General features: G+C 43.4%; 71 protein-coding genes, 1 rRNA gene, 2 pseudogenes and 1 other annotated feature. Of the genes and pseudogenes, 3 read left to right on the forward strand and 71 right to left on the reverse strand.

The genetic code is table 11. The annotated features are described in order from the left end of the window. The 3 genes from G519_RS0121325 to G519_RS0121335 form a co-directional block, all read right to left on the reverse strand. Positions 1-231: ribosomal RNA gene (locus tag G519_RS0121325) — 16S ribosomal RNA — on the reverse strand; the annotation flags it as partial. 309 nt (positions 232-540) lie between these two features. Further along, positions 541-771, reverse strand: coding sequence for a regulator of G-protein signaling domain-containing protein (locus tag G519_RS0121330; RefSeq protein WP_029196431.1), 231 nt, complete (start codon positions 769-771; stop codon positions 541-543). A gap of 151 nt (positions 772-922) precedes the next feature. Further along, a complete protein-coding gene (locus G519_RS0121335; RefSeq protein ID WP_029196432.1) occupies positions 923-1534 on the reverse strand; it encodes a stage II sporulation protein M in 612 nt (203 codons plus the stop codon). 113 nt (positions 1535-1647) lie between these two features. On the opposite strand from G519_RS0121335, the gene pdaB reads away from it, so the two are divergent. Further along, positions 1648-2430 (forward strand): polysaccharide deacetylase family sporulation protein PdaB, encoded by a 783-nt coding sequence (gene pdaB / locus G519_RS0121340; protein WP_029196433.1) that lies wholly within the window; start codon positions 1648-1650, stop codon positions 2428-2430. 36 nt (positions 2431-2466) lie between these two features. On the opposite strand, the gene G519_RS0121345 is transcribed toward pdaB, so the two are convergent. Then, positions 2467-3063 carry a KinB-signaling pathway activation protein gene (locus tag G519_RS0121345; RefSeq protein WP_029196434.1) on the reverse strand — a complete coding sequence of 199 codons (597 nt, stop codon included), beginning with the start codon at positions 3061-3063 and terminating at the stop codon, positions 2467-2469. Between the two features lie 138 nt (positions 3064-3201). On the opposite strand from G519_RS0121345, the gene gerD reads away from it, so the two are divergent. Beyond that, positions 3202-4014 carry a spore germination lipoprotein GerD gene (gene gerD, locus G519_RS43945; RefSeq protein WP_051253567.1) on the forward strand — a complete coding sequence of 271 codons (813 nt, stop codon included), beginning with the start codon at positions 3202-3204 and terminating at the stop codon, positions 4012-4014. Positions 4015-4062: 48 nt separating this feature from the next. Here the strand turns inward: gerD and G519_RS0121355 are convergent, their stop codons facing one another. From G519_RS0121355 to G519_RS0121660, 63 genes and pseudogenes are all read right to left on the reverse strand, one after another. After that, positions 4063-5151 (reverse strand): Mrp/NBP35 family ATP-binding protein, encoded by a 1089-nt coding sequence (locus tag G519_RS0121355; protein WP_029196435.1) that lies wholly within the window; start codon positions 5149-5151, stop codon positions 4063-4065. Positions 5152-5211: 60 nt separating this feature from the next. Further along, positions 5212-5967, reverse strand: coding sequence for an N-acetylmuramoyl-L-alanine amidase CwlD (gene cwlD / locus G519_RS0121360; protein ID WP_029196436.1), 756 nt, complete (start codon positions 5965-5967; stop codon positions 5212-5214). A gap of 72 nt (positions 5968-6039) precedes the next feature. Beyond that, positions 6040-7212 carry a sulfate adenylyltransferase gene (gene sat, locus G519_RS0121365; protein WP_029196437.1) on the reverse strand — a complete coding sequence of 391 codons (1173 nt, stop codon included), beginning with the start codon at positions 7210-7212 and terminating at the stop codon, positions 6040-6042. A 27-nt stretch (positions 7213-7239) separates the two neighbouring features. Then, entirely contained in the window at positions 7240-7932 is a 693-nt protein-coding gene (locus G519_RS0121370) for a phosphoadenylyl-sulfate reductase (RefSeq protein WP_029196438.1), read from the reverse strand. Between the two features lie 265 nt (positions 7933-8197). After that, positions 8198-8590: a 30S ribosomal protein S9 gene (gene rpsI / locus G519_RS0121375; protein ID WP_029196439.1), complete on the reverse strand. Its 393-nt coding sequence runs from the start codon at positions 8588-8590 to the stop codon at positions 8198-8200. A gap of 18 nt (positions 8591-8608) precedes the next feature. Continuing rightward, entirely contained in the window at positions 8609-9046 is a 438-nt protein-coding gene (gene rplM / locus G519_RS0121380; RefSeq protein ID WP_029196440.1) for a 50S ribosomal protein L13, read from the reverse strand. A 171-nt stretch (positions 9047-9217) separates the two neighbouring features. After that, positions 9218-9979: a tRNA pseudouridine(38-40) synthase TruA gene (gene truA / locus G519_RS0121385; RefSeq protein WP_029196441.1), complete on the reverse strand. Its 762-nt coding sequence runs from the start codon at positions 9977-9979 to the stop codon at positions 9218-9220. A gap of 139 nt (positions 9980-10118) precedes the next feature. Then, complete coding sequence (gene rplQ, locus G519_RS0121390) at positions 10119-10484, reverse strand: 50S ribosomal protein L17 (RefSeq protein ID WP_029196442.1); 366 nt, start codon at positions 10482-10484, stop codon at positions 10119-10121. Between the two features lie 24 nt (positions 10485-10508). Next, complete coding sequence (locus G519_RS0121395) at positions 10509-11453, reverse strand: DNA-directed RNA polymerase subunit alpha (RefSeq protein ID WP_029196443.1); 945 nt, start codon at positions 11451-11453, stop codon at positions 10509-10511. Positions 11454-11579: 126 nt separating this feature from the next. Next, complete coding sequence (gene rpsK / locus G519_RS0121400; RefSeq protein ID WP_028557470.1) at positions 11580-11975, reverse strand: 30S ribosomal protein S11; 396 nt, start codon at positions 11973-11975, stop codon at positions 11580-11582. Positions 11976-11993: 18 nt separating this feature from the next. Continuing rightward, positions 11994-12362, reverse strand: a complete 369-nt coding sequence (gene rpsM, locus G519_RS0121405) for a 30S ribosomal protein S13 (protein WP_028557471.1) — start codon at positions 12360-12362, stop codon at positions 11994-11996. A gap of 19 nt (positions 12363-12381) precedes the next feature. Beyond that, positions 12382-12495 carry a 50S ribosomal protein L36 gene (gene rpmJ, locus G519_RS0121410; protein ID WP_029196444.1) on the reverse strand — a complete coding sequence of 38 codons (114 nt, stop codon included), beginning with the start codon at positions 12493-12495 and terminating at the stop codon, positions 12382-12384. 107 nt (positions 12496-12602) lie between these two features. Next, on the reverse strand, positions 12603-12821 hold the full coding sequence (gene infA, locus G519_RS0121415; RefSeq protein ID WP_009676800.1) for a translation initiation factor IF-1: 219 nt from the start codon (positions 12819-12821) through the stop codon (positions 12603-12605). A 2-nt stretch (positions 12822-12823) separates the two neighbouring features. Continuing rightward, on the reverse strand, positions 12824-13129 hold the full coding sequence (locus G519_RS0121420; protein ID WP_029196445.1) for a KOW domain-containing RNA-binding protein: 306 nt from the start codon (positions 13127-13129) through the stop codon (positions 12824-12826). Between the two features lie 10 nt (positions 13130-13139). Continuing rightward, positions 13140-13892: a type I methionyl aminopeptidase gene (gene map / locus G519_RS0121425; RefSeq protein ID WP_029196446.1), complete on the reverse strand. Its 753-nt coding sequence runs from the start codon at positions 13890-13892 to the stop codon at positions 13140-13142. Then, on the reverse strand, positions 13892-14542 hold the full coding sequence (locus G519_RS0121430; protein ID WP_029196447.1) for an adenylate kinase: 651 nt from the start codon (positions 14540-14542) through the stop codon (positions 13892-13894). The genes map and G519_RS0121430 overlap by 1 nt, the downstream gene beginning before the upstream one ends. Positions 14543-14627: 85 nt before the next feature. Beyond that, a complete protein-coding gene (gene secY, locus G519_RS0121435; protein ID WP_029196448.1) occupies positions 14628-15932 on the reverse strand; it encodes a preprotein translocase subunit SecY in 1305 nt (434 codons plus the stop codon). After that, positions 15932-16372, reverse strand: coding sequence for a 50S ribosomal protein L15 (gene rplO, locus G519_RS0121440; protein WP_029196449.1), 441 nt, complete (start codon positions 16370-16372; stop codon positions 15932-15934). Before rplO ends, secY begins: the two co-directional genes overlap by 1 nt. 36 nt (positions 16373-16408) lie before the next feature. Beyond that, positions 16409-16597: a 50S ribosomal protein L30 gene (gene rpmD, locus G519_RS0121445; protein ID WP_029196450.1), complete on the reverse strand. Its 189-nt coding sequence runs from the start codon at positions 16595-16597 to the stop codon at positions 16409-16411. An 11-nt stretch (positions 16598-16608) separates the two neighbouring features. Further along, on the reverse strand, positions 16609-17106 hold the full coding sequence (rpsE, locus tag G519_RS0121450; protein WP_029196451.1) for a 30S ribosomal protein S5: 498 nt from the start codon (positions 17104-17106) through the stop codon (positions 16609-16611). A 28-nt stretch (positions 17107-17134) separates the two neighbouring features. Beyond that, positions 17135-17503, reverse strand: coding sequence for a 50S ribosomal protein L18 (gene rplR / locus G519_RS0121455; RefSeq protein ID WP_029196452.1), 369 nt, complete (start codon positions 17501-17503; stop codon positions 17135-17137). Positions 17504-17604: 101 nt separating this feature from the next. Beyond that, entirely contained in the window at positions 17605-18147 is a 543-nt protein-coding gene (gene rplF / locus G519_RS0121460; RefSeq protein WP_029196453.1) for a 50S ribosomal protein L6, read from the reverse strand. Between the two features lie 29 nt (positions 18148-18176). Next, on the reverse strand, positions 18177-18575 hold the full coding sequence (rpsH, locus tag G519_RS0121465) for a 30S ribosomal protein S8 (RefSeq protein WP_029196454.1): 399 nt from the start codon (positions 18573-18575) through the stop codon (positions 18177-18179). Between the two features lie 33 nt (positions 18576-18608). Then, complete coding sequence (locus G519_RS0121470) at positions 18609-18794, reverse strand: type Z 30S ribosomal protein S14 (protein WP_029196455.1); 186 nt, start codon at positions 18792-18794, stop codon at positions 18609-18611. A gap of 36 nt (positions 18795-18830) precedes the next feature. Beyond that, positions 18831-19373: a 50S ribosomal protein L5 gene (rplE, locus tag G519_RS0121475; RefSeq protein ID WP_029196456.1), complete on the reverse strand. Its 543-nt coding sequence runs from the start codon at positions 19371-19373 to the stop codon at positions 18831-18833. 33 nt (positions 19374-19406) lie between these two features. Further along, positions 19407-19760, reverse strand: a complete 354-nt coding sequence (gene rplX, locus G519_RS0121480) for a 50S ribosomal protein L24 (RefSeq protein ID WP_079418006.1) — start codon at positions 19758-19760, stop codon at positions 19407-19409. A gap of 55 nt (positions 19761-19815) precedes the next feature. Next, positions 19816-20184 carry a 50S ribosomal protein L14 gene (rplN, locus tag G519_RS0121485; protein WP_028557485.1) on the reverse strand — a complete coding sequence of 123 codons (369 nt, stop codon included), beginning with the start codon at positions 20182-20184 and terminating at the stop codon, positions 19816-19818. Positions 20185-20219: 35 nt separating this feature from the next. Then, on the reverse strand, positions 20220-20483 hold the full coding sequence (gene rpsQ, locus G519_RS0121490; protein ID WP_029196458.1) for a 30S ribosomal protein S17: 264 nt from the start codon (positions 20481-20483) through the stop codon (positions 20220-20222). 27 nt (positions 20484-20510) lie between these two features. Then, on the reverse strand, positions 20511-20708 hold the full coding sequence (gene rpmC, locus G519_RS0121495) for a 50S ribosomal protein L29 (RefSeq protein ID WP_028557487.1): 198 nt from the start codon (positions 20706-20708) through the stop codon (positions 20511-20513). Next, positions 20698-21132 (reverse strand): 50S ribosomal protein L16, encoded by a 435-nt coding sequence (rplP, locus tag G519_RS0121500; protein WP_029196459.1) that lies wholly within the window; start codon positions 21130-21132, stop codon positions 20698-20700. Before rplP ends, rpmC begins: the two co-directional genes overlap by 11 nt. 3 nt (positions 21133-21135) lie before the next feature. Beyond that, positions 21136-21798 carry a 30S ribosomal protein S3 gene (gene rpsC / locus G519_RS0121505; RefSeq protein ID WP_029196460.1) on the reverse strand — a complete coding sequence of 221 codons (663 nt, stop codon included), beginning with the start codon at positions 21796-21798 and terminating at the stop codon, positions 21136-21138. Between the two features lie 13 nt (positions 21799-21811). Beyond that, positions 21812-22144: a 50S ribosomal protein L22 gene (gene rplV / locus G519_RS0121510; RefSeq protein WP_028557490.1), complete on the reverse strand. Its 333-nt coding sequence runs from the start codon at positions 22142-22144 to the stop codon at positions 21812-21814. Between the two features lie 30 nt (positions 22145-22174). Next, on the reverse strand, positions 22175-22453 hold the full coding sequence (gene rpsS / locus G519_RS0121515; RefSeq protein WP_029196461.1) for a 30S ribosomal protein S19: 279 nt from the start codon (positions 22451-22453) through the stop codon (positions 22175-22177). A gap of 84 nt (positions 22454-22537) precedes the next feature. Further along, positions 22538-23368: a 50S ribosomal protein L2 gene (gene rplB / locus G519_RS0121520; RefSeq protein ID WP_028557492.1), complete on the reverse strand. Its 831-nt coding sequence runs from the start codon at positions 23366-23368 to the stop codon at positions 22538-22540. Positions 23369-23398: 30 nt separating this feature from the next. Further along, a complete protein-coding gene (rplW, locus tag G519_RS0121525; RefSeq protein ID WP_028557493.1) occupies positions 23399-23689 on the reverse strand; it encodes a 50S ribosomal protein L23 in 291 nt (96 codons plus the stop codon). Beyond that, positions 23686-24312: a 50S ribosomal protein L4 gene (gene rplD, locus G519_RS0121530; RefSeq protein WP_029196462.1), complete on the reverse strand. Its 627-nt coding sequence runs from the start codon at positions 24310-24312 to the stop codon at positions 23686-23688. The genes rplW and rplD overlap by 4 nt, the downstream gene beginning before the upstream one ends. A 16-nt stretch (positions 24313-24328) precedes the next feature. Then, positions 24329-24952, reverse strand: a complete 624-nt coding sequence (gene rplC, locus G519_RS0121535) for a 50S ribosomal protein L3 (protein ID WP_029196463.1) — start codon at positions 24950-24952, stop codon at positions 24329-24331. Between the two features lie 45 nt (positions 24953-24997). After that, positions 24998-25306, reverse strand: a complete 309-nt coding sequence (gene rpsJ, locus G519_RS0121540) for a 30S ribosomal protein S10 (protein WP_028557496.1) — start codon at positions 25304-25306, stop codon at positions 24998-25000. 239 nt (positions 25307-25545) lie between these two features. Further along, a complete protein-coding gene (gene tuf / locus G519_RS0121545) occupies positions 25546-26736 on the reverse strand; it encodes an elongation factor Tu (RefSeq protein ID WP_028557497.1) in 1191 nt (396 codons plus the stop codon). A gap of 39 nt (positions 26737-26775) precedes the next feature. After that, positions 26776-28851 carry an elongation factor G gene (gene fusA / locus G519_RS0121550; protein ID WP_029196464.1) on the reverse strand — a complete coding sequence of 692 codons (2076 nt, stop codon included), beginning with the start codon at positions 28849-28851 and terminating at the stop codon, positions 26776-26778. 38 nt (positions 28852-28889) lie between these two features. Beyond that, a complete protein-coding gene (rpsG, locus tag G519_RS0121555; protein ID WP_028557499.1) occupies positions 28890-29360 on the reverse strand; it encodes a 30S ribosomal protein S7 in 471 nt (156 codons plus the stop codon). Positions 29361-29404: 44 nt separating this feature from the next. Next, positions 29405-29824 (reverse strand): 30S ribosomal protein S12, encoded by a 420-nt coding sequence (gene rpsL, locus G519_RS0121560; protein WP_028557500.1) that lies wholly within the window; start codon positions 29822-29824, stop codon positions 29405-29407. A 163-nt stretch (positions 29825-29987) separates the two neighbouring features. Beyond that, positions 29988-30239 (reverse strand): ribosomal L7Ae/L30e/S12e/Gadd45 family protein, encoded by a 252-nt coding sequence (locus G519_RS0121565; protein ID WP_029196465.1) that lies wholly within the window; start codon positions 30237-30239, stop codon positions 29988-29990. A 190-nt stretch (positions 30240-30429) separates the two neighbouring features. Next, complete coding sequence (gene rpoC / locus G519_RS0121570; RefSeq protein WP_029196466.1) at positions 30430-34050, reverse strand: DNA-directed RNA polymerase subunit beta'; 3621 nt, start codon at positions 34048-34050, stop codon at positions 30430-30432. Positions 34051-34119: 69 nt separating this feature from the next. Continuing rightward, complete coding sequence (rpoB, locus tag G519_RS0121575; RefSeq protein WP_029196467.1) at positions 34120-37659, reverse strand: DNA-directed RNA polymerase subunit beta; 3540 nt, start codon at positions 37657-37659, stop codon at positions 34120-34122. 382 nt (positions 37660-38041) lie between these two features. Next, a complete protein-coding gene (locus G519_RS0121580) occupies positions 38042-38638 on the reverse strand; it encodes a class I SAM-dependent methyltransferase (RefSeq protein ID WP_029196468.1) in 597 nt (198 codons plus the stop codon). A gap of 145 nt (positions 38639-38783) precedes the next feature. Next, positions 38784-39149 carry a 50S ribosomal protein L7/L12 gene (gene rplL / locus G519_RS0121585; RefSeq protein ID WP_029196469.1) on the reverse strand — a complete coding sequence of 122 codons (366 nt, stop codon included), beginning with the start codon at positions 39147-39149 and terminating at the stop codon, positions 38784-38786. A 54-nt stretch (positions 39150-39203) separates the two neighbouring features. After that, the gene (rplJ, locus tag G519_RS0121590) at positions 39204-39713 is read right to left on the reverse strand and encodes a 50S ribosomal protein L10 (protein WP_029196470.1); all 510 of its coding nucleotides are present in this window, start codon (positions 39711-39713) and stop codon (positions 39204-39206) included. A 66-nt stretch (positions 39714-39779) separates the two neighbouring features. Then, positions 39780-39934: a sequence feature (ribosomal protein L10 leader region), on the reverse strand. Positions 39935-39988: 54 nt separating this feature from the next. Beyond that, positions 39989-40681, reverse strand: a complete 693-nt coding sequence (gene rplA / locus G519_RS0121595) for a 50S ribosomal protein L1 (RefSeq protein ID WP_029196471.1) — start codon at positions 40679-40681, stop codon at positions 39989-39991. 118 nt (positions 40682-40799) lie between these two features. Further along, complete coding sequence (gene rplK / locus G519_RS0121600; protein WP_029196472.1) at positions 40800-41225, reverse strand: 50S ribosomal protein L11; 426 nt, start codon at positions 41223-41225, stop codon at positions 40800-40802. Positions 41226-41327: 102 nt separating this feature from the next. Further along, a complete protein-coding gene (gene nusG / locus G519_RS0121605; protein ID WP_029196473.1) occupies positions 41328-41861 on the reverse strand; it encodes a transcription termination/antitermination protein NusG in 534 nt (177 codons plus the stop codon). A gap of 24 nt (positions 41862-41885) precedes the next feature. Then, positions 41886-42098 (reverse strand): preprotein translocase subunit SecE, encoded by a 213-nt coding sequence (gene secE, locus G519_RS0121610; RefSeq protein WP_029196474.1) that lies wholly within the window; start codon positions 42096-42098, stop codon positions 41886-41888. A gap of 19 nt (positions 42099-42117) precedes the next feature. Further along, positions 42118-42267 carry a 50S ribosomal protein L33 gene (rpmG, locus tag G519_RS49120; protein WP_079418041.1) on the reverse strand — a complete coding sequence of 50 codons (150 nt, stop codon included), beginning with the start codon at positions 42265-42267 and terminating at the stop codon, positions 42118-42120. Positions 42268-42491: 224 nt separating this feature from the next. Beyond that, positions 42492-43136, reverse strand: coding sequence for an RNA polymerase sporulation sigma factor SigH (gene sigH, locus G519_RS0121615; RefSeq protein WP_028557511.1), 645 nt, complete (start codon positions 43134-43136; stop codon positions 42492-42494). A gap of 119 nt (positions 43137-43255) precedes the next feature. Next, a complete protein-coding gene (locus tag G519_RS0121620; RefSeq protein ID WP_029196475.1) occupies positions 43256-43768 on the reverse strand; it encodes an NYN domain-containing protein in 513 nt (170 codons plus the stop codon). 5 nt (positions 43769-43773) lie between these two features. Further along, positions 43774-44514: a 23S rRNA (guanosine(2251)-2'-O)-methyltransferase RlmB gene (rlmB, locus tag G519_RS0121625; RefSeq protein ID WP_029196476.1), complete on the reverse strand. Its 741-nt coding sequence runs from the start codon at positions 44512-44514 to the stop codon at positions 43774-43776. 53 nt (positions 44515-44567) lie between these two features. Then, positions 44568-44999 (reverse strand): Mini-ribonuclease 3, encoded by a 432-nt coding sequence (locus G519_RS0121630; protein WP_029196477.1) that lies wholly within the window; start codon positions 44997-44999, stop codon positions 44568-44570. Then, positions 44996-46396 carry a cysteine--tRNA ligase gene (gene cysS / locus G519_RS0121635; protein ID WP_029196478.1) on the reverse strand — a complete coding sequence of 467 codons (1401 nt, stop codon included), beginning with the start codon at positions 46394-46396 and terminating at the stop codon, positions 44996-44998. The genes G519_RS0121630 and cysS overlap by 4 nt, the downstream gene beginning before the upstream one ends. Then, a pseudogene (gene cysE, locus G519_RS0121640) lies at positions 46377-47066 on the reverse strand (serine O-acetyltransferase); the annotation flags it as partial. The pseudogene cysE and the gene cysS, both read right to left, overlap by 20 nt. A gap of 327 nt (positions 47067-47393) precedes the next feature. Continuing rightward, entirely contained in the window at positions 47394-48848 is a 1455-nt protein-coding gene (gene gltX, locus G519_RS0121645) for a glutamate--tRNA ligase (protein ID WP_029196480.1), read from the reverse strand. Positions 48849-48878: 30 nt separating this feature from the next. Next, positions 48879-49364, reverse strand: a complete 486-nt coding sequence (gene ispF, locus G519_RS0121650) for a 2-C-methyl-D-erythritol 2,4-cyclodiphosphate synthase (RefSeq protein WP_029196481.1) — start codon at positions 49362-49364, stop codon at positions 48879-48881. Next, entirely contained in the window at positions 49361-50065 is a 705-nt protein-coding gene (gene ispD / locus G519_RS0121655) for a 2-C-methyl-D-erythritol 4-phosphate cytidylyltransferase (protein WP_029196482.1), read from the reverse strand. The genes ispF and ispD overlap by 4 nt, the downstream gene beginning before the upstream one ends. Positions 50066-50172: 107 nt before the next feature. Next, complete coding sequence (locus G519_RS0121660; RefSeq protein ID WP_029196483.1) at positions 50173-51240, reverse strand: PIN/TRAM domain-containing protein; 1068 nt, start codon at positions 51238-51240, stop codon at positions 50173-50175. 155 nt (positions 51241-51395) lie between these two features. Here G519_RS0121660 and G519_RS0121665 point away from each other — a divergent pair, with 155 nt between their 5' ends. Next, a complete protein-coding gene (locus G519_RS0121665) occupies positions 51396-51791 on the forward strand; it encodes a hypothetical protein (RefSeq protein ID WP_029196484.1) in 396 nt (131 codons plus the stop codon). 75 nt (positions 51792-51866) lie between these two features. On the opposite strand, the gene pssA is transcribed toward G519_RS0121665, so the two are convergent. The 4 genes and pseudogenes from pssA to radA all read right to left on the reverse strand — a co-directional run bounded on the left by pssA (position 51867) and on the right by radA (position 55903). Further along, positions 51867-52616 (reverse strand): CDP-diacylglycerol--serine O-phosphatidyltransferase, encoded by a 750-nt coding sequence (gene pssA, locus G519_RS0121670; RefSeq protein ID WP_029196485.1) that lies wholly within the window; start codon positions 52614-52616, stop codon positions 51867-51869. 120 nt (positions 52617-52736) lie between these two features. Next, the gene (disA, locus tag G519_RS0121675; protein WP_029196486.1) at positions 52737-53816 is read right to left on the reverse strand and encodes a DNA integrity scanning diadenylate cyclase DisA; all 1080 of its coding nucleotides are present in this window, start codon (positions 53814-53816) and stop codon (positions 52737-52739) included. A 40-nt stretch (positions 53817-53856) separates the two neighbouring features. After that, a pseudogene (locus G519_RS0121680) lies at positions 53857-54096 on the reverse strand (S16 family serine protease); the annotation flags it as partial. 376 nt (positions 54097-54472) lie between these two features. Then, complete coding sequence (gene radA, locus G519_RS0121685; protein ID WP_029196488.1) at positions 54473-55903, reverse strand: DNA repair protein RadA; 1431 nt, start codon at positions 55901-55903, stop codon at positions 54473-54475. Positions 55904-56131: the final 228 nt, after the last annotated feature.

Below are 56131 nucleotides of genomic sequence, written 5' to 3' on the forward strand. Positions count from 1 at the left end.
CCATCTATAAGCCACAGATTGCTCCGTGTTTCATAATTCTCTCATGCGAGAAAACCAGTTATCCGGTCTTAGCTATCGTTTCCGATAGTTATCCCGATCTTATAGGCAGGTTACCTACGTGTTACTCACCCGTCCGCCGCTAGCTTACCCCGAAGGGTAAACCCGCTCGACTTGCATGTATTAGGCACGCCGCCAGCGTTCGTCCTGAGCCAGGATCAAACTCTCCATAATAGTAAAACTATTTGAAAGCTTAATTGCTCATTTGCGTTGCTAGCGAGATTTTGCAATCTCTTTTGAACGATTTCTCGTTCGTGCTTACTCACTCGTTGTTCAGTTTTCAAAGATCAATATTCTCTCTTATTTCTTCGCCATCCGTTTAGCGGCGACTTTTTTAATATACCACATCGACCTAGATGATTGCAAGTATTTTTTTGAAGAATTAGTAAAACCTCATCTTCACAATCAACTTGTTATTCTTCTTTTCGAAGGGGCGAGTTATAAAATACCATAGGATGAGAGGGTAAGTCAAGCACTTACCCTCTATTTTTTTTGCGCTTGATAGTTACGGTTTCTTGCATACTTTGATATTTCCTTTGGCGTCGCTATGCGAGCATACATCCGGAAGATCACTTTATATCTGGATTCTATGGCCCCTTTAATCTCTTGATCAATTCTTTTGTCATTGAGATCGAACAACATTTCATCTAATTCTTTACGAAGTACATAATCCAACTCTCTGCATTCCCGATCATTGAACAAGAATCCGAGCATACATCCATCCAAACCCCTCTCGACTGTAGAGATTTATGGCACTTACAGTTTGATTCAAAGAAGAGCCGACCTTTATGCGATCCGCTCTCCTTACCGTTTTACTGTTATGCTCAGATTTTGCCATTTTTATGACAAAACTTTTGAAAATATTTTACAGATGCACCAACCAGTATGTAAGTGTACTTTCAATAATTGCAGCAAAGAGCAGCAGTATTACGATAGATACGATTAATGGCTTTGTTAGATGGAGTGTTTTAATAAGCTCCGCACGAGCTGTTTTATATTTATCAGGTACAAAAATCTGTGCTCCTGACTTCCAAACTAACATACCTAATTTAAGTCCATATGCACAGGCAATTAAAATGACCGGAATCTCTATGATACCATGCGGAAGAATTCCCCTCAGAACAATGGACAGTGTGCTTTCATGCGTTTGTAAGGACAGTACATATCCGAGTATCATCCCATTAGCAATCAACATAAAAAGTGGCAGAACGCCAAGTAATAGGCCAAGAAAGATAATGACCACAGACTTAATGGCATTATTTAGAAAGATGAAAATAAAAAACCATAGTTGGGGATTTTCCTTATTACTTAGGGATTGACTTAATGATTTAAGCCCTTGCATCTGACCTTCTAAAAAGTGTGAAAATTGCGCTGAATTCACCCAACCTAGATAAAGACTAAACCCAAAAACTAAAACGACAACGATGAAGTAATGTTTCATTTCTTTAAAATGTTGGAACAATGGTCGAAATCTCATTTTGGTTCCCTCCAATTTCGGAAGCATAAGTACTGTGTACGAGCATACATTATTTACAAAAGAGTATACAAGCCTTGCCCGTATGTAAGGCTTAGAGGAGGTACAAGCTATTCATGAACTACTTTTTCGTTGTAAATGCTCGTAAGTTTAAACAATATGTATTTATCGCGCTTGCCATTGTGTTCGCTGCTGCTATTGTTTATTCGGAACAAAGCAATGTTTCCGTATTTTCCACTGCAGAGCCCTCCGCTATCTATAGCGTGCAGACCGAAAGAAAAGTCATTGCCCTGACCTTTGATATTTCATGGGGCGAGAAGCGTGCAGAACCTATTTTGAATATTCTCAAGGAAAAAGGTGTGAAGAATGCAACCTTCTTCCTATCCTCTCCGTGGAGCAAAAGCCACCCAGAGATTGTGGAACATATCAAAAAGGATGGTTTCGAAATTGGAAGCCATGGCAACAAACACGATAATTATAGTACGCTAAGTGATGAAGAAATACGCAAACAAATTACTACAGCCCATGGCATTTTAACGGAATTGATCGGAAAAGAACCGAACCTAATCCGCCTTCCTAACGGTGACTTTGACAAACGAGTGCTTCGAATTGCAGATGATTTGGGATATTCGGTTATCCAATGGGACACTGACTCTCAAGACTGGTTAAACAAAGGTGTTGATACCATCATTAACCGTGTAGTAACCAAAGCGCATCCAGGCGATATTGTGTTACTGCATGCCAGCGATTCGTCTCAACAAACACACGAGGCCTTACCAGTTATCATTGAGCAGTTAAGAGCTAAAGGATACGAATTCGTTACGGTTAGTGAGCTAATCAAACAAACCCAGGTGGAGACCAAACCAGTTGAAGACCAAGCAATGAAACATATTAATTAATGAGCTGATCTCAGATTCAAAAAAGAGCTAATTATATTAGCTCTTTTTGTTATCCAATATTTTATGTAGAATCAAAATTTGCCATGCATTACAAACAAGTAACGGAGCCAACATAAAAAGACTTGAAGCTGCGTTATCTAGCTTTAATGCAGGTACGGCTTCAAGAACCGAAACAGCGCACATAAAGAACAGCGTTGGGATAAAAGCATTCCTATTCGTCATCTTTACCTTCCAATAAGCAACTGCTATGGAAATTACCAATATGATTACTGGCAAAACGGTGTAACTCAAAACGGATCCTGTACCCTCAAAATTAGTCATTCTCAAATAAACGAGGTCAAACAAGACAACAATGACGACAGCCAATTGCAGAAGATCCCATACCGTCTTGGATCGGATGATACCCGCAGCAATAAACCTGACTATCAGATAGGCAAAAAAGCCCATTTGGCTCAGAACGCTTATTGTCGCACCACCAAGCAGCATATTTAAAACGTTAAATCCTACTGCCGAGAGCCCCATAACTGAAAATTCTTTGTCGGAATATTGTAAGATGAGTCCAATCCCTATAGATACAATCATTCCTAATAACAGTGTTGTCCAAAATAAGTGAAACCACTTCCGCAGCGTCAAGATCAATTACCTCCATACTTCAACTCTAATTGTTAATTGTACCAACGTTTACGATAAAAAGCCAATGAATAACCCTTATAATCTATCCCGAACCACACATACTAACAACTATTAAGCTAGGGAAGGGAGCATGCTTTTATGTCCATAACAAATCTGAGAAAGCTGCAAGTCCTACCACTCATTTCTATCGCTTTACTTCTCGCTTCGTGTGGATCAGATAGTTCATCAAAAGGTCAAGGTCAATCTCAAGCTAACACGTATAAAGAACAAAAGACCATGATTCTTGATATCTTGAAGTCAGAGGATGGGAAGAAAGCAATCAGTGCAGCAAACCGCAGTATAATGAATGGTGATGTAGGAGCCACCGGTGTAGCTGGACAATCTCAAATCAAACTTTTGTCTGCAAATGAATCTTTGCAGCTGCAGATGGCAGTTAAGGATGTACTCACAGCAAAAGAGAATAACGCGTTCCTCACGGATATGATGAAAGACCCTAAATTTGCCGGTGATTTTGCTAAGTCAATCCACACAGAGACCAAACAGATGTTCAAAGAGCTTTTAAAAGACCCGCAATATCAAAAATCACTCATTGATGTTATGAAAAACCCTGATTATGAAAAGATGATGCTGGATGTCATGAAAACTGCCGCATACCGCCAGCAAATGATGACAGTCATGGAAGAATCGATCCAGAGTCCTTTGTTCCGCTCACATCTTGTTGACCTTCTAAAGGCAGCTATAGCACAACAAAGTAAACCCGATCAAATGCCTACAGCTAAAAGTGCTCAACAAAAGGGCGGAGATAGCGGTGGTAAATCAGATAGCAGTGGAGATAGCGGCGGAGACAGCAGTGGAGGAGACAAAAAGAAAGATCAGAAAAGTGATTCGGGAGACTCCCAAAAGCAAGACAGCGGAAAGAAAAAGGATGACTTCAGCTCTTCAGATTCTTAAATATGAAATTAAAAGGGCACACGGATTTCTCCGTATGCCCTTTTATATCTATTGCTCTAATTTAGTAATGATGCTCGCAGCCATGTCCAAATAGATTTGTCCAGCTTTAGAGTCTGACTTGTAAACAGATGGTGAATAATCGATTTCCGAGACGTGATTGTCAGGTGCTCCAAGCGGAATCTGCGCTAATAATTCACTATGCAAATCGTCCGCAAGTCTAGCACCGCCGCCCTTACCGAATACGTAATCTATGCTGCCATCTTTACATTCATAATAGGACATGTTCTCGACAATACCTAGAATTTCATGGTTAGTTTGAATGGCCATCGCACCTGCTCTAGCAGCTACAAAAGCCGCTGTGGCATGTGGTGTTGTCACAATCACTTCTTTACTTTGCGGGATGAGCTGATGTACATCTAGCGCTACATCTCCCGTTCCCGGAGGAAGATCCAGAAGGATGTATTCAACATCTCCCCAATTAACTTCATTGAAGAAATTGCGAAGCATTTTCCCCAGCATAGGACCACGCCAAACGACAGGCGCGTTATCTTGAACAAAGAAGCCCATAGAGATTACTTTTACACCAAATTTCTCAACTGGCATAATGACATTATCGACAAGCTTCGGCTGTTCTTCTATGCCCATCATATCGGGGATACTGAAACCATATATATCAGCATCGATGATTCCTACTTTTTTCCCTTGGCGGGCTAAGGCAACGGCTAAGTTAACAGTCACAGTTGATTTACCCACACCACCCTTGCCACTTGCAACAGCTATAAATTCAACTGTAGAGGCTTCTCCCAAAATAGGTTGTTCGATTGGCGGTTGAATAGGTTGAGTTTTCTTCTCTGCAGCCGGTTGAACCGCATCTTTAATTTGATTACGCTCATAATCAGTCATGAGTCTGAAGCGAATATGTACTTGCGCTATACCCAATTTTTCTAAAGTTTGCTGAATATAAACCTTTGCTTTCTCTTTGAACGCCTCATCCTCGGTCGTGACAATTAAGCTTAAAGATACGTTATTATCTTTAAACATGACATCTCTAACTAAATTAAGTTCCACAACGCTTTTATTGTAATGAGGTTCCACAAGAGGTTGTAACGCTTCTAATAGTTGTTCTTTATTTATCATAGCCACACCATACCTTTATTCGGACATTGTAATTGTGGCTTTAATTATAACACATTTTGATTAAGAACCCACTTTTTCCCCCGCATAAAATCTTAAGATCCCTTGATAGACAGATGCTGCCACCATCTTCTGATATTTCTCATTTGCAAGAAGTCTTGCTTCTTCTGGATTTGATAGGAAACCCACTTCTACAAGTGCGCTCGGAATTTTCAACGTTTTCAATAAGTAAACAGTCTTGTCCGCCTGTTTGGCAACACGATCCGTATTCTCTAAGTTCTTCTTTAACTCCGATTGAATGAGTGCAGCTAAATTAGGGTTATTCGGATTATTCGGATAATAGAACGTTTGTGCGCCTCTCCATTTCTGAGAAGGTATGCTGTTTAAATGCACACTAAGAAACATATCCGCATTATTCTCATTGATGAGATCGGCTCGGTTGTGGAGATCTTGCGTCTTTCTTTTACTATATCCCTTCGTGCCGGATTCAGCCAAGTCGGTATCCGTTTCCCTTGTCATAATGACTATCGCACCCGCCTGCTGCAAATAATCGCGAATATGAAGTGTGATCGCTAAATTGATATCTTTCTCAACAACTCCTTCCTTACTGGCTGCTCCACCATCAGGTCCACCATGACCAGCATCCAGAGCAATTGTTTTACCTGACAAAGGTAAAGTCCAATCCGACCAAGTACTCGTTGCCGGCAGCTCATAGGCATAGATGAAAACGACAAGTCCAACCAGCAAGGTCGAGAGAACAAGCTTAAGACTACTGTTAAAAGTTAGCCAAACGACCAGCCTCTTCTTCCTTTTGCGCATAAAAAAATCCACCTCTGTTCCCCATAGACTCTGTATCATCTATATGGGACAGGGTGGACAAATATACCTTACTTAAACTTGATATTCAGGGTCTCTTAGACCTTCAATAAGAACCTGTGCAACTTCAGGACGAGTAAACTCAGGAGGCGGGCATTGACCGTCTCTAAGCAATCCACGAACCTTCGTGCCAGACAGATGCATATGGTGGGACTTATCATGAGGACAAGTTTTACTAGATGCCATATTGCCACATTTGGTACAAAAGAAACTGTGTTCAAAGAACAATGGAGTAATCCCGATTTCTTCTGCTGTAAAATTACTGAAAATCTCTTGTGCTTCATATGTGCCGTAATAATCGCCAACACCCGCGTGGTCGCGTCCTACGATGAAATGCGTACAACCATAGTTTCTACGCACAATAGCGTGCAAAATCGCCTCACGAGGACCTGCATAACGCATAGCAGCCGGATATACACCTAAGAAAGTCCGATCCTTCGGATAGTAGTTCTCGAGCAGTACCAAGTAACTTTTCATACGTACATCTGCAGATATATCATCGGATTTCGTCTCACCAACAAGCGGATTAAGGAAAAGGGCATCCACGATTTCCATGGCCGACTTTTGAATGTATTCATGAGCTCGGTGGACTGGGTTACGCGTTTGAAAACCAACAACAGTTTTCCACCCATTTTCCGCAAAAATGCGGCGTGTTTCGGACGGGTCGAAGTAAAACTCTTCAAATTTCTTAGGTTTTGGTCGGTTAAGCAGTTGGATAGGGCCTCCGATATTCGTAGAAGAACGCGAGAAGAGTTTATCTGCGCCTGGGTGAGCCATGTCATCCGTTTTGAAGACTTTAACTGCTTCATTCGTTTGATCAACTTTGTAGATACTTGTGGTGTCTAAAATAGCATAAACAATGTTATCCTCATCGCCAACAAGCGCTACTTGCTCTCCGATCGTGATGGTAGCTGCAAAATCAGGAGCAATGGACAGCGTAATTGGAATGCTCCATACTGTTCCATGCGTCAGACGCATAGTTTCAACTACAGAGTTGTAGTTTTCCTCATCCATAAAACCGGTAAGCGGTGAGAAAGCTCCTACTGCAATAAGATCCAGATCAGAAATCGTCCAAGAATTTACCCGGATTTGTTTCAAAGACGCCGCGCGTTTGAGCAGCTCTTCTCTTTGTTCTGCGGGAACCAATCGATTGATTAATTCGCCGCCATGCGGTTTGATCGTAGGCATCTACTAGCACCTCCATCATTTCGCTTCTTATTTATGAAGTCCGCATTCCGTTTTCTCGATGTTTGCCCAACGACCAGCACGCGGATCTTCACCTTCTGCCACTTGGCGTGTGCAGTGTGTGCAGCCTATACTTGGGTAATTGCGGTCATGCAGCGGGTTGTAAATGACATCGTTCTCGCGAATGTAATTCCATACATCTTCGGAAGTCCAACTTGCAAGTGGATTAAACTTAATAAGACCGAATTTCACATCGTATTCCACTTTTTTCGCATTTGCACGAGTAGGCGCTTGGTCGCGGCGAATTCCTGTGATCCATGCGTCATAGTTTTTAAGAACGTCCGTTAGTGGATCCACTTTACGAATGTTGCAGCATTGGTTTGCATCGCTTTTCCATAGCTCATCGCCATATTTCTCAGCCTGCTCATCAAGCGTAAGCTTTGGCAATACCTGTACGAATTTAGTGCCATAATGCTGTTCTAGGCGATCTCTCGTTTCATAAGTTTCTGGGAAATGCACATTTGTATCCAAGTAAAAAATATCTACATTTGGACTAATCTTTTGGAGCATGTCAACGAGCACAACATCCTCAGCACCGAAACTGCACGCCAGCGTCAAGCTAGCATATGTTTCAACCGCTAATTTCAAAACTGCTTGCGCTGATTGATTTTCAAATTCTTCAGCAGCTTTCGTAACAAACGCTTCTTTTTCAAAAAGATTCATAATATTACCTCCGCTTATTTAATTCCGAGTGATATCGTATGATTTATAAGTCAATTATAACTGAGATCTTTCTTCTGTCAATGGCTTTTTATCATTTTGGTATTAACTTCGCTGATTTTCTAACTATTCTTTACAAAATCGCTTTCCCGCACGTCGAAACGAGAATACTTTTCAACAAAACAAGTAAAACCATGTAATGATTAAAGAAAAAAACCTTTCCAGTGAATACTGAAAAGGTTTTTCTGAGCGCCATAGGCGCAAGATCTTAACGTTTGGAGAATTGAGGTGCGCGACGAGCGGCTTTCAATCCATATTTTTTACGCTCTTTCATACGGGAATCACGTGTTAAGAATCCTGCTTTTTTCAAGGATCCACGGTATTCCGGATCAGCTTTCAACAATGCACGGGAAATCCCGTGACGAATTGCTCCAGCTTGTCCGCTGATTCCACCACCATTTGCAAGAACTAGAACATCGTATTTACCGACAGTCTCAGTTAATGTCAATGGTTGTTTAACGATCAGTTTCAACGTTTCTAGACCGAAATACTCATCTAGATCACGTTTATTGATAATGATGCGTCCTTCACCCGGTACTAAGCGCACGCGCGCTACCGAGTGTTTACGACGACCCGTTCCATAATATTGAACTTGTGCCACGAAACGTTCCTCCTTATATTAACCGCGAAGATTCCAGACTTCTGGTAGTTGTGCTTGGTGCGGGTGCTCTGCTCCACCGTAGACTTTAAGCTTAGTTTTCAAGCTGTCGCCAAGACGGTTCTTAGGAAGCATACCGTGTACGGCAAACTCGATCATGCGATCAGGTTTGCTGTTCAGCAAATCCTGAGCAGAAGTCACTTTTAAACCACCTTGGTATAAAGAGTGACGGTAGTACATTTTGTTTTGCATTTTCTTACCTGTTAGCTTAATTTGGGAAGCATTGATAACAACAACGAAATCGCCAGTATCTACGTGTGGAGTGAACTCCGGTTTGTGCTTACCGCGGATAATGCTAGCAACTTCACTTGCAAGACGGCCAAGTGTTTGGCCTGCAGCGTCAACAATGTACCATTTACGCTCAACTTCATTTGGCTTAGCCATATATGTGGTGCGCATGCTTAATCCTCCTAGAAATATATCTCAATACATAATTATTATTGTTATTTACATAAATGATGGATGGTTGACGGCCATTTGTGATCAGGGGCTGTGGGGTAGCCGATCACGAAACGCCAAGTTATATTTTACACGAAACATCCGTAAGAAGCAAGTAGTGTTTTAGGCTATTTAATAGTCGACTCTCCATAACGTTAAACCCATAGCTTCGGCCGTAGGACCCGCCTGAGATCGGTCTCTAGCTTCGAGAATCCGCTGCATATCACTGCTAGGTCTCTTACCTTCTCCAATCTGAATCAGCGTTCCTGCGATGATCCTAACCATGTTATAAAGGAAACCATTACCCGTTACGATTAAACGGACCCGGGCGATGTTCCCCGTCGTAGATAACTCGTCAGCTTCCGTCTCCAGACGAACCTCATAGAGGGTTCTCACCTTTACTTCCTTATCTGTTCTCACCGTACAAAACGAAGTAAAATCATGCTCACCTAGCAAGCAAGGGAGCGCCTCTCTCATGGCTTCCACATTCAAATGCGTAGGATGATGGTATTCATAGTTGCGGTGAAAGACATCAGGGAAGCGCGCCGAGCGAATTGAAAAGCAATATGTTTTGCGTTTCGCGGCTTTGCGAGAATGAAAGGAAGGAAGGACTTCTTCCGCGGTATGTGCGACGATATCTCTGGGGAGTCTAGCATTGAGAGCTAAACACCAACGTTCCACTGGTATCTTAGAATTCGTACTGAAATTAATAACTTGGGCTTTCGCGTGTACACCGGCATCTGTACGCCCGGATGAGATGACTTTCACCCTCTCACCAGTCAACATGAAAACAGCCTGCTCTAAACGGTATTGAATCGTATCTGCTTTAGGCTGAATCTGAAAACCTGAATAAGCCGTTCCATCGTAACTTATAGTAAAACGTAGATTTCTCAAGGCTTGATCCTCCATGAGTCATCCTTCCTATCTTAAGTGATTAGCCTTAGCTAAATTCACTTCTAGAGAGCGTGCTAAGACTGCAAAAAAAGGGCTTCACCAGAATCTAACGATTCCGTCCACCCTTTCCCATCCGTCTTTATGCGCGATCTACTAGCTCTAGGTAAACCATTGGTGCTGCGTCACCGCGGCGTGGTCCCAGTTTAAGGATACGTGTGTATCCACCTGGACGCTCGGAGTAACGAGTAGCCAAATCGGAGAACAGTTTTTGAATCGCATCTTGATTCTCGTCTGCAGCTTCTCTACGAACAAAAGCAGCAACCTGACGGCGTGCATGAAGATCTCCGCGCTTCGCAAGAGTGATTAACTTCTCAGCGATGGAACGAATTTCTTTTGCTTTTGCTTCTGTAGTTTGGATGCGTTCATGTATGAACAGATCTGTAACCAGATCACGGAATAATGCTTTACGATTACTGGAATCGCGGTTCAACTTTCTGTAGTTCATTGAATTAACCTCCTTCTGACAAGATTATTCCTCAGTACGTAGTCCCAAACCCAGCTCTTCGAGCTTCTCTTGAACTTCTTCAAGTGATTTGCGGCCTAAGTTCCGAACTTTCATCATGTCTTCTTCTGTTTTGGTAATCAGCTCTTGTACGGTGTTAATCCCTGCACGCTTGAGACAGTTGTAAGAACGAACAGATAGATCAAGTTCCTCGATAGTCATCTCTAGAACTTTCTCTTTCTTATCTTCTTCCTTCTCTACCATAATCTCAGCATCTTTCGCTTCATCCGTCAAACCGACGAACAAGTTCAGATGTTCAGTTAAGATTTTGGCACCCAAGCTCACTGCTTCTTCTGGTCGAATACTTCCATCAGTCCACACTTCGAGGGTCAACTTATCATAGTTAGTCACTTGGCCGACGCGAGTATTCTCAATAGAATAGTTTACTCGGGTAATAGGCGTGTAGATCGAATCAATTGGAATCACACCAATTGGTTGTTCTTCATGCTTATTTTTGTCCGATTGGACGTAACCGCGTCCTCTGCCCGCATGAATCCTCATGTGAAGACGTGCGTCGGGAGACAAGGTTGCAATATGCAAATCCGGGTTAAGAATCTCCACATCGCTATCACCACGGATATCAGCCGCGGTAATATTACCTTCTCCTTCTGCATCAATTTCAAGCACTTTCTCCTCATCGGAGTGAATTTTCAACGATAAGCCTTTCAAGTTGAGGATAATTTCCGTTACATCCTCAAGCACGCCAGGAATCGTTGAAAACTCATGCAAAACGCCATCGATTTGGACAGAGGTTACTGCTGCCCCCGGTAAAGAGGACAGTAAGATACGACGTAGTGAGTTACCTAAGGTTGTACCATAGCCACGCTCCAACGGCTCGATGATAAATCTACCATAAGCGCCATCTTCACTTAATGCTACGGTTTCTATTTTTGGCTTTTCGATTTCGATCATGAAATGTACCCTCCATTCAATACGTCGTTTCCCTCTGGATACTTCGCCTGAAAATTTCATAGTATTCCTATCCTTCAAACCATTATTCACGATTTTGGAATAATTATACTACAAAGTGATCCTGAATTATACGCGACGACGTTTTGGAGGACGGCAGCCATTATGAGGAACCGGAGTCACGTCTTTAATCAGGTTTACTTCAAGACCAGCTGCTTGCAAAGAACGAATTGCTGCTTCGCGGCCAGCTCCTGGACCTTTAACCATTACTTCAACAGTTTTCAAGCCGTGCTCCATAGCTGCTTTAGCTGCTTTTTCAGCTGCCATTTGCGCCGCGAAAGGAGTACTTTTACGGGAACCTTTGAATCCAAGGTTTCCTGAACTTGCCCAAGAAATTGCGTTACCATGCGGATCCGTGATCGTTACGATCGTGTTGTTAAATGTTGAACGGATGTGTGCTACACCGCTCTCAATATTTTTCCGGTCACGACGTTTCGTACGGACGACTTTTTTAGGTTTTGCCATTAGCTCTAACCCCCTTTATTATTTCTTCTTATTAGCTACTGTACGACGAGGACCTTTACGTGTACGAGCATTAGTTTTAGTACGTTGTCCACGAACAGGAAGACCACGGCGGTGACGAAGACCACGGTAGGATCCGATTTCGATTAGACGTTTGATGTTTAGGGAAATTTCGCGGCGAAGGTCGCCTTCTACTTTAAGGGTTTTGTCAATTACATCACGGATCTTGCTCACTTCATCTTCAGTCAAGTCACGAACGCGAGTACTAGCGTCGATACCTGTGGAAGCAATGATTTTCTGAGCAGTTGTAGTGCCGATACCGAAAATGTAAGTCAACGCGATTACAACTCGTTTGTCACGAGGTAAGTCAACTCCAGCTAAACGTGCCATCTACAGATTGCACCTCCTTTTAACCTTGTTTTTGTTTGTGCTTAGGATTTTCACAAATAACCATGATATTACCTTTACGGCGAATAACTTTGCATTTTTCGCAAATCGGTTTTACTGACGGTCTAACTTTCATTTTTAAGCCCTCCTTATCATCGTAAGCAACCATGTTGCGTTTTCGGTTAGAAAACTTGCTTCGTAAGCATACGCCTTGAGAGAGTAACTTACATGTAAGCCGAACATTTATTTAAAACGGTAGGTTATACGGCCTCTCGTTAAATCATAAGGCGATAATTCTACGGTAACCTTATCTCCAGGCAAAATGCGGATAAAGTGCATTCTGATTTTACCGGATACATGGGCTAGGATTTTATGACCATTTTCCAATTCAACCTTAAACATTGCATTCGGAAGAGGTTCAATCACTGTACCTTCTACTTCAATTACATCTTCTTTGGCCACAGTCATTCTCCTTTCTCTTGTGCTTCATCTTGCATAAGTTCAACGAATTTGGCAATTGCGAAGCGCAACTTTCCATTAGTAACACGACCTGTTTCCCTAATGCTTGACTCCACTTCACTGCTAATCGTTTCTTGTAACTGAAGATGATTCAGGTTCTTCTTCTTCGGCTGATCGAATTTGCGATGATCACCGTCGGCAAGCCAGACAAAGCGATGATCGACAATTCCAATCACGACCGCATATTCTCCGGGATCTCGACCGCGAAGCACCTTTACGATTTGACCCACCTTCGGAATCTTGCTATCCATTCATCATCACCTACGATCTAGGCAAAGTTAATATTTCATAACCGGCTGCCGTAATTGCAATCGTATGTTCAAAATGAGCACATAGGGTCCGATCCGCAGTGACTACGGTCCAATCGTCTTCGAGTGTTTGGACAAATCTTTCGCCAACGACCACCATCGGTTCAATGGCTAGGACCATGCCTGGTTTGAGACGAGGACCTTTGTCAGGTACACCATAATTCGGAATTTGTGGCTCTTCGTGAAGATCCGTTCCGATACCGTGACCGACATACTCTATAACCACGGAGAAGCCTGCGTCTTCAATACAAGTTTGGATTGCATGCGACAACGTGTAGAGTCTAGCATCTGGTTTAGCTTCTGCTATGCCTCGATAAAGTGATTGTTCTGTTACAGCTAACAAACGTCTAGCTGTTTCAGAAATTTCACCGACAGGATACGTCCAAGCAGAATCTCCATGATAACCTTTATACTGAGCACCAATATCTATACTGATAATATCGCCCTCAGCCAGCTTTCTAGGACCAGGAATACCATGAACTAATTCTTCGTTGACTGAAGCACAAATGCTTCCAGGAAAACCGTTGTAGCCTTTAAAAGATGGAATCGCTCCCTGACTGCGAATGAATTCCTCTGCGATCTGATCAAGTTCTTTCGTTGTAATGTTCGGACGAATCGCCCTTGCCAATAAGCGGTGCGTTTCGGCTACGATACGACCAGCTTCTCGCATTAGGTCTAGTTCAACCTCGGACTTACAAATGATCATTACGCTAGACCTCGTAGCAGTGAGCTAATTTGTTCGGTTACCGCATGAATGTCTTGTTCCCCGTTAACCTCACGCAATAATTCCCTCTTTTGGTAGTAATCCAGCAGCGGAGCCGTTTTATTGATGTATTCATCCAAACGAGTTCCGACTTTCTCTTCCGTATCATCAGATCGTTGGTACAACTCACCCGAACATTTATCGCATACGCCTTCTTGCTTTGGTGGGTTGAAGATTACATGATACGTAGAACCACAGGATTTACAAATTCTTCGACCAGTTAGTCTTGCAAGCAAGAAACTGCGATCAACGGAAAGATTGATAACAACCTCAATCTTCTTACCTAATGAATCTACGATTTCAGATAACGCATCTGCTTGTGCAACTGTTCTAGGGAACCCGTCAAGCAAAAATCCTTTATCGCAATCCGGTTGGGCAAGACGCTCTCTCACAATACCGTTCGTTATTTCATCTGGAACCAGTAGTCCCTTATCCACATAACCTTTGGCTTCAACACCAAGTGGTGTACCTTGACTCATCGCCAAGCGAAAAGCATCTCCAGTTGAGATATGAGGAATTTGAAATTCGTTAACGATTTTTTCAGCTTGCGTGCCTTTGCCTGCACCAGGAGGCCCCATAAAAATTACGTTCACACTTAAAACCTCCCATCGCACTCGGCATTACGAACAGCACAATAGGTGCCGATGTCGCAGATATTGCCCCATCAGAACCTATTAGCTATTTATTGATAAATCCTTTGTAATGACGCTTAATCAATTGGCTCTCGATTTGTTTCATCGTCTCAAGACCAACGCCTACTACGATAAGTAAAGATGTACCACCAATCCGAACCGAACTAGGCAAACCGGCAAGTCCTCCAAAAAGCATTGGAAGAATTGAGATCGCTGAGAGAAACAAAGCTCCAGAAAGAGTAATTCTAGTCATTACGCGAGTCAGATAAGTCGATGTTGTCTTACCGGGTCTAATACCTGGTATGTAGCCACCATTTTTCTTCATCTGATCAGCCATTTGAACTGGATTAATTTGTACGAAGGTATAAAAGTATGTGAATCCAATAATCAGCAGTACATAAAGTACAATCGCTAATGGAGCAGTTTGGTTAATACTTAAATTGTTAATTATCCATTCTGCAACAACATTACCTCTCCAGTAACTAGCAATGGTAGGAGGGAACATCAATAACGATAGTGCAAAGATTACAGGGATTACACCAGCCGCATTCACTTTAAGAGGAATGTGAGTGGTTTGACCACCATACATTTTACGACCAACTACCCGTTTCGCATATTGTACAGGTATCTTACGGACACCTTGCTGCACGAATATGACCCCGGCAATAATCAGTATAACAACCAAAGCAATAATGATCAGTTTCACGATATTCAGGAACAAAGCTCCTTCGGTCGCAAAAAGTGATTTGTAAATTTGCTGTATGCTTGTAGGAATCGCCGCGACGATACCTGCAAAGATGATAATGGAAATACCGTTTCCAATCCCATATTCCGTGATTTGCTCACCGAGCCACATCAAGAAAGCTGTTCCAGCTGTCAATACGAGAGCGATTAGAGCAAAGGTTGCAACACCTGGATCAATCACAAGACCGCTATACAAACGGTTAAACCCTATTGAAAGTCCAAAGGCTTGAATCACACCTAGAATAATCGTACCGTAACGAGTAACTTGTGTCATTTTCTTTCTTCCAACATCACCTTCTTTTGCCCATTGCGCAAAGCGTGGAATAACATCCATGGACAAAAGCTGAACTATGATAGAAGCCGTGATGTAAGGCGTAATTCCCATCGCGAAGAGGGAGAATTGGAAGAGCGCACCACCTGAAAACGTGTTAAGCAAACCAAAGACATCACTCTGATTCGCTTGGTCTTGAAGTTTCAGGACAGCCGTATTTATGTTAGGCACTGGAATAAAGGCACCTAAGCGGTAGACGATTAGCAAGATGAGCGTAAATAAAATTCTTCTGCGTAAATCTTCTACTTTGAAGATGTTGGCTATGGTATTAAACATTAAATCACCTCGGTTTGACCGCCGGCAGCTTGGATTTTCTCAATTGCTGATTGAGAGAACTTATTCGCTTTAACGGTTAATTTTACTGTGATTTCACCGTTTCCTAAAATCTTGATACCATCTTTAGGAGCTTTAACAATACCAGTCTCCATTAATACTTGTGGAGTAACTTCGGTACCAGCTGCGAAATTGTTCAAATCTTCAAGGTTTACGATTGCGTATTCCGTACGGAAACGATTCGTGAAACCACGCTTAGGTAAACGACGGTATAACGGGTTTTGTCCACCCTCGAATCCAGGACGAACGCCTCCACCGGAACGTGCGTTTTGACCTTTATGTCCGCGAGTTGATGTTTTACCCATGCCGCTACTTGTACCACGGCCAACACGTTTACGAGTGTGACGAGAACCAGTAGCAGAACTTAGCTCATGTAACTTCATCGTTGCACACCTCCTCTAGATCTTAATATCTTGCTACTATGCTTCGATTTCTTTAACTTCTACCAAATGGCTCACTTGATTAACCATGCCTCTGATCGCAGCATTATCTTGGTGAAGAACTGTTTGGTGCATCTTGCGAAGACCAAGTGTTTTCACTGTAACGCGTTGTGTTTCAGGGCGGCCAATCAGGCTGCGTTTTAGGGTAATTTGTAATTGTTTCGCCATGTTTACCCCTCCTAACCTAATAGCTCTTGAACTGTTTTACCGCGAAGCTTTGCAACTTCTTCCGCTTTTTTCAAGCGGCTTAAGCCTTCAAGCGTTGCGTTAACCATGTTCATGGAGTTCGATGAACCAAGGGATTTTGTCAAGATATCGCCGATACCAGCAAGTTCAAGAACTGCACGAACTGGTCCGCCTGCGATAACTCCTGTACCTTGGGAAGCTGGTTTTAGCAGAACGCGTCCTGCACCAAACTTACCTGTTACAAGGTGAGGAATCGAAGTGCCTACGATAGGAACATGAATCAAGTTCTTTTTCGCATCTTCAATACCTTTGCGGATTGCATCAGGAACTTCGGAAGCTTTACCGATTCCTGCGCCAACCCAGCCATTGCCATCGCCAACGACAACAAGTGCGCTGAAGCTGAAACGACGTCCGCCTTTTACTACTTTAGCTACGCGATTAATATTAACAACTTTTTCTGTTAGCTCTAAAGTATTAGGATCTACACGCAAGTCTTTTACCTCCTTATATATGTTTTTCCTAGAATTCAAGTCCAGCTTCACGAGCTGCGTCAGCTAATGCTTGAACACGTCCATGATAAAGGTATCCACCGCGGTCAAAAACCACTTTGTCTAAACCTTTTTCTTTCGCGCGTTGAGCGATTAATGCGCCAACTTTACGAGCAGCTTCAACGTTACCGCCATTACCAATTTCACTTTTCAGTTCTTTATCTTGAGTCGATGCAGCAACGATTGTAACACCCGTTGTATCATCGATAAGTTGAGCATACATGTGCTTGGAAGAGCGGAATATGTTCAAGCGCGGACGAACAGTAGTACCTTCGATTTTCTTACGAACACGAAGATGTCTTTTCAAACGAGCTTTATTTTTATCGCTTTTAGTAATCATCTATACTTACACTCCTTTCATCATCTTATGATGCGAGGCTTATGCTTACGTAGCAAGTTTTCACAAGAAAACTCTTAGCTATTACCCGCGATCTAACGATCTTATTTCTTCTTACCAGCTTTACCTTCTTTACGAAGAATGCGTTCGCCTTCATACTTGATACCTTTACCTTTATACGGCTCTGGTTCACGTACGGAACGAACTTTAGCTGCCATAGCGCCTACTAATTCTTTATCAATACCTTTAACGATGATCTTCGTGTTCGTAGGAACATCGAACTCAATTCCGTTTTCAGGATTGATTTCAACTGGATGGGAGTACCCAACGTTGAGAACCAATTTGTCGCCGCTCTTGTTAGCACGGTAACCAACGCCAACTAGATCCAAAGATTTCGTGAAACCTTCCGTTACGCCACTTACCATGTTGGCAACAACACTACGTGTTGTACCATGCAGGGAACGGTGGAGCTTGTTATCGGAAGGACGCTCAACGGAAATCTCGTTTTCTAGAACATTTACTTTCATATCTTTATGAAGTTCACGGGACAAAGAACCTTTAGGGCCTTTAACCGTGATTTGAGTATTGTCTAGTGTTACATTTACACCACTTGGAATGGTGATTGGCTTACGACCAATACGAGACATGTTTGCACCTCCATTCAATTACAATTGTATTACCAAACGTAGCAGATAACCTCTCCGCCAGCTTTGGATTGACGAGCATCTTTATCCGTCATAACTCCTTTAGATGTGGAGATGATGGCAATCCCTAATCCGCCCAATACACGAGGGATTTCTTGTGATTTTGTATAAACGCGTAGACCTGGTTTGCTAATTCTTTTCAAACCGGAGATAACACGTTCATTGTTTGAACCGTATTTCAGGAACAAACGGATGATACCTTGTTTGCTATCTTCAACGTACTCAGCGTCACGGATAAATCCTTCTTTTTTAAGGATTTCAGCGATTTCCCTCTTCACTTTTGATGCAGGAATTTCAACTGTTTCATGACGTACGATATTCGCATTACGAATGCGAGTTAGCATATCTGCAATTGGATCTGACATGACCATTTTGTGTAAACCTCCTTCCCGAAAATAGGGTGATTACCAGCTTGCTTTTTTAACGCCAGGAATCTGACCTTTGTGTGCTAATTCGCGGAAACAAATCCGACAAATTTTGAACTTGCGAAGCACTGAATGCGGACGTCCGCAGCGCTCACAACGTGTGTATGCTTGCACTTTAAACTTCGGGGTACGTTGCTGTTTGACTTTCATCGAAGTTTTTGCCACTTAATATAACACCTCCTGATAGGTACGACTGGTAACCTATTTAACGAAAGGCGCTCCGAGTTGTGTTAAAAGCTCGCGAGCTTCCTCGTCGGACTTAGCCGTTGTAACGATAACAATATCCATACCACGAACTTTATCAACTTTATCATACTCAATCTCTGGGAAAATGAGTTGTTCTTTCAGACCAAGTGTGTAGTTTCCACGGCCGTCAAAAGCCTTGTTGGAAATACCACGGAAGTCACGTACACGTGGAAGTGATACGTTGAAAAGTTTATCCAAGAAATGATACATGCGTTCGCCGCGAAGAGTTACTTTCACGCCGATTGGCATATTTTCACGAAGTTTGAAACCCGCGATCGCTTTTTTGGATTTTGTTACAACTGGTTTTTGACCAGCAATTTTTTGAAGATCTTCTACAGCAGTGTCAAGTACTTTGGAGTTCGATACAGCCTCACCAACACCCATGTTGATAACGATTTTCTCGATTTTAGGAACTTGCATGACTGTTGTGTAGTTAAACTTCTGAATTAACGCTGGAGTAATTTCGTTCAAGTAACGATCTTTCATTCTTACTGCCATGACTCATTTGCCTCCTTTCCATGCTTGTTTGTATTAGTCGATAACTTCGCCGGATTTTTTCGCGATACGAACTTTCGTTCCGTTATCCAATACTTTGTATCCTACGCGAGTAGGTTTGCCGCTCTTAGGATCAATTAGCATCACGTTAGAAACGTGGATTGCAGCTTCTTGATTCAAGATACCGCCTTGTGGATTTTGTTGAGATGGTTTCGCATGTTTCTTAACCATGTTTACACCTTCTACAAGCACACGGTTTTGACGAGGATAAGCAGCGATAACGCGACCCTTCTTACCTTTGTCTTTACCAGTGATTACAAAAACCGTATCGTCTTTTTTCACGTGCAGTTTATTGTTATGAGATTCTAATCTCTTTTTTAATCTTGGCATTAGCTTCTACACCTCCTGAGGTTTCCCGTTAGGAAAACAAACATCGTAACTGTTCTTAGATAACTTCTGGAGCCAAGGATACGATCTTCATGAAGTCTCTGTCACGAAGTTCGCGTGCAACTGGTCCAAAGATACGTGTACCACGTGGACTTTTATCTTCTTTCACGATAACAGCCGCATTCTCATCAAATGAGATATATGATCCGTCTTTACGGCGAGCACCGCTCTTCGTACGAACGATAACTGCTTTAACAACGTCACCTTTTTTGACAACGCCACCTGGTGTTGCTTCTTTTACTGAACAGACGATCAAATCACCAATGTGACCAACGCGACGACCAGTACCACCCAAAACGCGGATACACATTAATTGTTTCGCACCTGAGTTGTCAGCGACAGCCAAACGAGTAAATGGTTGAATCATCGTATTCCCTCCTTTCGGGGTTCATGTCTCGATTATTAGATAACAACGCCAACTTCAGTAATTTCAACCAGTCTCCAGCTTTTATCTTTGGATAACGGTCTAGTTTCACTGATTTTCACAGTGTCACCGATTTTAGCTTGGTTGTTTTCGTCATGCGCTTTGAACTTTTTCGTATATTTGATTCTCTTGTGATAGAGATCATGTTTTTTGTAAGTTTCGACAGCAACAACAATGGTTTTATCCATTTTATCGCTGACAACTTTACCGATCAGTACCTTACGATCGTTACGTTCAGCCATCTAAGGAACCCTCCCTTCTAGATTTGGTTACCCAATCCCCAATTCTCTTTCACGCAAAATAGTCTTGGCACGAGCGATCTCTTTACGCAAATCACGAATTTGAGTCGGGTTGTCCAATTGACCAGTAGCTAGTTGAAAACGGAGGTTAAAGAGTTCTTCTTTAAAACCATTAACTTTTTGCTCAATTTCAGCAGTGGTTAAGTTCCGGAATTCACTACCCTTCATTTGCTTCACCGCCTACTTCTTCTCTTTTCACGAATTTCGTTTTGATTGGAAGCTTGTGAGCAGCAAGACGCATCGCTTCACGAGCGACCTCTTCACTTACACCAGCAAGTTCAAACAAAATTTTACCCGGTTTTACTACCGCTACCCATTTCTCAACGTTACCTTTACCACTACCCATACGGACTTCAAGCGGTTTTTGTGTAACTGGTTTAGCTGGGAAGATTTTAATCCAAACTTTACCGCCACGTTTGATGTAACGTGTCATGGCAATACGTGCTGCTTCGATTTGACGGTTGGATACCCAAGCCGGTTCTACCGCTTGCAGACCATATTCGCCAAAAGCTACTTCCGTTCCGCCTTTAGCGCGACCTTTCATGTTACCGCGGTGTTCTTTACGGTGTTTTACACGTTTAGGTACTAACATGATTTAAATTCCTCCTTCCGGCTGAGCCTTTTTCTTAGCTGGCGGAAGCACTTCTCCACGATAAATCCATACTTTTACACCGATACGTCCATAAGTAGTGGCTGCTTCTGCAGTACCATAGTCGATATCCGCACGAAGCGTATGAAGTGGAACTGTTCCTTCGCTATATCCTTCCGTACGAGCAATCTCAGCACCGCCAAGACGTCCGCTAGTTGCTACTTTAATACCTTTAGCGCCGGATCTCATAGTTCTTTGCATAGCTTGTTTCATAGCACGACGGAATGAAACACGACGTTCCAATTGAAGTGCGATAGCTTCAGCTACGAGAATTGCATCAAGATCTGGGCTTTTGATTTCAGAAATGTTGATGTGAACTTTTTTATTGGACATACCAGCGATGTAGTTGCGAATAACTTCAACTTCAGCTCCGCCTTTACCAATAACCATTCCTGGTTTAGCAGTATGAATCGTAACGTTCACACGGTTAGCCGCGCGCTCGATATCGATATGGGAAACTGCTGAGTCTTTAAGTTTATTTTTTAAGTATTCGCGGATTTTGACGTCTTCAAGCAACAGAGTTCCGAAATCTTTCTCTGCGAACCATTTGGACTCCCAATCACGAATAATACCAATTCTAAAGCCTACCGGGTTTACTTTCTGACCCACACGTTATCCCTCCTTATTTTTCAGATACCACGATTGTGATGTGGCTGGTACGTTTTTTGATCGCGCTAGCGCGGCCCATTGCACGTTGTTGGAACCTTTTCATTGTAGGTCCTTGGTTAACAAACGTCTCAGATACCACTAATTTATTAGGATCTAATGAATAGTTATGCTCTGCATTGGCAATTGCGGAATTCAATAGTTTCTCCAGGATTGGAGAAGCTGCTTTAGGTGTGTGACGCAGAATCGCAATCGCTTCGCCTACCGCTTTTCCCCGAATCAAGTCAACAACTAGCTTTGCTTTACGAGGAGCAATCCGAGCGTGGTTCAATATTGCTTTAGCTTGCATGGTAGTACCTCCTCTCGGTTAAAAATGAAATTAACGTTTTCCGGTTTTCTTGTCGTCATCATGACCTTTGTAAGTACGAGTTGGTGCAAATTCACCAAGCTTGTGTCCAACCATATCTTCGGTTACATACACAGGCACGTGTTTTCTTCCATCATATACTCCGAAAGTGTGACCAACGAATTGCGGGTAAATCGTAGAACGACGGGACCACGTTTTGATAACCAGTTTTTTGCTGGAAGTGTTCAAGTCTTCTACTTTTTTCAGTAAGTATCCATCAATAAATGGACCCTTCTTTAAGCTGCGACCCATGGGTGTTCCTCCCTTCCTTGAACCTCAAGAGAATTCATATATCCGTGATAAATTGAAACATTTATTCGATTCACTTTATCGTGATTACTTCGTACGGCGACGTACAATGTATTTATCGGATGCTTTGCCTTTTTTACGAGTTTTGAAACCAAGCGTCGGTTTACCCCATGGTGACATAGGTGATTTACGTCCGATTGGTGCGCGTCCTTCACCACCACCGTGTGGGTGATCATTCGGGTTCATAACAACCCCACGAACTTGTGGACGATTGCCTTTCCAACGATTACGTCCTGCTTTACCGATTTTCACTAGCTCGTGATCTTCGTTACCAACAGAGCCGATTGTTGCGCGGCAAACTTTAAGTACTTTACGAACTTCACCAGATGAAAGGCGAATGGTTACGTAAGTTTCTTCTTTACCAAGAAGTTGAGCTTCCGTACCGGCAGCGCGCACTAATTGTGCACCTTTACCAGGCTTCAACTCGATGTTGTGGATAACTGTACCAACTGGAATGTTTTCCAATGGAAGAGCGTTACCTACTTTGATATCTGCTTGTGGTCCAGAAACGATACGATCGTCCACTTTAAGACCTTTAGGAGCGATGATGTATTTTTTCTCGCCATCTGCATAATGAATCAATGCGATGTTTGCGGAACGGTTAGGATCGTACTCAACTGTAGCAACGCGTCCTGGTATTCCATCTTTAGTACGTTTAAAATCGATGATACGGTATTTACGTTTGTGTCCACCACCATGGTGACGAACCGTAATTTTACCTTGGTTGTTACGACCAGCATGCTTGAACAAAGGAGCAAGCAATGATTTCTCCGGTGTTGATGTTGTGATTTCTTCAAAAGTAGAAACCGACATCGCACGTCGAGCTGGTGAGGTTGGTTTATATTTTTTAATTGGCACTCTGATTTCCTCCTTACTTCAAGAAATGGGTTATACCGATTCAAAGAATTCCAATTCTTTGCTTTCTGCGCTTAGGGACACGATAGCTTTCTTCCAAATGGAAGTGTAACCAGAGTGTTTGCCATAACGTTTAGGCTTAGCTGGCATTCTCAATGTGTTTACATTTGTAACTTTTACTTTGAAAATAGCTTCAATAGCTTGTTTAATTTCTGTTTTGTTAGCGCGAAGATCCACTTCAAAAACATACTTTTTGTTAGCCATTAGGTCGCTTGTACGCTCAGTGATGATCGGGCGCTTGATAATGTCGCGTGGATTTTTCATTGTGCAAGCACCTCCTCAACTTTCTGTACAGCTTCTTGTGTAATGATCAATTTGTCATACAACATGACATCAAGAACATTAACTCCATCAGCAGCAACAAATTTCACACCTGGAATATTACGAGCAGATAAAGCAACATTGGAGTCGTTAGCAACGCCTACAACTAATACTTTACGGTCTACTTTCAGGTTGTTCAAAATAGCTACGAAGTCTTTCGTTTTTGGAGCGTTCAATTGAAGCTGATCCAATACGATCAAGTTGTTATCGATAAGTTTCGAGGACAAAGCGGATTTGATCGCTAAGCGACGAACTTTTCTAGGTAATTTGAAACCATAGCTGCGAGGTGTCGGTCCGAATACGGTACCGCCGCCTTTCCACTGTGGAGCACGAATACTACCTTGACGCGCACGACCTGTACCTTTTTGTTTCCAAGGTTTACGACCACCGCCGCGAACTTCCGAACGACCTTTTGTTTTGTGTGTCCCTTGACGCACAGCTGCTTGTTGCAAAAGAACAGCTTCGTGAATCGCGTGAACGTGAGGCTCAATTCCGAAAACAACGTCAGACAGTTCAACTTCTCCTACCTGAGCACCTGTTACATTATATAAAGCTACTTTTGGCATCTGTCTTCCTCCTTTCTTACTTTTTCACAGCAGACTTCACGCTAACGTAGCTGTTTTTAGGGCCCGGAATGGAACCTTTAACTAGCAATACATTACGTTCAGCATCTACTTTAATGATTTGCAGGTTTTGCAAAGTTACTGTTTCGTTACCCATGTGCCCTGGCAATTTCTTACCTTTAGGAACGCGGTTTGCTTGAATGGAACCCATGGAACCCGGTCCGCGGTGATAACGTGATCCGTGAGCCATCGGGCCTGTGGATTGGTTATGTCTTTTGATGTTACCTTGGAAACCTTTACCTTTGGAAGTACCCGTTACATCAACGAATTCGCCCTCTGTAAACAGATCTGCTTTCAGTTCTTGACCAACTTCATAGTCACCCAACTGAATGCCACGAATTTCTTTAACGTAGCGCTTAGGCGTTGCCCCTGCTTTTTTCGCATGGCCAAGCTCTGGTTTAATGATTCTGCTAGCTTTCACATCATCAAAACCGATTTGGATTGACTCATATCCGTCGTTATCCACATCTTTCTTTTGCAGTACCACACATGGTCCCGCTTGAATGACAGTTACCGGAACTACATTACCCTCCGGAGTAAACAACTGTGTCATCCCAAGTTTTTTTCCTAAGATACCTTTCATCGTTGACACCTCATTTCCTTCCTAAACGTTCATTCTATAGTTGTTTTACAGTTTGATCTCGATGTCAACGCCAGACGGTAAGTCTAGACGCATCAAAGCATCAACTGTTTGTGGTGTTGGATTCACAATATCGATAAGACGCTTATGCGTACGCATTTCGAATTGCTCACGCGAATCCTTGTACTTGTGCACCGCACGAAGAATCGTGATGATTTGCTTCTCTGTCGGAAGCGGAATCGGACCGGATACACCTGCACCGGAACGCTTGGCAGTTTCCACGATTTTCTCAGCTGATTGATCAATAATTCTGTGATCATAAGCTTTCAAACGGATACGAATTTTTTGCTTTGCCATATAAGTCCCTCCTTCTATCGCCCAATTTAGTATCGGACATACTCCGCGAAAATTCTCCAACATCCTTCCCCATGGCAAAGGGGCCAGGTGTGTCGGCAACCTTTCGCATCATCGCAACGTCACAGACCAACGTTTTATATTATATAAAATTTGAAAACGAAAAGCAAGCGAAATTTTAGGCATATGCATAAAAAAACACCCATCGCCTAAACGATGAGTGTTTCTTCTATATATAGGTACTACTTTTGAATTGTTGCAACCGCGCCCGCACCAACTGTACGTCCGCCTTCACGAATCGCGAAGCGTGTTCCTTCTTCGATTGCGATTGGGTTGATCAGTTCGACAGTAACTGTGATGTTATCACCAGGCATAACCATCTCTGTACCTTCTGGAAGGGAGATGATACCCGTTACGTCAGTTGTACGGAAGTAGAACTGTGGACGGTAACCTGTGAAGAAAGGCTTATGACGGCCACCCTCTTCTTTAGTTAGAACGTAGATTTGTGCTGTGAAGTTCGTGTGTGGTTTAACTGAACCTGGTTTCGCAAGAACTTGTCCACGCTCGATATCTTTACGGTCTACACCACGAAGCAATGCTCCAATGTTGTCACCAGCTTGAGCGGAATCAAGCAATTTGCGGAACATCTCTACACCAGTTACGATGCATTTACGAGTTTCTTCAGCGATACCAACGATTTCAACTTCTTCTTGTACTTTAACAGTACCACGCTCAACACGACCAGTTGCAACTGTTCCACGACCAGTGATTGAGAATACATCCTCAACTGGCATAAGGAAAGGCTTGTCAGTTTGACGCTCAGGAGTTGGGATGTAAGTATCAACTTGCTCGAACAACTCGATGATTTTGTCAGCCCAAGGACCATCTGGGTTTTGAAGAGCTTCACGAGCTGCACCGCGGATGATTGGAGTATCATCGCCTGGGAACTCATATTCGTTAAGAAGGTCGCGAACTTCCATCTCAACCAATTCAAGCAACTCTTCGTCTTCAACCATATCACATTTGTTAAGGAATACTACGATGTAAGGTACGCCTACTTGACGGGAAAGAAGGATGTGCTCACGAGTTTGCGGCATTGGGCCGTCAGCTGCGGATACAACCAGGATCGCTCCGTCCATTTGAGCAGCACCAGTGATCATGTTTTTAACATAGTCAGCATGTCCTGGGCAGTCAACGTGTGCGTAGTGACGGTTAGGTGTTTCGTACTCAACGTGAGCTGTGGAGATTGTGATACCGCGCTCGCGCTCTTCTGGTGCTTTATCGATTTGGTCGAATGCTACTGCAGCTCCACCGTATCTTTTGGACAATACAGTTGTAATAGCAGCTGTCAAAGTTGTTTTACCATGGTCAACGTGACCGATAGTACCGATGTTAACATGCGGTTTGTTACGTTCAAATTTAGCCTTTGCCATTTTAAACGATTCCTCCTTAGAGTGACTAATAGTTTTATATTAAGCGCCTTTGCCTTTTGCAATAATTTCTTCTGCAATGGACTTAGGTACTTCTTCATAATGTGAAAGTTCCATGGAGTAAACACCACGGCCTTGTGTTCTCGAACGAAGTGTTGTGGAATATCCAAACATTTCGGACAAAGGCACCTTAGCACGGATGATTTGCGCGCCATGACGGTTATCCATACCTTCAATACGTCCACGACGGGAGTTAAGGTCACCCATAACATCGCCCATGTACTCTTCTGGTACAGTAACTTCAACCTTCATGATTGGCTCAAGAAGAACCGGTTTACATTTTTCTTTAGCTGCTTTAAGTGCCATGGAACCTGCGATTTTGAACGCCATTTCATTGGAGTCAACATCATGGTAAGATCCATCGACAACTGTAGCTTTGATATCCACGAGCGGGAATCCTGCGATTACACCGTTTTTCATGGACTCTTCGATACCAGCTTGAATAGGTGCGATATATTCTCTTGGAATAGATCCGCCCACTACTTTGCTTTCGAAAATGAAACCTGTACCAGCTTCTTGAGGTTCAAACTCAACCCAACAATGTCCGTATTGACCACGACCACCGGATTGACGAACGAATTTACCCTCAACTTTAGCTGCTGCACGGAACGTTTCACGATAAGCAACTTGTGGTTTACCTACATTGGTTTCTACTTTGAACTCGCGAAGCATACGGTCAACGAGGATCTCAAGGTGAAGCTCACCCATACCAGCGATGATCGTTTGTCCTGTTTCTTCGTCTGTAGAAGCACGGAAAGTCGGATCTTCTTCAGCAAGCTTTTGCAATGCGATACCCATTTTATCTTGGTCGGCTTTCGTCTTCGGTTCAACAGCAAGCTGGATAACCGGTTCAGGGAAGACCATTTTCTCAAGAATAACTGGATTTTTCTCATCACAAAGTGTATCACCAGTCGTTGTATCTTTCAATCCAACGGCCGCGGCGATGTCACCAGCGTATACAATGCTGATCTCTTGACGGCTGTTCGCATGCATTTGCAGGATACGACCAACGCGCTCACGTTTGCCTTTCGTTGCGTTAACAACGTAGGAACCGGAGTTCAAGGTACCAGAGTAAACACGGAAGAACGTAAGACGACCAACGAAAGGATCTGTCATGATTTTAAATGCAAGCGCTGAGAAAGGTTGATCATCAGCAGACTTACGAACCACTTCAGTACCGTCGTCAAGTACACCTTTAATGTCAGGTACATCAAGTGGTGATGGCAGGTAATTAATTACCGCATCCAACATCAATTGTACACCTTTGTTTCTGTAAGAAGACCCTACAATAACTGGGAAGATTTTCACTTCACAGACACCTTTACGTAGAGCTGCTTTGATCTCATCAACAGAAATTTCTTCGCCTTCGAGATATTTCATTGTAAGCTCTTCATCAAGCTCTGCAACTTTCTCGATCAATTCCAAACGAAGTTCTGCAACTTGATCTTTGAACTCAGCAGGAATCTCGATTTTCTCGATATCCTTACCAAGATCGTCTTTGTACATATAAGCAACTTCATCAACCAAGTCAATGATGCCTTTGAATTCATTCTCAGCACCGATTGGAAGTTGAATAGCTACTGCATTTGCACCAAGTTTTTGACGCATCGATTCAACAACTTGCAAGAAGTCTGCACCGATGATGTCCATTTTGTTTACGTAAGCAATACGTGGAACGTTGTATTTATCAGCTTGTCTCCAAACTGTTTCCGATTGAGGCTCAACGCCCTCTTTCGCACTAAATACACCAACTGCTCCATCCAACACACGAAGGGAACGCTCTACCTCAACGGTAAAGTCAACGTGTCCCGGGGTATCAATAATATTGATGCGGTGACCTTCCCATTGCGCAGTTGTAGCGGCGGAAGTAATCGTGATTCCGCGCTCTTGTTCCTGTTCCATCCAGTCCATCGTAGCTGCACCTTCGTGCACTTCTCCGATTTTGTGAACTTTACCAGTATAGTACAAAATGCGCTCTGTTGTTGTCGTTTTACCAGCATCGATATGAGCCATGATCCCGATATTACGTGTGTTTTTTAAGGAGAACTCTCTAGCCATAGGTCGTTATGTCTCCTTTCTGATATTAATTTAGAATTCTACCAACGATAGTGAGCGAATGCTTTATTAGCTTCAGCCATTTTGTGTGTATCTTCACGTTTCTTAACGGAAGAGCCTGTGCTGTTGCTAGCATCGATGATTTCATAAGCCAATCTTTCTTCCATCGTCTTCTCACCACGTAGACGTGAGTAGTTTACCAACCAACGCAAGCCTAATGTCGAACGACGATCAGGTCTTACTTCGATAGGCACTTGATAGTTTGCTCCACCAACACGGCGAGCTTTAACTTCTAGTACTGGCATAATATTTTTGATAGCAGCTTCAAACACTTCCATCGGCTCTTTACCTGTACGATCTTTCACGAGGTTAAAAGCGTTGTATAGAATGGTTTGTGCTACCCCTCTTTTTCCATCAACCATAATGCGATTGATAAGACGAGTAACTAGTTTGCTATTATAAATTGGATCTGGCAATACGTCTCTGCGAGTAACTGGACCTTTACGAGGCATAGTTATCCCCCTTTCTTATAAGAATCATCCCTGATTATTATCTCTTATTTTTTAACTTTCGGACGTTTTGTACCGTATTTGGAACGGGATTGCTTACGGTTGTTAACACCGGAAGTATCCAGCGCGCCACGCACGATGTGATAACGTACCCCTGGAAGATCTTTAATTCTACCTCCACGGATCAATACAACGCTGTGTTCTTGCAGGTTGTGACCGATACCTGGAATGTAAGCTGTCACCTCTACGCGGTTCGTTAAACGAACACGTGCATATTTACGAAGTGCGGAGTTAGGCTTCTTAGGAGTCATAGTACCTACACGCGTGCAGACACCACGTTTTTGAGGTGCACTCAAATCCGTTGCTTCTCTTTTCAAAGCGTTAAAACCTTTTTGCAAAGCTGGTGATTTAGACTTATCCACCTTCGCTTGACGACCTTTACGTACTAGTTGGTTAATTGTTGGCATATCGCCACCTCCTCCCTACATTCATAACATGATGTTCTTCTTGCAAGCCCACAGATCCAGGCGAGTCATAAATGAGCAAAGAGAAAGTCCTTGCCATGGATAGCTGCAAAAAGTCACTAGTACTAATGTAGGCTATAACCACTAACAAAAACGTCTTTAGCGTTTATTCATTTACAACAGCTGCTACCGCAGCTCCAACTTCAATTCCACATGCTTTACCTAGCATCTTCATAGAATCCACATAGGTAACAGGTACACCCTTCTGCGTACAAAGAGTTACCAGATTTATCGTCAATCGCGGATCTGCATCTTTGGAAACAAAAACTTCGACTGCCTTACCTTGTTCGACTATTTTTGTAACTTTCTTCGTACCTACACTAATACTCTTCGCCTGTTTGACTTTATCATAAGACATAAGGCACCCCCTTCAAAGAAAAGGAAAGAATATCGACTTAGGCACACTACGATATATTAGCATTTTGAACTTCGGGTGTCAAGGAATAACTTCTTATATTTTATTATTCTTACTAGATTAACAAAAGTAAATCAAAAGGGACAGCACACTTCATAATAAAGTGGCCATCCCTCATGATCACACCGCAAATCTATTCAACAGCGACAGTCTCTTTTTCAAGGTCTTCGTCTTGTACAAGCACTTCGTTCGGATCCGTAATACGAATGTTCCGGTAACGAGGCATACCTGTACCTGCAGGAATAAGTTTACCGATAATAACGTTCTCCTTAAGACCAAGTAATTGGTCAACCTTGCCTTTAATCGCTGCATCAGTCAAGACACGTGTTGTTTCTTGGAAAGAAGCTGCAGATAGGAAGGAATCAGTCTCTAGGGACGCTTTAGTAATACCGAGCAAGATTGGTCTTGCGACAGCAGGCTCATTGCCAGCGAACAAGGCTACTTTGTTGGCTGCTTCATATTCATGAATGTCTACGAAGGAACCAGGTAGAAGCGTTGTATCTCCAGCGTCAACGATACGGATTTTCCGTAACATTTGGCGAACCATAACTTCAATATGTTTATCGTTAATTTCTACCCCTTGGTTACGATAAACGCGTTGAACCTCTTGCAGAATGTAGTTCTGCACGCCGCGGATACCTTTGATACGGAGCATTTCTTTCGGATCGATAGAACCGTCAGTCAACTCGTCTCCAGCTTCCACTTGTTGATTCAATGAAACACGTACACGTGATCCGTAAGGAACTGCATAAACCTTGGACTCCGCTTCCCCTTGGACTTCGATCTCACGACGGTCCTTAGCTTCACGGATTTCTTTGACTGTACCATCAATTTCGGAAATGATCGCTTGACCTTTCGGATTCCGAGCTTCGAAGAGCTCTTGAATACGCGGCAAACCTTGCGTAATATCATCTCCGGCAACACCACCGGTATGGAACGTACGCATCGTCAACTGTGTTCCTGGCTCACCAATGGATTGAGCAGCGATAATACCAACCGCTTCACCAACCTCAACAAATTGACCAGTTGCTAAGTTACGACCGTAACATTTTTTACAAACACCATGATTGGTGCGGCAGCTAAGGACGGAACGAATTTGAAGTTTCTCGATACCAGCTTCAATAATCGTATCAGCAATACCCGATTCGATGAGCTCATTGCGTTGAACAATGACTTCACCCGTTTTCGGATGACGAAGGGTTTCATAAGCATAACGACCTTCAATACGGTCATAGAGATCTTCAATAACCTCTTTACCATCTTGAATTTTGCTAACCATGAAGCCTTTATCTGTTCCACAATCATCTTCACGAACAATTACATCTTGTGCAACGTCAACGAGACGACGAGTCAAGTAACCGGAGTCAGCTGTACGCAACGCCGTATCGGCAAGACCTTTACGCGCTCCGTGCGTGGAAATAAAGTACTCCAAGATGGTCAAGCCTTCACGGAAGTTCGATTTAATTGGCAACTCCATAATTTTACCGGATGGATTCGCCATCAAACCACGCATACCGCCAAGCTGTGTAATCTGTGATTTATTACCCCGTGCTTTGGATTCAACCATCATGCTAATAGAGTTGTATTTATCAAGGGATTTCATCAAAATATCTGTGATTTCATCCTTCGCTTTACTCCAGATCGCAATAACACGGTCATAACGCTCTTCATCTGTAATCAAACCACGACGGTATTGGTTCGTAACTACACGTACTTTCTCTTCACATTCTTTGAGAATGGCTACTTTTTCAGTAGGAACGACAACGTCAGAGACAGCTACGGTAATACCCGCTTTGGTGGAGTACGTGAATCCAAGCTCTTTAATTTTATCAAGGATCATGGACGTTTGAGTTGTGTGGTATTTACGGAAACACTCAGCAATGATAGAACCGAGATATTCTTTACCTACCGCTTTGTTCTCATCGCGCTCCAACATAATAGCTCTAAGATCAGCACCTTTTTCGAAAACAAAGTGAGAATCAGGAATCCCGCTAAGTAGGTTCGTTTTGGTTGGTTCATTAATGAATGGGAAGTCGCTAGGGAAAATCTCATTCATAATGATTTTACCGATCGTAGTGATCAAGATTGCATTTTGTTGTTTCTCAGTGAAACTAACTTTGTTCAATGCTCTTGCAGGAATAGCAACCCGTGCGTGCAGAGCCATTTTGCCTGATTGGTAAGACGAAACTGCCTCATGAACTGTTCTAATAATAGAACCAGCACCTTTAGCGAACTTGTTGTCTGTTGTTAAATAGAAGCTTCCCAGAACCATATCCTGTGAAGGCGTAACAACAGGCTTACCGTCTTTCGGATTCAAGATGTTGCCTGACGCCAGCATGAGCAAACGAGCTTCGGCTTGAGCTTCCGATGACAATGGTACGTGAACGGCCATTTGGTCACCGTCGAAGTCAGCGTTGTAAGCTGTACAAACGAGCGGATGAAGCTTAATAGCGCGGCCTTCAACCAGAATCGGTTCAAAAGCTTGAATACCCAATCTATGCAGTGTAGGGGCACGGTTCAGAAGAACCGGGTGCTCCTTAATGACTTCTTCAAGAACATCCCAAACATCTGGACTTACGCGCTCAACTTTACGTTTTGCACTTTTGATGTTGTGGGCCAAACCTTTATTCACAAGCTCTTTCATCACGAAAGGCTTGAACAGCTCAAGAGCCATTTCCTTCGGGAGACCACATTGGTACATCTTCAGGTTAGGACCTACAACGATAACGGAACGACCGGAGTAGTCAACACGTTTACCGAGCAAGTTTTGACGGAAACGACCTTGTTTACCCTTCAGCATGTGGCTGAGTGATTTCAAAGGACGGTTACCAGGACCTGTTACCGGACGGCCGCGACGACCGTTGTCGATAAGCGCATCAACCGCTTCTTGCAGCATCCGCTTCTCATTTTGAACAATGATATCCGGAGCGCCTAGGTCGAGCAATCTTTTCAAACGGTTGTTACGGTTGATCACGCGGCGATACAGATCATTCAAGTCAGAAGTCGCGAAGCGACCACCATCGAGCTGTACCATCGGACGAAGCTCCGGAGGGATGACAGGAAGTACATCCAGAACCATCCAACCTGGTAAATTCTTCGAGTTACGGAAAGCTTCCATAACTTCCAAACGCTTAATCGCACGATTACGGCGTTGACCTTGCGCTGTTTTGAGTTCTTCTTTGAGTGTATCTACTTCACGCTCGATATCAATATCGATCAGAAGTTTCTTAACGGCTTCCGCACCCATTCCCGCTTGGAAAGCATAACCGTACTTCTCGCGATAGCTGCGGTATTCTTTCTCGGAAAGAAGTTGTTTCTTCTCCAAAGGTGTATCCCCTGGATCTGTTACCACATAGGAAGCGAAGTAGATAATTTCCTCCAATGATCTTGGAGACATATCTAGCGCAAGCCCCATACGGCTTGGAATACCTTTAAAGTACCAAATGTGGGATACCGGAGCGGCAAGTTCAATATGACCCATGCGCTCACGACGTACCTTTTGACGTGTTACTTCAACGCCACAACGGTCACAAACTACGCCTTTATAACGAACTCGTTTGTATTTACCGCAATGACATTCCCAATCTTTGGTAGGCCCGAAGATCTTTTCGCAGAAAAGACCTTCTTTCTCAGGCTTTAAGGTTCTGTAGTTAATCGTTTCCGGCTTCTTTACTTCCCCACGGGACCAAGAGCGAATTTTATCGGGTGATGCCAAGCCGATTTTCATAAACTCGAAGTTGTTAACGTCCATCAAGGAGCAACCCTCCTTTAAGAATTTAAACCCACTATGCAGTGAATCGTTCTCGATCTATTGTGGTGTTCTTTATTCGTTGACTCCTAATTCAGAGCCCTCTAAGTTTAGGTTTAATTTATCGCTAGTGACTTCGTCGTCATCGTCGGCTTCTCTCATTTCGATCTCTTCTTCGTCGCCGGAGAGGATTTTAACATCCATACCTAAGCTTTGAAGCTCTTTGATCAAAACTTTGAATGATTCCGGAACACCTGGTTCTGGAACATTCTCGCCTTTAACGATAGACTCATATGTTTTCACACGGCCTACAACGTCATCGGACTTCACGGTAAGAATTTCTTGCAATGTATAAGCAGCTCCATAAGCCTCGAGTGCCCATACCTCCATCTCCCCGAAACGCTGTCCACCGAACTGCGCTTTACCACCCAGCGGCTGCTGAGTAACAAGGGAGTAAGGTCCTGTGGAACGGGCATGGATTTTATCATCAACCATGTGCGCCAGTTTAATCATGTACATGACGCCTACGGTTACTTCACGTTCGAACGATTCCCCTGTACGACCGTCGTACAGAATCGTTTTACCGCTACGCTGCATACCTGCTTCTTCCATTGCATCGAACACGTCATACTCACGCGCTCCATCGAATACTGGCGTTGCAGCATGGATACCCAGGTACTTGGAAGCCATACCCAAGTGAACTTCAAGTACTTGACCGATGTTCATCCGTGAAGGAACCCCTAGTGGATTCAATACAACTTCAACCGGAGTACCATCTGGAAGGAAAGGCATATCTTCTTCTGGAAGAATACGTGCTACTACCCCTTTGTTACCATGACGTCCCGCCATTTTATCGCCTTCGGAAATTTTCCGTTTTTGTGCGATATAGACACGAACGAGTTGGTTCACACCAGGAGGCAGCTCATCGCCGTTCTCACGAGTAAATACTTTCACATCAACAACGATACCGTCTGTACCATGCGGTACGCGAAGGGATGTATCACGAACCTCACGAGCCTTCTCACCGAAGATCGCATGCAGCAATCTTTCTTCCGCTGTTAGCTCCGTTACACCTTTCGGCGTTACTTTACCAACAAGGATATCGCCTGCGCCGATTTCGGCACCGACACGGATAATACCGCGCTCGTCAAGATTTTTCAGTGCATCTTCCCCAACATTCGGGATATCACGTGTGATTTCTTCAGGCCCCAGCTTCGTATCACGAGCTTCGGACTCGTATTCCTCGATGTGAATAGAAGTGTATACGTCCTCTTTCACAAGCTTTTGGCTAAGCAAGATCGCATCCTCGTAGTTGTAACCTTCCCAAGTCATGAACGCTACGACAACGTTGCGTCCAAGCGCCAATTCACCTTGTTCTGTTGAAGGTCCGTCTGCAAGAATATCGCCCGTTTTAACCAACTGTCCTTTTTTGACAATAGGACGTTGATTGATGCACGTACCTTGGTTAGAACGCATAAATTTGTGGAGCTTATATTTGACGATGTTGCCGCTAACCAGCTTGCCATCAACCATTTCTTGGCGACGCAGCCAAATTTCATTCGCAGCAGCTTTCTCAATAATTCCATCGAATTTGGAGACAATACATACTCCTGAGTCTTTAGCGACCTTATGCTCCATACCCGTACCTACAAGAGGTGCTTTCGGGATCAAAAGCGGAACCGCTTGACGCTGCATGTTTGAACCCATAAGCGCACGGTTGGAGTCATCGTTTTCAAGGAACGGAATTAATGCCGTTGCCACGGAAACAACTTGCTTCGGAGAAACGTCCATGTAATCGACACGTTCAACCGGAAGTGTTAAGTTGTCATCCTTGTAACGAACGATAATAGCATCTTCAACGAATTTATTATCTTCCGTCAATTGTGCATTCGCCTGAGCGATAACATAGTTATCCTCTTCGTCTGCTGTCAGGTATGCGATTTGGTCGGTTACAAGTCCAGACTTCGGATCTACCCAACGGTACGGCGCCTCAATGAAGCCATACTCATTAATACGGGCAAACGTAGACAAGGAGTTGATCAAACCAATGTTCGGTCCCTCTGGCGTCTCAATTGGACACATACGGCCATAGTGAGAGTGATGCACGTCACGAACTTCCATACCTGCGCGCTCTCTCGTCAAACCGCCGGGTCCGAGTGCAGACAGACGTCTTTTGTGCGTCAATTCAGCAAGTGGATTCGTTTGGTCCATAAACTGAGAAAGCTGGGAGCTACCGAAGAACTCTTTGATTGATGCGATAACAGGACGAATGTTGATTAAGGCTTGCGGTGTAATCACATTCGCATCTTGAATCGACATACGCTCACGAACAACACGTTCCATACGGGAAAGACCAATACGGAATTGATTTTGCAGCAATTCACCTACAGAACGAAGTCTACGGTTACCTAAGTGGTCAATATCATCCGTATTCCCGATACCGTGAAGCAAATTGATGAAGTAGTTAATGGATGAAATAATATCGGCAGGCGTGATGTTTTTGACAGTTTTATCAATAACACCGTTAGAAATAACTTTAACGACCTTGCCCTCTTCTGTTGGTGAATAAACGTTGATGCACTGAACTGGAATCGTATCTGCGCCCGTTACACCTTTTGGAATTGTAAATTCTTTATATCCTGCACCTTTTTCAATAAAAGGAAGGATTTCATCTAACACACGACGATCAAGCAATTGACCAGCTTCTGCAATGATTTCTCCAGTCTCGGAGTCCACCAGTGTTTCAGCCAAACGTTGATTGAACAATCTGTTTTTGATGTGAAGTTTTTTGTTAATTTTGTAGCGACCTACATTCGCCAAATCGTAACGCTTCGGATCAAAGAAACGAGCAACGATCAAGCTTCTAGCATTATCTAACGTAGGAGGCTCACCCGGACGAAGACGCTCATAGATTTCGATTAACGCTTTTTCCGTAGAATCCGTGTTATCTTTATCGAGCGTATTACGGATATATTCATTATCACCGAGCAAATCCAAAATCTCAGCATCTGTGCCAAATCCTAAGGAACGAAGAAGAACAGTTACTGGAATTTTACGCGTACGGTCGATACGAACATAGATGATATCTTTCGCATCAGTCTCAAGCTCCAACCAAGCTCCACGGTTCGGAATTACGGTTGCGGTATATGTTTTTTTGCCGTTTTTATCCACTTTCGTGCTATAATAAACACTGGGTGAACGAACGAGCTGGGAGACGATTACACGCTCCGCACCGTTAATAATGAACGTTCCCGTGTCAGTCATGATAGGGAAATCCCCCATGAACACTTCTTGTTCTTTGACCTCGCCGGTTTCCTTATTAATCAAACGGACTTTGACTCTTAACGGCGCCGCATAGGTTACGTCGCGTTCTTTGGATTCATCAACTGAGTACTTAGGATCGCCTAAGCTATAGTCAATAAACTCCAGTACTAGGTTACCTGTAAAATCCTGGATCGGAGAGATATCCTGAAACATCTCGCGAAGTCCTTCTTCCAAAAACCACTCATACGATTTTTGCTGGATTTCAATCAGGTTTGGAATGCCCAGCACCTCATTAATTCGTGCATAAGTCCTGCGTTTACGTCGTCCAAATTGAACAAGATGTCCCGCCAACTTTCATTCACCCCTCAACTCTACTCAATAAATAAAAAGAAGAAGAAAAACTTCTACCGACGTACACTCAGGACGCCTCCATTAGTGGAGCCCGTCCGAATTAAGCGACTGTATGAAGGAAGGTTTTTCCCTGAAATCAATAAGACTTTTCCAAATATTTCTTCCCATCCTGTTAGAGTTTCCTAAAATTCAAACATTATACGTTACACGTTCATATTTTATTCATTCTGGAAGAAAAAAATACTTGACATTTTTGTTAACTAAAGACATGTGTCCCATCTTAATACTGACATTTTTTAATAATACCACATGTGAAATGTCAAGTCAAACAATTTCCCTGGATTAACAGTTAAGACTTAAAACCAAATCTCATCCACTGCCACTACTTCGTAGCCTTGAGAATTTTGTACCCTTTATCTTTGGAAACCTCAGTCACTTCACTGTAAATAGACTCGAGTTTTTTCATTGCCGATGGAGCACCTTGCTTTTTTTGAATAACAACCCAGATAGACCCGCCTTCAACTAAGCAATCATAAGCATCTGAAAAAATGCGATGAACAACTTCCTTGCCGGCACGAATCGGTGGATTAGTTAGAACAGTATCAAATCTCTGCTCTTTTACTTGTTCCAAAAGATCACTTTGAAGGATGGTCACATTCGCAATTCCGTTACGCTTCGCATTATCAGCAGAAAGCTCGACCGCTCTCTCATTGATATCAACCATTGTCACATGCCCCTTCGGACACATCACAGCAGCGCTTAGCCCGATTGGACCGTACCCACACCCTACATCAAGAACCTTAGCATCCTCGCGCAATTGCATGGTTTCAATTAAATGCTTACTTCCATAATCGACACCTTTTTTCGAAAAGACTCCCGCGTCCGTCAGGAACGTATATGTCTTGCCACGCAAGACTTCTTGCATAGTCTGGACATCTCGTTTAACCGTCGGTCGCTCCGTATAGTAATGCTCTGACACGTTATGAATTCCTCCTCCACTTTTACCTTTAGGAAAATCAAATAACGAGAGCGTTCCAAAGGCTTTCCTAAGGGTAAAAACCTCATCTTATAACGGTTAAAAAAACCTCTTGAAGTCAAGCTTCAAGAGGTTTCCTATTGAAAGATTACTTAACTTCTACGGAAGCGCCAGCTTCAGTAAGCTTAGCTTTAACAGCTTCTGCTTCTTCGGAGCTAACTTTTTCTTTAACTGCTTTAGGAGCGCCATCAACCAAGTCTTTCGCTTCTTTCAGGCCAAGACCTGTGATTTCGCGAACTACTTTAATTACGTTGATTTTGGATGCGCCAGCGCTAGTCAAGATAACGTCAAACTCAGTTTGAGCTTCTTCAACTGCTACTGCTGCGCCACCGCCAGCTGCTACTGGAGCTGCTGCTGTTACGCCAAACTCTTCTTCAATTGCTTTAACCAGGTCGTTCAATTCCAAGATTGTCATGCCTTTGATTGCTTCTAGGATCGTTGCATTGTTGCTCATGGTTAAACCTCCATTATCATTCATATATTTTGTGGTTGTTGTTGTAAAACAAAATTAAGCTTGACCTTCAGCTTCTTTTTTCTCAGCAACTGCTTTAACAGCAAGTGCAAAGTTACGAACTGGAGCTTGAAGAACGCTAAGCAACATGGAGAGAAGACCATCTCTGGACGGAAGTTCTGCAAGTGCTTTGATTTCTTGGGATCCAACTACGCGGCCTTCGACCACGCCGCCTTTTACGCTCAATTGATCATTCTTTTTCGCAAATTCAGTCAAAATTTTCGCTGGAGCGACTAGATCGTCATTGCTGAAAGCAATAGCAGTTGGACCTGTTAGGTACTCATCCAATGCGCTTAATTCAGCATTTGCCGATGCGCGTCTAGCCAACGAGTTCTTGAGAACTACGAATTCAATTCCAGCTTCGCGCAAGGTTTTGCGCAGCTGCGTTACTTGAGCTACGTTCAAACCGCGGTAGTCTGCTATGATTGTAGAAGCACTAGCTTTAAACTTTTCAGTTACTTCAGCTACTGCCTGTTCTTTCTGTGCAAGAATTTTCGCGTTTGCCATAGTACACCTCACTTCTTATGCATTTATCTTTCAAGATCGCAAACAGTAGGAGCATCAGCATTCCTTATCTAAAATAAGAAATGCCTTCGTAGACGCTACGAAGGCATGATGTGTTCACTTTTTCCCTGATGTACAAAGAAATCGCAATATATATCATAACACCTCGGTAGGAAATTAAGCACGTTGGCACCTACTGTCTACGGTTTGCATATTCATTTTTATGACCTTTGATAGAGTATCACGCCCAGCAACCGAAGTCAACTGGTAGCTTTTACTTATCTGAAGGATTGCAGGTTCACACGAACGCTTGGACCCATTGTGGAGGATACAGCAATGTTTTTCAGGTAAACACCTTTAGCAGCTGCTGGTTTCGCTCTTACAAGTGCATCAACCAATGCTTTGAAGTTTTCATTCAACTTATCAGCATCGAAAGATACTTTGCCAAGTGGAGCATGGATTTGGCCTGCTTTGTCAAGACGGTACTCGATTTTACCTGCTTTGATCTCTTGAACAGCTTTGGTAACGTCGAAAGTAACTGTTCCTGCTTTAGGGTTTGGCATTAAACCTTTACCCCCGAGGATACGACCCAGTTTACCAACTTCGCTCATCATGTCCGGAGTAGCTACGCAAACGTCAAATTCGAACCAACCTTGTTGAATTTTGTTGATCATATCAGCATCACCAACAAAATCTGCACCAGCCGCTTCAGCTTCTTTCGCTTTCTCGCCTTTAGCAAATACAAGTACACGTTTCGTTTTACCAGTACCGTGTGGAAGTACAACGACACCACGAACAGCCTGATCTTGTTTTCTTGGGTCAACACCCAGACGAACTGCAACATCTACAGTTTCATCAAATTTAGCAGGAGCTGTTTTCTTAACAAGCTCGATTGCTTCTGACGGATCATACAAAGTTTCAGCATTTACAAGCTGAGATACTTCGCGGTATTTTTTACCGTGTTTAGGCATTTAAATTTCCTCCTTAGTGGTATTAGCGGATAATCCTCCCACCGAGCGGCTGAAGAGTTTTCGTAGAAAACTCACTTCGAAAGCAAATGCTTACCGTTTAACCGCATTCCTTGCGGAATTAATCTTCGATAGTGATTCCCATGCTGCGAGCAGTACCTTCAACCATACGCATTGCAGCCTCAACGGATGCAGCATTTAGGTCAGGCATTTTTTGTTCAGCGATTTCGCGAACTTTTGCGCGTTTCACAGTTGCAACTTTCTTTTTGTTTGGTTCACCGGATCCTTTTTCGATACCAGCAACGACGCGAAGAAGAACTGCAGCCGGAGGCGTTTTAGTGATGAATGTAAAGGAACGATCCTCGAATACTGTGATTTCAACCGGAATGATAAGACCAACTTGATCAGCAGTACGAGCGTTAAACTCTTTACAGAATGCCATGATGTTCACACCTGCTTGACCCAATGCTGGACCGATCGGTGGTGCTGGATTTGCTTTCGCAGCTTGAACTTGAAGCTTCACGATTTTAATAACCTTTTTTGCCATGATAGACACCTCCTTGCTCTTAATATGGGATCTCATTGCCATCCCACTAACGAAGGTCTATCCCGAGGAATAGACCTGGTAGAAACCCTTGGTTTTCTTGTTTTATAGCTTTTCCACTTGGTCGAAATCGAGCTCAAGCGGGGTTTCTCTACCAAACATGTTGACATGTACCTTAAGTTTACCCTTGTCAGCAACAATTTCTTCAACAGAGCCGACAAAGTTTGCGAAAGGTCCCACCTTAACGCGTACGGTTTCTTTGAGTTCGAAGTCGATTTTCTCCTTCGGCTCTTCCATACCCATATGCTTCAGGATAGATTCAACTTCCTCAGGTAATAATGCAGTCGGTTTAGAGCCGGATCCTGTAGAACCTACGAATCCAGTTACTCCTGGCGTATTACGCACGACATACCAAGAGTCGTCTGTTTGAATCATTTCTACGAGAACATAACCTGGATAAACTTTACGCATGACGACTTTTTTCTTGCCGTCTTTGTTTACCAGTTCTTCTTCCATAGGCACAAGCACACGGAAGATCTTGTCCGTCATTTCCATAGATTCAACGCGTTTCTCTAAGTTGGCTTTCACTTTGTTCTCATACCCTGAATAGGTATGTACGACGTACCATCTTTTTTCCATGAATAAATTCACCTATAGTCCTGTTTATTTAAAAACAAGGCGCAGCAACTCAGAAATTCCTAGATCCAGCACAAAAAAATAGATAGCAACAAAAGCTACAGTACCCAATACGACAAGCGTATAGGTTGTCATCTCTTTGCGACTTGGCCACTTGACCTTTTTGAGTTCTGACCAACTGTCGGTGAAGAAGGAAAAAGTGGATCCGAAGCTTTGTCTCATTCTAGCCAAGAACGCCACAAACTACACCTCCAAAGAACTACCTAGTCTCGCGATGAGCAGTATGTTCATTGCAAAATTTGCAATATTTCTTCAACTCAATACGGTCGGGATTGTTGCGCTTATTTTTAGTGGATGCATAGTTTCTTTGTTTGCAATTTGTGCACGCTAATGTGATGATGACCCGCATGATGTACACCTCCTACAGACACTTTCTAATTAAAGCCCTTCTAAGCGCGTCAAAAAGAAAGCGACTTTTAGGGCTACCTGAAATACTTTATCACAACCCGTAATAGGGTGTCAAGGCAGAAGTCTCATAAATGCGAGAGTATCATCAGTATAGACTCTCTAAACAATTGTTAAACATTCTCCCAAAGAAAAACACCCGCACTGCTTAAGCGGCGCGGGTACTTCCTACAAATCTCGGACTTCTAGATAACGTTCAAGTTTGCGTTTAACACGTTGAAGAGCATTATCAATAGACTTCACATGACGATCGAGATCAACAGCAATTTCTTGATACGATCTGCCATCGAGATAGAGCATCAATACCCTGCGCTCTAGGTCACTTAATATCTCTCCCATTTTATCTTCAAGGCCCGTAAACTCTTCTTGATTGATTACAAGCTCCTCAGGATCTGTAACCCGGGAACCGCTAATAACGTCAAGCAGCGTACGATCAGAATCTTCATCATAGATAGGCTTGTCCAATGACACGTAGGAATTAAGAGGAATGTGCTTCTGACGCGTTGCTGTTTTGATCGCCGTGATGATCTGTCGCGTGATGCACAGTTCAGCAAAGGCTTTGAATGAAGCAAGCTTGTCTCCTCGGAAGTCGCGAATAGATTTATATAAACCTATCATACCTTCCTGCACAATGTCTTCACGGTCTGCACCTATCAAAAAATAAGAACGTGCTTTGGCACGTACGAAATTCTTATATTTATTGATAAGGTATTCCAACGCTTCGCTACTGCCTTCACGAACTGCTTCGACGATGTCTTCATCTGGCTTGAGGTCATAATCATACATTCTCAGTTCTTTGAGGTCGACACTCACCAACAATCCCTCCGGCCTGCAGGACTACCCAGATTCACTATAAAAGTTTAGGTTAAGTATACATGAAGAAAACTCACACCGTCAACGGTGAACCGCACCATTTCTAGCATTTGGAGGATTCACTCTCCTCTTCGCCACCGTTCGAACTGCTCTTTGAGCTCACGGCTCAGTTTACCTTCGAACGGATTACGCTTGGATGAAGTTTCAGGATGAATACGTTCTCGCACTTCCTTGAGATTTTGTTTGATTTTGACTAGCAGTTCACCAGCGGGCATCCGAAGAGCTCCTTTACCGAAAATGACATGCTGCTCAATCATATCCGAGGTGGCTACATAGATCTGCTTACGCCTTCCCATCAAATTCGTAACCAAGCGTTCGATCCGTTCATCTGCCGTTTCCTTCTCTTTGGTGTAGAGTACTATGAGCTTACTCTGCACATACTTCTTCCCAAGTCCTGGTACCATATAGGCATCAAAAACAAGGTACACCTTCATACCCGAGTAGGATTGATACTCCGCCAGCATATGAATTAACTGATCGCGAGCGCCCTCCAGATCTGTGTCTTTCAGCTTACTCAGCTCCGGCCAAGCGCCAATAATATTGTAGCCATCAACAATCAGAAACTGTTCCATTTCATTTAACTCTTATTACGCTGTCTAACCACTTCGTACATCAATACACCCGCGGCAACGGACGCATTCAAAGAATTCACATGTCCCGCCATCGGAAGCTTAACTAAGAAGTCACATTTCTCTTTGATTAATCGACCTACACCTTTACCTTCATTACCGATAACGAGTGCTATTGGCATGCTAAAGTTGGCTTTATACACATCTTGAGCAGCGGTTACATCTGTTCCAGCGACCCAGACTCCCTGTTCTTTCAACTTCTCGATCGTCTGCGCGATATTCGTCACACGTGCAACGGGAACGTATTCAACAGCCCCAGCTGAGGTCTTGGAAACTGTCGCTGTAAGTCCGACGGAACGCCGCTTAGGGATAATGACGCCATGGACACCTGTACAGTCAGCTGTTCGCAGGATTGAACCCAGATTATGCGGATCCTCGATCTCATCCAGAATTAAGATAAAAGGTTCCTGCCCAAGCTCTTTAGCTTTAGCTAAAATATCTTCCACTTCGACATACTCATAGGCAGCTACTTGCGCTACAACCCCTTGGTGTTGTAGTCCTTCGGCCATTTGGTCCAGCTTGCGCTTGTCCGTAAACTGAACGATAATGCCAACATTTTTGGCTTCCGCTACAATAGGACCCGCGAATTGCTTCTGAGCACTCTCTGCGATCCATATTTTATTAATCGTCCGACCAGCACGAAGCGCCTCTAGAACGGAGTGCTTCCCGCCGATATATTCTTCATCCATTCCTGTTCCTCCTAAAAGTTTTGCTTGAACAATATAATCATCTTTAGCTTAAGCTACTTGTTCGGCTTGTAAGCAATCGCAAAGTCTAATATTTCCTTCAATCTCTCAAAAGATTGTTTATAGTACAAATATCCGATTAAGCACTCAAACGCGGTGCTATGCCGGTATTCAAGCACTTCCGCGTTTTTGGCTGTAGTTCCCGATTTGGCATTGCGCCCCCGCTTTACCATGTCAACTTCTTCTTCTGATAGCATTGGCATCAAAGCTTCCAACAACTTGGATTGCGCTTTGGCTGAGACATATCCTGTTGATGCTTTGTGCAAATGGTTTGGCCGATGGTTAGCCCCAGAAATGACATATTGCCTGATATATACTTCATACACAGCATCCCCTATATACGCTAATACAAGCGGATTTAATAAATGGGGACTTTTAGATGGCGGGAAAACAAAAAGGTTCGCAGCATCATGGAAGGACTCGCTCATTTACGGCGCCAGCGTATTCCCTGTGGTGTATCCTCAAGGAATATCCCTTTCTCTGTGAGCAGGTCACGAATTTCATCCGCGCGGGCCCAGTTCTTCGACTTACGCGATTCCGTCCGTTCGATAATCAACTGCTCGATCTCTTCATCTAACAGCTCATCCGTTTGCTGCGAAAGAATCCCTAAGGTTTGATCGAACGCTTGCAGCTGATCCAAAAAGAGCTGCAGCGCGGCTGCGTTTACCCGCTCCTGTTGCAGGTAAAGGTTCGCCTCAGCAACAAGGTCGAAAACCGCCGTTATAGCATCCGGAGTATTGAAATCATCGTTCATCTTATCATCGAACTGATTCGCAATCGCAGCCAGGCGATCCGTAAGCGCTGGTTCAATTTCGCTGGTCGCAGAAGCAGTAGTAAGTCGGTGCTTCAAGTTGTCATAAGCATTCTGGATCCGTTCTAACGCATTAGAGGCTTGTTTCAAACTCTCATCGCTGAAATTCAGCGGATTGCGATAGTGCGCGGACAACATGAAGAAACGGAATACTTGCGGCTTGATTTGTTTCACTAAATCACGAATAAGAATCCCGTTGCCAAGCGACTTGGACATTTTCTCATTGTCGATGTTCAGGAAAGCATTGTGCAGCCAATAATTGGCCATCGGATGCCCCGTTACAGCTTCCGTCTGAGCGATTTCACATTCATGATGCGGGAAGGTCAAATCTTGTCCGCCGCCGTGTATGTCAATCGTCTCACCCAAATATTTGCGCACCATGGCGGAGCATTCGATATGCCAGCCTGGACGCCCTTGGCCCCATGGACTATCCCAATAAATTTCGCCCGGTTTTGCCGCTTTCCAAAGCACAAAATCCTGAGGACTCTCTTTGCGATCGTCTACTTCAATACGGATACCGTATTGGAGCTCTTCCAGATTTTGATTGGAAAGCTTGCCATACTCCGCAAATTTGCTTGTTCGGTAATACACGTCACCGCGGGCTTCGTACGCGAAATCTTTCTCAACGAGAGCAGCTATGAAATCAATAATTTCTTGGATATTCTCCGTCACACGCGGATTCAAGGTAGCATCGTGAACGCCAAGCGTTTTGACATCGTCCAAAAAGGCTTGAATGAATGTTTCGGCAAGCTCTGGAACGGTAACAGCCAACTCCTCAGCTTTACGAATCATTTTATCATCCACATCGGTAAAGTTCGTAATATAGGTCACTTCATATTTCTGAGATTCCAAATAGCGACGTACAACATCGAAGAAAATAACCGGTCTGCCGTTACCAATGTGAATATAGTTATACACAGTAGGTCCGCAAACGTACATTTTCACTTTGCCTGGTTCAATAGGAACAAATTCTTCTTTTTTTCGCGTTAGCGTATTATACACTCGTAGTGTCATGTTCTCTCGTTTCTCCATTCTTAAGGCGTTCTTGTTCAAGTTGCTGTTTTAAATCGTTAATCTGATTCTGTAATTCTTGAAATATATCCACAATGGGATCTGGTAAGTTCCCATGGTCCAAACGGTTCACACGAACTCCATCCCGCTTCACAAGTTTAGCTGGGATCGTGACGACGGTGCTATTTGAAGGAACTTCCTGAATGACTACCGCATTAGAACCAATTCGTGAATTTTCACCTACAAGGAAAGAACCTAGAATTTTGGCACCAGAGCCAATAACTACATTGTTGCCAATAGTTGGATGTCTCTTACCTTTTTCTTTCCCCGTCCCCCCTAAGGTTACGCCTTGGTATAGGATGACATCATCACCTATCTCACAGGTTTCCCCGATAACAACACCCATGCCATGATCAATAAACAGCCTTTTCCCTATCGTTGCACCCGGATGAATCTCAATCCCTGTCATGAACCGGCTCCACTGCGAAACAATACGAGCGATAGTGTACATCCCCCGCTTATAAAACCAATGGCCGATTCGATGAGACCAAATCGCATGAAGACCAGAATACGTAAAAATAACCTCAAACCAGCTGCGTGCAGCCGGGTCGTTATCGAATACGGCGGATATATCAGATTTGATCGTTGCCCACATGTTCTCACCTTCTTCGTAGAAATCATTACAAGGATTCTTCTAAAACAAAAAAGCCCCTGCAGCCATATGGCTGCAGAGGCGTATTATCGCGGTTCCACTCTGCTTGGTGACTCGGAAGTCTCCCAACTTAGGTTCCCGTAACGTGGGTATTCCGGCTGCGCCTACCCTACTCTCACGAGTATTCGGCGCGGCAGCTCCCAGGTGCATTTCCGATTACAGGAATTGGATAACTCACAGCCAAAGCCTCGCGGCTTCGATTATCCTCTCTGATAAATCCCTAGTTAAACGTACTCTCCTGATCATTGCATTCGATATTGAACTAAGTATAGCGAAAAGAAACCCGCATTACAATAAGTTCCTTAGACGAGAGGCAACTTTTTCTTTGCCAAGTAAGTAAAGAGACACATTTAAGTCAGGTCCGTGCACTTGTCCTGTAAGCGCAGAACGAATCGACATAAACAATTGTTTCCCTTTGAAGCCCGTATCTTTCTGCACTTGCTTAAGCAAAGCAGGGATAGCTTCTACGGTGAAGTCTTCCGCTTGTTCGACTTGCGTGAGGAAGCTAGCTAGCACAACAGGCACATGCTCCTCTTTCAATACAGCCGAAGCTTCCTCGTCGATAACCAGCTCTTCTTTGAAGAAGATGCTTGATAGCTCGACAATCTCTGCCGCGAAACGCATTCTCTCTTGATTGAGGCCTACGAGAGCCGTTACCCACTCTTGGGCTGCCGTATCCAAATCACCTTGGATGTACCCAGCCTTTTGCAGATGAGGCACGCATAACTCGACCACTCGGGAGAGAGGCGCCTTTTTCAAATAAGCATTGTTCATCCAATTCAATTTATCCATATCAAACACAGCCGGACTCTTGGATACGCGATCCAGGTCAAACTGGGCAATAAGTTCTTCCTTCGTGAACATTTCCTCTTCGCCGCCAGGAGACCAACCGAGCAGGGCAATGAAGTTAACAACAGCTTCAGGCAAATAGCCTAGCTCTTTGTACTGTTCGATAAACTGAATGATGGATTCATCCCGTTTACTCATTTTTTTACGATCAGGATTTAAAATAAGCGCCAAATGAGCAAAGTCAGGCACAGGAAGTCCCAGTGCTTCGTACATGAGGATTTGTCTTGGTGTATTGGACAGATGCTCCTCACCGCGAATAACCAGATTGATTTTCATCAAATGATCGTCCACAATGACAGCAAAGTTATAGGTTGGAATGCCATCCGTACGTGCAATGATGAAATCGCCAATCCCATTGGATTCAAATTCAACATGCTCGCGCACCTTGTCCTCGAAGCCGATAATCCGGTCTTCTGGAACACGGAAACGAATGGAAGGCTTACGTCCTTCAGCTTGATAAGCAGCAATTTGCTCAGTTGTTAAGTTACGGCATTTCCCTGAATAACCGCCCATTTCTCCGCGTGCTTCTTGCTCTGCCCGCTCCTGCTCCAAATCGGCTTCCGAGCAATAGCAATGGTACGCATGGCCGCTCTGAACCAATTGATCGAGATACGTCTGATAAATATCCAGTCGCTCCATCTGACGATAAGGACCGTAAGGACCTCCGATATCTACGCTCTCATCCCACTCTAAACCAAGCCATCTAAGACCATTCAACTGATCTTCAATTCCGGACTCTTTGTGACGCGTTTGATCCGTGTCTTCAAAACGAACAACGAACGCACCGCCATGGCGACGCGCCAATAAATAATCAAACAGTGCTGTACGAGCACCGCCAATATGTAAATGTCCAGTCGGACTAGGTGCATAACGCACACGTAAAGGCTGATTCATGTGTGTCCCTCTTCTCCCCAATAATACCTGCTATTCTAGCACATCTCGAATTAAACAAACAACCGATTGCGCAGCAATTCCTTCGCCTCGACCCGTGAAACCAAGCTGTTCCGTTGTCGTCGCTTTTACATTTACTTGATCCAGCTTAGCATCTAGCGCAGCTGCAATAATTTCTGCCATTTGCGGAATGTAAGGCGCCATCTTTGGCTTCTGGGCAATAATGGTGGAATCTATGTTCCCAAGACGATACCCTCTGTCTTTAGCTAGCTGCCAAACCTGCTTAAGCAGTACTAGACTATCCGCATCCTTGAACTCCGCAGCTGTATCCGGGAAATGCTTCCCGATATCGCCTAAACCTAGCGCACCCAAAATAGCATCGCTAATGGCATGCAGCAGCACATCGGCATCAGAGTGCCCGAGCAGCCCTTTTTCATAAGGAATCGTCACGCCTCCAATAATGCACTTGCGGCCTTCCACCAATTGATGAACATCAAATCCTTGTCCTACGCGAATCATAGCTGTCCCTCTCCCCTTACGTTGTGTAGTATCCATTCTGCCCATGGCAAATCTTCCGGTGTCGTAATCTTAATATTATAATAGTCCCCTTCAACCACATGCACCGTCGTTCCTATTCGTTCCACCAACATTGCATCATCTGTCCCCATGAAATCATCCTGAAGAGCCCGTTCATGCGCTTCCTGCAGAAGAGAAAACCGAAAAGCTTGCGGCGTTTGAATCGCCCACAAGCTTCGTCTATCCGGTGTAGATTGAATTCGTTTCTCGGTATCTACGATTTTGATCGTGTCCTTAACAGGTACGGCCAGTACAGCTGCATCCTGTTCTTGCGCTTTCACAAGGCAATCAAACACATGTTCTTTTTTCACGAAAGGCCTAACACCGTCATGAACGAGTACCCACGTTGTATCCTTCTGTAAGGAGTCCAGACCCCGTCTAACGGAATCTTGACGTTCGGCGCCTCCCGCTAGCACACGAGTGACTTTGGATAGAGCGTAGTCCTGTACATAGTCTCTACAGCGATCTACATCCGTTCCCCCAACAACGAGAATGATTTCATCCACTTCATGTATGTTTTGAAATAATTGCAAGGTATGTACCAGAATTGGCTTGTGTCCCAGTTGTAAGTATTGTTTACTTTCAGCCGTTCCCATTCGCGAGCCCTTGCCCGCAGCCACGATGATAACTCCTAGCTTCCCCATAAGTCCTCCAACTAAGTGCTTTCTGAAAGAAAGCTTTCTTCGTAAGCATAGACCCAAGGATAAACGACCTAGTAAGAGCTATGTTACATCTCCTTATCATACTGGTTTTACTGTGCTTTTTCCAATAGTTTCGGTTTCGCGAAAATCATACGTCCCGCCGACGTCTGCAGAACACTTGTGACCATCACTTCGAGAGTCATCCCGATGAATTCGCGCCCGCCTTCCACCACGATCATCGTACCATCGTCCAGATAAGCTACACCTTGTCCATGCTCCTTGCCATCCTTAATGACTTGAACTATGATTTCTTCACCCGGTAGGACAACAGGCTTCACTGCATTTGCGAGGTCGTTGATATTGAGTACCGAAACACCTTGCAATTCACATACTTTGTTTAGATTAAAATCATTCGTAATCACTTTGCCTTGCAGTACTTTGGCGAGCCGGACTAGCTTGCTATCTACTTCAGATATTTCCTCGAAATCTCCTTCGTAAATAAGCACTTTCACTTCAAGTTCCTTTTGGATTTTGTTCAAAATGTCTAGACCGCGCCGACCGCGATTCCGTTTGAGTAAATCCGACGAGTCCGCAATGTGCTGCAGCTCTTCCAAGACAAATTCCGGAATAACGAGAGTTCCCTCAATGAATCCCGTTTTGCAAATATCAGCGATCCTGCCATCAATAATGACACTCGTGTCGAGAATCTTATGCTCCTCATAAGGACGGTGTGTCTGCTTCTCCGGGCCTGTGGATCGGCTCTTAGCTATGATCTGAACCAACTCTTCCCGCTTGCTGTAACCGATACGGAACCCCATTACAGCTAGTACCGCAGATACAATGAACGGTAAAAAGGGACTAGCCCATTTCGCTTGCTCTAATACAGGGAACACCAATACCGATATAAGCAGTCCAATGACTAAACCTAATGTACCTGAGAGTAAATCGGACACCGGGATATCCGCTACATTCCTTTCGCCTCTCATAAGCAGCTTCATTCCCTGACTTGCAACCCATGACGAAAGGAAGAACATACCTACTGCGCATAAACTATTAATCCAAATAACTTGTCCCGCATCACTCATTAACAATGTCTTTCGAAGGACCGAATCACTCCAACTATAACCTAAACTACCACCCATGATGGCCAAAATGATTTGTACCCATTTTCTCATCACAGATTCACCCCCTAAATCAAACTTGTTTTAAGCCTTATTACAATTATGTTCCAATTTCTCCAACGTTAATCACTTCTTTACATGGAAAATTGAAATATTAGAGGGCTTCCTTTATAATGAAATTGGAAGTTACCAACACACCCGAGGTGGATGGAATGAGCTCCTTGACTTTAAAGCAGTTTCAGGATCAAGTATCTGAATTGTTACTCCGTCACCGAAGTCTGCTTGACGTCTTATCCAAATTCCAACAGTCTGGTGCAGCTACTAATCGTTCTGTGGTGAAATCTATTACGGAATGTGGATGTATTCAGGTTCATGCAGCCAAGCAAGAGTATCATCCTGAGATGACTTTGGATGAGGCCAAGGAAGTGCTCGGCACTCATGTATCTGGTCACTTATGTGAACAATGCATCGAGGTCGTAAGTACGGAACTAGGTAGAAATCTCTTCTATATGTCTGCACTTAGTAACATCCTAGACGTTAATTTGGAGCAAGTCGTTGAGAACGAATCGAAGAAATGCACAACACTGGGACTTTTCAACATGTCATGAAGACGAAAAAAAAGCATTTATTTTCTCTCTGAATCATCAGAAGAAAATAAATGCTTTTTATTTTCGAAACCTGTGTTAAACGTCCGATTTCACTGAATTCGTGTCGTCCATGCCGCGTCTTTTGTTCTTTCTCCGGAGACGGATGAAGAACCCATCAACGTTTTTTTTTAGGCCATATAGCGCGTAGGCTAATAGAGGTACGAAAATCATTTTAGAAATCGACTCCGGCCATTTGATAGCTATCAAAATAGCTACGGCAACAATAATTGGCGTTATCCAAATAGCTGCCTTAGGAATACCGGCTTTCTTGAAGTTCGGATACTTTACTGTACTTACCATCAAGTAAGATAACAGGATCGTACTTACCAACAACACATATACATTAATTTCGTTCACAAACAACGCTAGTGTACAAAGAACACCGCCTGCGGCTGGAATCGGAAGACCGATGAAATAGCCAGGCGTACCAGCAACGACATTGAAACGAGCTAAACGAAGCGCTCCACAAATCGGGAAGATCGCTGTAACAATCCAAGCAAATGCCGGACTAATCACATTCGGATCATTAAATGCAACCACATACATGATAAAGGCTGGTGCTACACCGAATGAAATGACATCGGATAGCGAATCCAACTCTTTACCGAACTCACTCTGCGCGTTCAATGCTCTGGCTACACGACCGTCAAGTCCATCAAGCAACATAGCGACAATGACAAGTACTGCTGCAATTCCATGTTCACCACTGAAAGCAAGAATAATTGACAGAACACCTAGGAATAAGTTCCCTACTGTAAAAAGACTGGGAATTGATTTCGTTAACATATGTTTTTGTCCACCTCTGGGTTTACTATACCCTAATCTCGACTTAATAAAACCTCGACCGCATAAAACTGCCTTAACTTAACAAAACCTCAACAATGATACTTTATGATTGTATCTAGTTTAAATATGTCTGTCAATGAACACTTGTTCTTGAATTCTTTTGAGACCTTCCTTAATGGCTCGAGCTCTCACTTCGCCGATACCGTCAACTTCATCTAATTCTTCAATTGTCGCCATCATCATGTGAGGCAAATAACCAAACTTTTCGACCAGATTCGCAATAATAATAGATGGCAGCCGCGGAATTTTGCCTAAAATTCGGAACCCTCGAGGAGAAACCGGTTCTTCAGCAATAGAATTCGTATGCGGATATCCAAGCAATCGGATGATTTGGTGGGGCTCCAGCAGTTCATCCGAGGATAACCGCTTTAAGCCTGCTTGCATTTCTTTGACACGGTCTTCCGATAAATCACGTACATAATCTTTTACGATCAAACGCGCTTCAAGTTCCGCATTCCCAACAAGTTCTTCCAGCTGCATGCTGATGAGGCGGCCTTCATTCCCAAGCTCATTAATGTATCGATTAATCTCTGCTTTAATACGCAGCACCATCTCGAACCGAGCAATGACATTGGTAACATCGTGCAGAGTAACCAATTCCTCAAATTCGGATGCGCTTAGATTGGTCAGCGACTGATCCAGCACGACTTTGTAACGCTCCAACGTCTGGATCGCTTGATTCGCCTTGGTCAGGATGACACCTATATCCTTCAACGCGTAACGCAAATTCCCTTGATAAAGCGTTATTACATTACGCCGCTGTGAAATCGAAACAACTAATTTGTTTGTTTGCTTCGCAACACGTTCAGCTGTCCTATGCCTAATTCCCGTCTCCGAGGATGAGATAGAAGAATCAGGGATTAATTGTGTGTTCGCATATAGGATGCGCTTGATATCCTCACTAAGGATAATCGCGCCATCCATTTTGGCAAGCTCATATAAATAGTTGGGAGAAAAATCACAATCTATGGAAAAACCGCCATCCACGATTTCCGTTACTTCTGCACTATATCCAACTACAATAAGTCCACCCGTTTTGGCGCGTAGGACATTCTCTAACCCATCACGGAACGGTGTACCAGGTGCTACCATTTGCAGCAATTGGCTCATGACGTCTCGCTTTATCTCTTCTTTGCTCATCATTTTCCTCCTGAAGGCTTGCAGGTTGAATGACCACGAGTTAACCCAGTGCCGCTTTCAATGCCTCTGCTACCGTGTTCACTCGGATAATCTCCATACCGGGCGAATGTGTCCATCCCTTCAAACATTTCTCTGGCATAATCACTCTACGGAAGCCAAGCTTTTCCGCTTCCTTCACACGTTGATCAATCCGGGATACACCCCGGACTTCTCCGGTCAACCCAATCTCACCGAACACCACATCATAGGGCCTGGTAGGCCGATCCTTAAAGCTGGATGCAAATTCTTTTACACGATATAATAGACGATTGGATTAGACAGGAATCCCTCTACATATAAATACATTTCACATTCGAAATTCATGCTGCTTTGATCCAACTTAACACCCTTAATCCGAACTGTACGACTGAATAGAGTCCAATTGCTAAATCCTTACAACTAAGTATAACGGAAAATTCATTCCTTTAAAAGAAGTTGTATATAACGAAAGAACAGTTCTCATTTTCTTAGGATAACCAGTTTAGTTTATAACTAAGTTCGAAACTTTATCTTTCAATCTAATGACTCAAATTGGCAGGAGTCGATATGTGTAGCTTCTTTATGTAGGTCACTCTCCGTTTAACTTGAAGTCTTTTACGCTCAACAATAGCTGTTTTCTAATTATTTTCCTCATCCCAAGGTGCTCTCTCCTCTTTGCCTTTAGAAGAAGTGCCAAATACAGAGTGGATGACTTGGCTCAATGTCTTACATGGGATTACCTTTATTGTTGAAAACGTAGTTGTACTTTTCAATCCATTGAGCGCAACATAGACACGTTTGAAACCCATTCTTTCAAGTTCTCTAATTCTTAGTTCTAATGTAGGTACTTTTTTTAATTCACCCGTTAATCCAATATCTGCGATAAATACAGTATCATTTGGGATCCCCTGATTCTTGCAGGAAGATACAATGCTCATTATCGCGGCTAAATTTGATGATTGTTCTTTTAAACGAATACCGCCTGTCGTTTTAACAACCACGTTCTTATCATGAAGAGGGATATTGGCTCTTTGCTCCATGATGCTGATAAGTGTATTCACATGGTCCTTTTTTAAACATTCAGCAATCCGGCTTGGGTATGGCATGAACGTGGTTGATACCAAACTTTCTATTTCCAGAATGATGGGTCTTGTGCCTTCTTTAACGACTGTTAATGCACTTCCACTAACTACATCATTCTCGTCTCTTTGTGTCATAAAGAACTCTGAGGGATTATCAATAGGTGTCAATCCTTGCTCACCCATTGTGAAAAATCCAAGCTCTCCTGTGCTGGCGTAGCGATTTTTAGTCGAAAATAGCTGTTTTAGCTCCTCGCCTTCCTCCCCCTCAAGAACAAGAACAGCATCTACCAAGTGTTCTAATGCTCTTAATCCAGCTAATTCGTTATCTTTGGTCATCTGCCCAACCATTATAATGGCTCTTGGTCTTTGTGCATCTTTTGCGACCTTTAAGAGAGTATTCGCGCATTCCATCGTCTGCGTGGGTGAGCCAGGTCTTTGCGGATATTCTTCTAATACAAAAGTTTGAATACTATCAATAATAATGAGGTCAGGATCTACTTGGTCAATACAACCTAAGACATTATTCAAACTATTATCAGAATAAACCCAAACGTTTTTATGAATATCTTGCAAGACTCGCTCTGCTCTTCTCTTTATCTGACTATCACTTTCTTCACCTGAAGCATACAGCACTTTCAATCCTTGCTTTGCCACATCATCTGATATTTGCAATAAGAGTGTGGATTTTCCCGCACCTGGAACAGCCGTAATAATCGTAACAGAATCTTTAACGATTCCTCCACCCATTACACGATTAAATTCATTGTACTTGGTAACAATCCTATCACTGTTTTGGGATACGGTATCTGTAAGACGGTTTATGATAACATTCTTCTTTTTGTTTATGCCCTTCTGACCACCACTAGGAGCGTTTATAACATCGTCTTCTTCAAGAGTATTCCACTCACGACAACTACTGCACGAACCTTGCCATTTTGGATGCTCTTGACCACAACTGGTACATTTATAAATGATTTTCTTTTTCATAGTTAAAATTCACTTCCCCAATTAATCAAATAGTTCTTCAAACTCTTCCAATAACTATGCTTTATTTTCCTTAAATAAGGTTTCATTGGTGATAACTGTTTGTTTATTTCTGCATCCACCGTTCTATCATACATTCTTTTATGTATTTCTTACATATTTATCAACAGAAATGAGCTATTATCGGCTAATGAATAATGTCGAATAGCTATGGGGCTGAGATAAATAAAA

This window comes from Paenibacillus alginolyticus DSM 5050 = NBRC 15375 (assembly GCF_000422905.1).
Taxonomy (GTDB): domain Bacteria; phylum Bacillota; class Bacilli; order Paenibacillales; family NBRC-103111; genus Paenibacillus_E; species Paenibacillus_E alginolyticus.

Bases quoted from the DNA above. Each gene is read 5' to 3' on its own strand.
- G519_RS0121330 (WP_029196431.1), bottom strand. From the start codon at position 771: ATGCTCGGATTCTTGTTCAATGATCGGGAATGCAGAGAGTTGGATTAT.
- G519_RS0121335 (WP_029196432.1), bottom strand. From the start codon at position 1,534: ATGAGATTTCGACCATTGTTCCAACATTTTAAAGAAATGAAACATTAC.
- pdaB (WP_029196433.1), top strand. From the start codon at position 1,648: ATGAACTACTTTTTCGTTGTAAATGCTCGTAAGTTTAAACAATATGTA.
- gerD (WP_051253567.1), top strand. From the start codon at position 3,202: ATGTCCATAACAAATCTGAGAAAGCTGCAAGTCCTACCACTCATTTCT.
- G519_RS0121355 (WP_029196435.1), bottom strand. From the start codon at position 5,151: ATGATAAATAAAGAACAACTATTAGAAGCGTTACAACCTCTTGTGGAA.
- cwlD (WP_029196436.1), bottom strand. From the start codon at position 5,967: ATGCGCAAAAGGAAGAAGAGGCTGGTCGTTTGGCTAACTTTTAACAGT.
- sat (WP_029196437.1), bottom strand. From the start codon at position 7,212: ATGCCTACGATCAAACCGCATGGCGGCGAATTAATCAATCGATTGGTT.
- G519_RS0121370 (WP_029196438.1), bottom strand. From the start codon at position 7,932: ATGAATCTTTTTGAAAAAGAAGCGTTTGTTACGAAAGCTGCTGAAGAA.
- rplM (WP_029196440.1), bottom strand. From the start codon at position 9,046: ATGCGCACCACATATATGGCTAAGCCAAATGAAGTTGAGCGTAAATGG.
- rplQ (WP_029196442.1), bottom strand. From the start codon at position 10,484: ATGAACTACAGAAAGTTGAACCGCGATTCCAGTAATCGTAAAGCATTA.
- G519_RS0121395 (WP_029196443.1), bottom strand. From the start codon at position 11,453: ATGATCGAAATCGAAAAGCCAAAAATAGAAACCGTAGCATTAAGTGAA.
- rpsK (WP_028557470.1), bottom strand. From the start codon at position 11,975: ATGGCAAAACCTAAAAAAGTCGTCCGTACGAAACGTCGTGACCGGAAA.
- rpsM (WP_028557471.1), bottom strand. From the start codon at position 12,362: ATGGCACGTTTAGCTGGAGTTGACTTACCTCGTGACAAACGAGTTGTA.
- rpmJ (WP_029196444.1), bottom strand. From the start codon at position 12,495: ATGAAAGTTAGACCGTCAGTAAAACCGATTTGCGAAAAATGCAAAGTT.
- G519_RS0121420 (WP_029196445.1), bottom strand. From the start codon at position 13,129: ATGGATAGCAAGATTCCGAAGGTGGGTCAAATCGTAAAGGTGCTTCGC.
- map (WP_029196446.1), bottom strand. From the start codon at position 13,892: ATGATCATTTGTAAGTCCGAGGTTGAACTAGACCTAATGCGAGAAGCT.
- secY (WP_029196448.1), bottom strand. From the start codon at position 15,932: ATGTTTAATACCATAGCCAACATCTTCAAAGTAGAAGATTTACGCAGA.
- rplO (WP_029196449.1), bottom strand. From the start codon at position 16,372: ATGAAGTTACATGAGCTAAGTTCTGCTACTGGTTCTCGTCACACTCGT.
- rpmD (WP_029196450.1), bottom strand. From the start codon at position 16,597: ATGGCGAAACAATTACAAATTACCCTAAAACGCAGCCTGATTGGCCGC.
- rplR (WP_029196452.1), bottom strand. From the start codon at position 17,503: ATGATTACTAAAAGCGATAAAAATAAAGCTCGTTTGAAAAGACATCTT.
- rplF (WP_029196453.1), bottom strand. From the start codon at position 18,147: ATGTCTCGTATTGGTCGTAAGCCAATCACCATTCCAAGTGGTGTAAAT.
- rpsH (WP_029196454.1), bottom strand. From the start codon at position 18,575: ATGGTCATGTCAGATCCAATTGCAGATATGCTAACTCGCATTCGTAAT.
- rplE (WP_029196456.1), bottom strand. From the start codon at position 19,373: ATGGCAGTAAGAATGAAAGATCGTTACTTGAACGAAATTACTCCAGCG.
- rplX (WP_079418006.1), bottom strand. From the start codon at position 19,760: ATGCCAAGATTAAAAAAGAGATTAGAATCTCATAACAATAAACTGCAC.
- rplN (WP_028557485.1), bottom strand. From the start codon at position 20,184: ATGATTCAACCATTTACTCGTTTGGCTGTCGCTGACAACTCAGGTGCG.
- rpsQ (WP_029196458.1), bottom strand. From the start codon at position 20,483: ATGGCTGAACGTAACGATCGTAAGGTACTGATCGGTAAAGTTGTCAGC.
- rpmC (WP_028557487.1), bottom strand. From the start codon at position 20,708: ATGAAGGGTAGTGAATTCCGGAACTTAACCACTGCTGAAATTGAGCAA.
- rplP (WP_029196459.1), bottom strand. From the start codon at position 21,132: ATGTTAGTACCTAAACGTGTAAAACACCGTAAAGAACACCGCGGTAAC.
- rplV (WP_028557490.1), bottom strand. From the start codon at position 22,144: ATGCAAGCTAAAGCAATATTGAACCACGCTCGGATTGCTCCTCGTAAA.
- rpsS (WP_029196461.1), bottom strand. From the start codon at position 22,453: ATGGGTCGCAGCTTAAAGAAGGGTCCATTTATTGATGGATACTTACTG.
- rplW (WP_028557493.1), bottom strand. From the start codon at position 23,689: ATGAAAAATCCACGCGACATTATCAAGCGCCCGATCATCACTGAGCGT.
- rplD (WP_029196462.1), bottom strand. From the start codon at position 24,312: ATGCCAAAAGTAGCTTTATATAATGTAACAGGTGCTCAGGTAGGAGAA.
- rplC (WP_029196463.1), bottom strand. From the start codon at position 24,952: ATGAAAGGTATCTTAGGAAAAAAACTTGGGATGACACAGTTGTTTACT.
- rpsJ (WP_028557496.1), bottom strand. From the start codon at position 25,306: ATGGCAAAGCAAAAAATTCGTATCCGTTTGAAAGCTTATGATCACAGA.
- tuf (WP_028557497.1), bottom strand. From the start codon at position 26,736: ATGGCAAAGGCTAAATTTGAACGTAACAAACCGCATGTTAACATCGGT.
- fusA (WP_029196464.1), bottom strand. From the start codon at position 28,851: ATGGCTAGAGAGTTCTCCTTAAAAAACACACGTAATATCGGGATCATG.
- rpsG (WP_028557499.1), bottom strand. From the start codon at position 29,360: ATGCCTCGTAAAGGTCCAGTTACTCGCAGAGACGTATTGCCAGATCCA.
- rpsL (WP_028557500.1), bottom strand. From the start codon at position 29,824: ATGCCAACAATTAACCAACTAGTACGTAAAGGTCGTCAAGCGAAGGTG.
- G519_RS0121565 (WP_029196465.1), bottom strand. From the start codon at position 30,239: ATGTCTTATGATAAAGTCAAACAGGCGAAGAGTATTAGTGTAGGTACG.
- rplL (WP_029196469.1), bottom strand. From the start codon at position 39,149: ATGAGCAACAATGCAACGATCCTAGAAGCAATCAAAGGCATGACAATC.
- rplJ (WP_029196470.1), bottom strand. From the start codon at position 39,713: ATGGCAAACGCGAAAATTCTTGCACAGAAAGAACAGGCAGTAGCTGAA.
- rplA (WP_029196471.1), bottom strand. From the start codon at position 40,681: ATGCCTAAACACGGTAAAAAATACCGCGAAGTATCTCAGCTTGTAAAT.
- rplK (WP_029196472.1), bottom strand. From the start codon at position 41,225: ATGGCAAAAAAGGTTATTAAAATCGTGAAGCTTCAAGTTCAAGCTGCG.
- nusG (WP_029196473.1), bottom strand. From the start codon at position 41,861: ATGGAAAAAAGATGGTACGTCGTACATACCTATTCAGGGTATGAGAAC.
- rpmG (WP_079418041.1), bottom strand. From the start codon at position 42,267: ATGCGGGTCATCATCACATTAGCGTGCACAAATTGCAAACAAAGAAAC.
- G519_RS0121620 (WP_029196475.1), bottom strand. From the start codon at position 43,768: ATGGAACAGTTTCTGATTGTTGATGGCTACAATATTATTGGCGCTTGG.
- rlmB (WP_029196476.1), bottom strand. From the start codon at position 44,514: ATGGATGAAGAATATATCGGCGGGAAGCACTCCGTTCTAGAGGCGCTT.
- G519_RS0121630 (WP_029196477.1), bottom strand. From the start codon at position 44,999: ATGAGCGAGTCCTTCCATGATGCTGCGAACCTTTTTGTTTTCCCGCCA.
- cysS (WP_029196478.1), bottom strand. From the start codon at position 46,396: ATGACACTACGAGTGTATAATACGCTAACGCGAAAAAAAGAAGAATTT.
- gltX (WP_029196480.1), bottom strand. From the start codon at position 48,848: ATGAATCAGCCTTTACGTGTGCGTTATGCACCTAGTCCGACTGGACAT.
- ispF (WP_029196481.1), bottom strand. From the start codon at position 49,364: ATGATTCGCGTAGGACAAGGATTTGATGTTCATCAATTGGTGGAAGGC.
- ispD (WP_029196482.1), bottom strand. From the start codon at position 50,065: ATGGGGAAGCTAGGAGTTATCATCGTGGCTGCGGGCAAGGGCTCGCGA.
- G519_RS0121665 (WP_029196484.1), top strand. From the start codon at position 51,396: ATGAGCTCCTTGACTTTAAAGCAGTTTCAGGATCAAGTATCTGAATTG.
- pssA (WP_029196485.1), bottom strand. From the start codon at position 52,616: ATGTTAACGAAATCAATTCCCAGTCTTTTTACAGTAGGGAACTTATTC.
- disA (WP_029196486.1), bottom strand. From the start codon at position 53,816: ATGAGCAAAGAAGAGATAAAGCGAGACGTCATGAGCCAATTGCTGCAA.
- radA (WP_029196488.1), bottom strand. From the start codon at position 55,903: ATGAAAAAGAAAATCATTTATAAATGTACCAGTTGTGGTCAAGAGCAT.